The 57,671-nt window shown below is 41.5% G+C and carries 47 protein-coding genes (1 of these 47 running past the window's edge); 15 read left to right on the top strand and 32 right to left on the bottom strand.

Annotated features, from left to right (window positions below; translation table 11 throughout):
* Nucleotides 1–14 carry the beginning of a hypothetical protein gene (locus tag CDG76_RS39145; protein ID WP_262984344.1) on the bottom strand. Its footprint begins 109 nt before the window's first position, so the window shows 14 of its 123 coding nt (coding positions 1–14); it begins with the start codon at nucleotides 12–14; its stop codon lies beyond the left edge, outside the window.
* A 611-nt stretch (nucleotides 15–625) separates the two neighbouring features.
* On the opposite strand from CDG76_RS39145, the gene CDG76_RS19345 reads away from it, so the two are divergent.
* Nucleotides 626–1,534, top strand: a complete 909-nt coding sequence (locus CDG76_RS19345; RefSeq protein WP_094348222.1) for a transposase family protein — start codon at nucleotides 626–628, stop codon at nucleotides 1,532–1,534.
* A 132-nt stretch (nucleotides 1,535–1,666) separates the two neighbouring features.
* Here CDG76_RS19345 and CDG76_RS19340 read toward each other — a convergent pair whose 3' ends face one another.
* Nucleotides 1,667–3,529, bottom strand: coding sequence for a mechanosensitive ion channel family protein (locus tag CDG76_RS19340; protein WP_223265293.1), 1,863 nt, complete (start codon nucleotides 3,527–3,529; stop codon nucleotides 1,667–1,669).
* Nucleotides 3,530–4,115: 586 nt separating this feature from the next.
* Here CDG76_RS19340 and CDG76_RS37455 point away from each other — a divergent pair.
* Nucleotides 4,116–4,340 (top strand): hypothetical protein, encoded by a 225-nt coding sequence (locus CDG76_RS37455; protein WP_190240906.1) that lies wholly within the window; start codon nucleotides 4,116–4,118, stop codon nucleotides 4,338–4,340.
* A gap of 65 nt (nucleotides 4,341–4,405) precedes the next feature.
* On the opposite strand, the gene CDG76_RS19325 is transcribed toward CDG76_RS37455, so the two are convergent.
* The gene (locus CDG76_RS19325; protein ID WP_094350578.1) at nucleotides 4,406–5,023 is read right to left on the bottom strand and encodes a hypothetical protein; all 618 of its coding nucleotides are present in this window, start codon (nucleotides 5,021–5,023) and stop codon (nucleotides 4,406–4,408) included.
* A 156-nt stretch (nucleotides 5,024–5,179) separates the two neighbouring features.
* Here CDG76_RS19325 and CDG76_RS19320 point away from each other — a divergent pair, with 156 nt between their 5' ends.
* Entirely contained in the window at nucleotides 5,180–5,935 is a 756-nt protein-coding gene (locus tag CDG76_RS19320) for a TspO/MBR family protein (RefSeq protein WP_094350577.1), read from the top strand.
* Between the two features lie 504 nt (nucleotides 5,936–6,439).
* On the opposite strand, the gene CDG76_RS19310 is transcribed toward CDG76_RS19320, so the two are convergent.
* Nucleotides 6,440–7,417 (bottom strand): aromatic ring-hydroxylating dioxygenase subunit alpha, encoded by a 978-nt coding sequence (locus CDG76_RS19310; RefSeq protein WP_094350575.1) that lies wholly within the window; start codon nucleotides 7,415–7,417, stop codon nucleotides 6,440–6,442.
* Here CDG76_RS19310 and CDG76_RS38465 point away from each other — a divergent pair.
* Entirely contained in the window at nucleotides 7,382–7,567 is a 186-nt protein-coding gene (locus tag CDG76_RS38465) for a histidine kinase dimerization/phospho-acceptor domain-containing protein (protein ID WP_223265292.1), read from the top strand. The two genes, CDG76_RS19310 and CDG76_RS38465, sit on opposite strands and share 36 nt — an antisense overlap.
* Here the strand turns inward: CDG76_RS38465 and CDG76_RS39665 are convergent.
* The 9 genes from CDG76_RS39665 to CDG76_RS36295 form a co-directional block, all read right to left on the bottom strand.
* Entirely contained in the window at nucleotides 7,515–7,694 is a 180-nt protein-coding gene (locus CDG76_RS39665; protein ID WP_442946381.1) for a histidine kinase dimerization/phospho-acceptor domain-containing protein, read from the bottom strand. The genes CDG76_RS38465 and CDG76_RS39665 overlap by 53 nt on opposite strands.
* 687 nt (nucleotides 7,695–8,381) lie before the next feature.
* Nucleotides 8,382–9,119, bottom strand: coding sequence for a two-component system response regulator RppA (rppA, locus tag CDG76_RS19300; protein ID WP_094350574.1), 738 nt, complete (start codon nucleotides 9,117–9,119; stop codon nucleotides 8,382–8,384).
* A gap of 367 nt (nucleotides 9,120–9,486) precedes the next feature.
* On the bottom strand, nucleotides 9,487–12,951 hold the full coding sequence (locus CDG76_RS19295) for a leucine-rich repeat domain-containing protein (protein ID WP_094350573.1): 3,465 nt from the start codon (nucleotides 12,949–12,951) through the stop codon (nucleotides 9,487–9,489).
* Nucleotides 12,952–13,176: 225 nt separating this feature from the next.
* Nucleotides 13,177–13,284, bottom strand: a complete 108-nt coding sequence (locus CDG76_RS38460; RefSeq protein WP_223265290.1) for a PIN domain-containing protein — start codon at nucleotides 13,282–13,284, stop codon at nucleotides 13,177–13,179.
* Nucleotides 13,277–13,411 carry a hypothetical protein gene (locus tag CDG76_RS39140; RefSeq protein WP_262984343.1) on the bottom strand — a complete coding sequence of 45 codons (135 nt, stop codon included), beginning with the start codon at nucleotides 13,409–13,411 and terminating at the stop codon, nucleotides 13,277–13,279. The genes CDG76_RS38460 and CDG76_RS39140 overlap by 8 nt, the downstream gene beginning before the upstream one ends.
* A gap of 145 nt (nucleotides 13,412–13,556) precedes the next feature.
* Nucleotides 13,557–13,766, bottom strand: a complete 210-nt coding sequence (locus CDG76_RS19285; RefSeq protein ID WP_073641323.1) for a hypothetical protein — start codon at nucleotides 13,764–13,766, stop codon at nucleotides 13,557–13,559.
* Nucleotides 13,767–14,406: 640 nt separating this feature from the next.
* The gene (locus tag CDG76_RS19280; protein WP_094350572.1) at nucleotides 14,407–16,998 is read right to left on the bottom strand and encodes a chloride channel protein; all 2,592 of its coding nucleotides are present in this window, start codon (nucleotides 16,996–16,998) and stop codon (nucleotides 14,407–14,409) included.
* Nucleotides 16,999–17,377: 379 nt separating this feature from the next.
* Nucleotides 17,378–17,518 carry a hypothetical protein gene (locus tag CDG76_RS37450; RefSeq protein ID WP_190240905.1) on the bottom strand — a complete coding sequence of 47 codons (141 nt, stop codon included), beginning with the start codon at nucleotides 17,516–17,518 and terminating at the stop codon, nucleotides 17,378–17,380.
* 125 nt (nucleotides 17,519–17,643) lie between these two features.
* Nucleotides 17,644–18,009, bottom strand: a complete 366-nt coding sequence (locus CDG76_RS36295; protein WP_143854123.1) for a hypothetical protein — start codon at nucleotides 18,007–18,009, stop codon at nucleotides 17,644–17,646.
* Between the two features lie 394 nt (nucleotides 18,010–18,403).
* Here CDG76_RS36295 and CDG76_RS19275 point away from each other — a divergent pair, with 394 nt between their 5' ends.
* Nucleotides 18,404–18,859 (top strand): DUF4288 domain-containing protein, encoded by a 456-nt coding sequence (locus CDG76_RS19275; RefSeq protein WP_094350571.1) that lies wholly within the window; start codon nucleotides 18,404–18,406, stop codon nucleotides 18,857–18,859.
* 230 nt (nucleotides 18,860–19,089) lie between these two features.
* Here the strand turns inward: CDG76_RS19275 and CDG76_RS19265 are convergent, their stop codons facing one another.
* The gene (locus CDG76_RS19265) at nucleotides 19,090–19,587 is read right to left on the bottom strand and encodes a DUF6174 domain-containing protein (RefSeq protein ID WP_094350570.1); all 498 of its coding nucleotides are present in this window, start codon (nucleotides 19,585–19,587) and stop codon (nucleotides 19,090–19,092) included.
* 430 nt (nucleotides 19,588–20,017) lie between these two features.
* Between CDG76_RS19265 and CDG76_RS19260 the strand changes: the two genes are divergently transcribed.
* On the top strand, nucleotides 20,018–21,343 hold the full coding sequence (locus CDG76_RS19260; protein WP_223265289.1) for an MATE family efflux transporter: 1,326 nt from the start codon (nucleotides 20,018–20,020) through the stop codon (nucleotides 21,341–21,343).
* 610 nt (nucleotides 21,344–21,953) lie between these two features.
* Nucleotides 21,954–23,147, top strand: coding sequence for an MFS transporter (locus CDG76_RS19255; RefSeq protein WP_094350568.1), 1,194 nt, complete (start codon nucleotides 21,954–21,956; stop codon nucleotides 23,145–23,147).
* Nucleotides 23,148–23,653: 506 nt separating this feature from the next.
* Here CDG76_RS19255 and CDG76_RS19250 read toward each other — a convergent pair.
* Nucleotides 23,654–24,130: a hypothetical protein gene (locus tag CDG76_RS19250; protein WP_094350567.1), complete on the bottom strand. Its 477-nt coding sequence runs from the start codon at nucleotides 24,128–24,130 to the stop codon at nucleotides 23,654–23,656.
* 254 nt (nucleotides 24,131–24,384) lie between these two features.
* Between CDG76_RS19250 and CDG76_RS19245 the strand changes: the two genes are divergently transcribed.
* Together CDG76_RS19245 and CDG76_RS19240 are read left to right on the top strand one after the other, a co-directional pair.
* A complete protein-coding gene (locus tag CDG76_RS19245) occupies nucleotides 24,385–24,573 on the top strand; it encodes a DUF4089 domain-containing protein (RefSeq protein WP_094350566.1) in 189 nt (62 codons plus the stop codon).
* A gap of 101 nt (nucleotides 24,574–24,674) precedes the next feature.
* A complete protein-coding gene (locus tag CDG76_RS19240) occupies nucleotides 24,675–26,087 on the top strand; it encodes an AtzE family amidohydrolase (protein WP_094350565.1) in 1,413 nt (470 codons plus the stop codon).
* Nucleotides 26,088–26,246: 159 nt separating this feature from the next.
* Here CDG76_RS19240 and CDG76_RS19235 read toward each other — a convergent pair whose 3' ends face one another.
* Both CDG76_RS19235 and CDG76_RS19230 read right to left on the bottom strand, forming a co-directional pair.
* On the bottom strand, nucleotides 26,247–26,753 hold the full coding sequence (locus tag CDG76_RS19235; protein ID WP_094350564.1) for a GNAT family N-acetyltransferase: 507 nt from the start codon (nucleotides 26,751–26,753) through the stop codon (nucleotides 26,247–26,249).
* 151 nt (nucleotides 26,754–26,904) lie between these two features.
* Nucleotides 26,905–28,023 (bottom strand): ABC transporter permease, encoded by a 1,119-nt coding sequence (locus CDG76_RS19230; protein WP_094350563.1) that lies wholly within the window; start codon nucleotides 28,021–28,023, stop codon nucleotides 26,905–26,907.
* Here CDG76_RS19230 and CDG76_RS36290 point away from each other — a divergent pair.
* Complete coding sequence (locus CDG76_RS36290; protein ID WP_143854122.1) at nucleotides 28,011–28,289, top strand: hypothetical protein; 279 nt, start codon at nucleotides 28,011–28,013, stop codon at nucleotides 28,287–28,289. The two genes, CDG76_RS19230 and CDG76_RS36290, sit on opposite strands and share 13 nt — an antisense overlap.
* A 132-nt stretch (nucleotides 28,290–28,421) precedes the next feature.
* Here the strand turns inward: CDG76_RS36290 and CDG76_RS19225 are convergent, their stop codons facing one another.
* The 7 genes from CDG76_RS19225 to CDG76_RS19190 all read right to left on the bottom strand — a co-directional run bounded on the left by CDG76_RS19225 (nucleotide 28,422) and on the right by CDG76_RS19190 (nucleotide 36,249).
* The gene (locus CDG76_RS19225; protein WP_094350562.1) at nucleotides 28,422–29,528 is read right to left on the bottom strand and encodes an ABC transporter permease; all 1,107 of its coding nucleotides are present in this window, start codon (nucleotides 29,526–29,528) and stop codon (nucleotides 28,422–28,424) included.
* A 24-nt stretch (nucleotides 29,529–29,552) separates the two neighbouring features.
* Entirely contained in the window at nucleotides 29,553–31,559 is a 2,007-nt protein-coding gene (locus CDG76_RS19220) for an ATP-binding cassette domain-containing protein (RefSeq protein ID WP_094350561.1), read from the bottom strand.
* 6 nt (nucleotides 31,560–31,565) lie between these two features.
* Nucleotides 31,566–32,930, bottom strand: coding sequence for an HlyD family secretion protein (locus tag CDG76_RS19215; RefSeq protein WP_094350560.1), 1,365 nt, complete (start codon nucleotides 32,928–32,930; stop codon nucleotides 31,566–31,568).
* Nucleotides 32,931–33,035: 105 nt separating this feature from the next.
* Nucleotides 33,036–33,674, bottom strand: a complete 639-nt coding sequence (locus CDG76_RS19210) for a hypothetical protein (RefSeq protein ID WP_094350559.1) — start codon at nucleotides 33,672–33,674, stop codon at nucleotides 33,036–33,038.
* Nucleotides 33,675–34,563: 889 nt separating this feature from the next.
* Nucleotides 34,564–34,812, bottom strand: a complete 249-nt coding sequence (locus CDG76_RS19200) for a hypothetical protein (RefSeq protein ID WP_094350557.1) — start codon at nucleotides 34,810–34,812, stop codon at nucleotides 34,564–34,566.
* A gap of 78 nt (nucleotides 34,813–34,890) precedes the next feature.
* Nucleotides 34,891–35,157, bottom strand: coding sequence for a bacteriocin (locus CDG76_RS19195; protein WP_094350556.1), 267 nt, complete (start codon nucleotides 35,155–35,157; stop codon nucleotides 34,891–34,893).
* Nucleotides 35,158–35,985: 828 nt separating this feature from the next.
* Nucleotides 35,986–36,249 (bottom strand): hypothetical protein, encoded by a 264-nt coding sequence (locus tag CDG76_RS19190; protein ID WP_094350555.1) that lies wholly within the window; start codon nucleotides 36,247–36,249, stop codon nucleotides 35,986–35,988.
* A 1,088-nt stretch (nucleotides 36,250–37,337) separates the two neighbouring features.
* On the opposite strand from CDG76_RS19190, the gene CDG76_RS19185 reads away from it, so the two are divergent.
* Nucleotides 37,338–37,742 (top strand): hypothetical protein, encoded by a 405-nt coding sequence (locus CDG76_RS19185; RefSeq protein WP_094350554.1) that lies wholly within the window; start codon nucleotides 37,338–37,340, stop codon nucleotides 37,740–37,742.
* Between the two features lie 308 nt (nucleotides 37,743–38,050).
* Here the strand turns inward: CDG76_RS19185 and CDG76_RS19175 are convergent, their stop codons facing one another.
* Nucleotides 38,051–39,376 carry a DUF58 domain-containing protein gene (locus CDG76_RS19175; RefSeq protein ID WP_094350552.1) on the bottom strand — a complete coding sequence of 442 codons (1,326 nt, stop codon included), beginning with the start codon at nucleotides 39,374–39,376 and terminating at the stop codon, nucleotides 38,051–38,053.
* 417 nt (nucleotides 39,377–39,793) lie between these two features.
* Between CDG76_RS19175 and CDG76_RS19170 the strand changes: the two genes are divergently transcribed.
* Together CDG76_RS19170 and CDG76_RS19165 are read left to right on the top strand one after the other, a co-directional pair.
* Complete coding sequence (locus tag CDG76_RS19170; protein WP_094350551.1) at nucleotides 39,794–42,118, top strand: response regulator; 2,325 nt, start codon at nucleotides 39,794–39,796, stop codon at nucleotides 42,116–42,118.
* A 725-nt stretch (nucleotides 42,119–42,843) separates the two neighbouring features.
* Nucleotides 42,844–47,226 carry a PAS domain S-box protein gene (locus CDG76_RS19165; RefSeq protein ID WP_094350550.1) on the top strand — a complete coding sequence of 1,461 codons (4,383 nt, stop codon included), beginning with the start codon at nucleotides 42,844–42,846 and terminating at the stop codon, nucleotides 47,224–47,226.
* A gap of 737 nt (nucleotides 47,227–47,963) precedes the next feature.
* Here the strand turns inward: CDG76_RS19165 and CDG76_RS19160 are convergent.
* The 6 genes from CDG76_RS19160 to CDG76_RS19135 form a co-directional block, all read right to left on the bottom strand.
* Nucleotides 47,964–48,731: a phosphatase PAP2 family protein gene (locus CDG76_RS19160; protein ID WP_094350549.1), complete on the bottom strand. Its 768-nt coding sequence runs from the start codon at nucleotides 48,729–48,731 to the stop codon at nucleotides 47,964–47,966.
* Nucleotides 48,732–48,766: 35 nt separating this feature from the next.
* Complete coding sequence (locus CDG76_RS19155; protein ID WP_094350548.1) at nucleotides 48,767–50,008, bottom strand: hypothetical protein; 1,242 nt, start codon at nucleotides 50,006–50,008, stop codon at nucleotides 48,767–48,769.
* A gap of 394 nt (nucleotides 50,009–50,402) precedes the next feature.
* On the bottom strand, nucleotides 50,403–51,137 hold the full coding sequence (locus CDG76_RS19150) for a glutathione peroxidase (RefSeq protein WP_094350547.1): 735 nt from the start codon (nucleotides 51,135–51,137) through the stop codon (nucleotides 50,403–50,405).
* A gap of 77 nt (nucleotides 51,138–51,214) precedes the next feature.
* Nucleotides 51,215–52,144: an alpha/beta fold hydrolase gene (locus CDG76_RS19145; protein WP_094350546.1), complete on the bottom strand. Its 930-nt coding sequence runs from the start codon at nucleotides 52,142–52,144 to the stop codon at nucleotides 51,215–51,217.
* 22 nt (nucleotides 52,145–52,166) lie between these two features.
* A complete protein-coding gene (locus tag CDG76_RS19140; RefSeq protein WP_094350545.1) occupies nucleotides 52,167–52,991 on the bottom strand; it encodes an SDR family oxidoreductase in 825 nt (274 codons plus the stop codon).
* 132 nt (nucleotides 52,992–53,123) lie between these two features.
* Nucleotides 53,124–53,609 carry a glutathione peroxidase gene (locus CDG76_RS19135; RefSeq protein ID WP_094350544.1) on the bottom strand — a complete coding sequence of 162 codons (486 nt, stop codon included), beginning with the start codon at nucleotides 53,607–53,609 and terminating at the stop codon, nucleotides 53,124–53,126.
* Nucleotides 53,610–53,874: 265 nt separating this feature from the next.
* On the opposite strand from CDG76_RS19135, the gene CDG76_RS19130 reads away from it, so the two are divergent.
* Both CDG76_RS19130 and CDG76_RS19125 read left to right on the top strand, forming a co-directional pair.
* Complete coding sequence (locus CDG76_RS19130) at nucleotides 53,875–54,195, top strand: ammonium transporter (protein WP_094350543.1); 321 nt, start codon at nucleotides 53,875–53,877, stop codon at nucleotides 54,193–54,195.
* A gap of 233 nt (nucleotides 54,196–54,428) precedes the next feature.
* Nucleotides 54,429–55,982, top strand: a complete 1,554-nt coding sequence (locus tag CDG76_RS19125; protein WP_094350542.1) for an ammonium transporter — start codon at nucleotides 54,429–54,431, stop codon at nucleotides 55,980–55,982.
* A 754-nt stretch (nucleotides 55,983–56,736) separates the two neighbouring features.
* Here the strand turns inward: CDG76_RS19125 and CDG76_RS19120 are convergent.
* On the bottom strand, nucleotides 56,737–57,192 hold the full coding sequence (locus tag CDG76_RS19120) for a DUF2141 domain-containing protein (protein WP_094350541.1): 456 nt from the start codon (nucleotides 57,190–57,192) through the stop codon (nucleotides 56,737–56,739).
* Between the last annotated feature and the right edge of the window lie 479 nt (nucleotides 57,193–57,671).

Genomic DNA, 57,671 nt, shown 5'->3' with positions numbered 1-57,671 from the left:
GCGTTTTGCAGCAATTATTTAATTTGGTGTAGCATAGGTTTGTTCTCCATTTTTATTGACTTATTTGTACAGCAGAGATTGCGCGCTTGTTTGGGGCGGTGTTCTCTGCTTTTCTGATTTGAATTTAGAAAGAAATACGGGAGAATTAAGTAGGTCGGCGTAAATAATTATTGTTGCAATAAGGCAGGGGGCAGGGAGCAGGGGGCAGGGGGAGAAAGAGTTTGAGCTTTATTTACTTTTGTTTACATAGTTTGGTTTTATTGCACCGACTTACTTAGGGGAAATAGTTACGATTGCGGAAAAATTTTTCAGCACAGATTAATATCATGTCCGCATAATTAGTTATGATTCCCACAGTCATTGCACCCCTGACCGCTCTTCGGGAGGGGAGACAAAGCGCAGCTTTGGCGGGGTGGGGTTCTTGGGGTTTAGTAAGTAATCAAGCGGACATGATATAATTCGGGAATGACATCGATATCCATCGAAATGCGCGATGTATTTCTGCCTCACAATTGATTTTCCAGAGTTTTACTGTAGATCCTCCTGTTTGGAGTCAATAGACCTATCCTTAATATAAGCTTTGTGGGATAATCAACCAAGAATTAAGAAATATGTATATTGAATAATGACAAGTCCTCTGGCAAGAATTGAATCACATCCGCAAGAAGCAAAGCGATTAATCGGTATTGATTATGAGCAATTTTTAGCATTAGTAAGTTTAGCGGAAAAATGCCATTTAGAAAAACGTGCAGAAATCGAAAGGAATAAAACTCGTATTATTGCCCCTGGGGGTGGACGAAAACCGGAGATATCTTCAAAAGAAGGGATCTGCTTATGCCTAATTTATCTTAGACAAAAACCAATTTTTGAAATATTAGGTTTACTCTTTGACATCTCCAAAACAAAAGCTAATGATACATTTAATTATTGGGTAGAAATTTTAAGAGAAGTTTTACCAGCCTCTCAAATAGAAGAAGTAGAAAAAGATAGCAAAAAATATCAAAATTTACGTAAAATACTTGGTGAATACGAATTAATTGTAGATAGCGCAGAGCAAGCCATAGAAAGACCTATGGACTACCAAAACCAGAAACAATATTATTCTGGTAAGAAAAAAATGCACACTCTAAAAAATCAGTTTATTGTGCTGCCAAAGGGAGAAGATATTGTTGATGTATATGTTGGTAAATTAGGTAAAACAAGCGATATAGGTTTATTTCGAGAAACACGGCATAAATTCAATGTTGAACAAAAGTTTATTGGTGACAAAGCTTATATCGGAGATAATGCAATTACTACACCACATAAAAAACCCAAAAAATCAGAGATTTCACAACTGCAAAAAGAACAGAATAAACAATTATCTTCACGGAGAATTGGTGTTGAACACATGATATGTCGAGTGAAAATATTTCGAGTAGCGAGTGAGAAATTTCGTTTATCTCGTCATCGCTATAATCGGGTAATAATGGCAGTATGTGGACTTGTCAGATTGCGACTTAATTGCTCATGGTTTTTATCTGTTAATAATTGAGTTTATCGGGAAAAAATAAATTTTCACTCTTTCTATCTTTTCCTTGCTAACTGATAAATTAGCTCGATTAATTCCCCTAAAGCCTTATTCTTGCGTCCACCAAGCGCAAGCGATCGCAAGCCATTAAAATCGCTAAAAGCATTGTATAGTAAACATTTCAGATTTTTGGATAAGTCTAATGAATGCATCCTTTGCTATAGATACATCCAAATCAGTGTTGTAACTGATCCATTGCGGTCTGCCGATCTGGATATTGTTTGCTTCAAAGGCTAGCCGCACCCGTAGACGGAACTCTCGCCCCACATACCATTGTTCCATTGGTGCCGTTTTAATCCAGACGCGCACTAACATACCTGTGTGTGAGAGGTCATCAATCCCCAGCACTTCGGGCAATTCTAGCAGGCGATCGCGCCATTCTGGTTCGCTATACAATTGCTGGGATACTTGCCTGAGAATCTCTAAAACATACTTCGGGTCGTTTTCATAGGCCACCACAATAGAAAAGTCTACCCGCGACCAAAGGCGGGTTAAGTTGTTGACATCAGTGATATTGCTATTAGGAATGGTAATTAACTTACCTTCGCCATTGCGTAGTTGAGTCACGCGTAGGTTGAGATTTTCCACCAGTCCGCTTTTATTCCCAATCTCAATCACATCTCCCACAGCAAATTGATCCTCCATCAAAATTAAGCACCCATTGACCAAATCTTTCATCAAACTTTGGGAACCAAGGGAAATTGCAATACCGATAACAGCACCCCCTGCCAAAATTGAACTAGTGGGTACATTAAAAATGTCTAGAGTCCGCAAGATACCGAAGGTAATGAAAACAAAGGTGATTAATCCTTTTAGTGCCCCGGAAACTGTTGCAGATCGCAGGGCAATCCGTTGAGTTTCACTCAAAGGGAGAGAGGGATGGGTTGTCCAGACATCGGTGATGTAGTCAATTAAGCTTTTGCCAATACGAATCACAACACTGATGAAAAACCAAATAATCAGCAGCGCGAGGGGACGGGCTAAAGCGTCACTCCACCATCTCATCAGGTAGGGGACGCGAGACATGATTACCACAATCCCGATGTACCATACGAGAATAAACGCCCAAAACAGTAGCAAGGTGAGAAAAGAATAGATCCCCAGTTGGCGCTTGAGAGTAAACTGTCGCTGGATGATTTCTAGAAATTGCGATCGCTGGTGGGCGATGGTGTGTGCCTCTGGTTCGCTGGTGTCGATTGCCTGAATATTGGCCGATATTTCTGCCTGAGAGCGTTTGACCGCAGCCTGTTTTGCCTCAGCTATATGCTCTTGATAACGAGCTTGCAATACCGTCTGTTTGCGAATTAGAGTTCGCCGCAGGAACCATAAGACAACACTGCCCAACACCAAGCCGATGCTGATTTGTAGTGCCTGCCCAACCCGTTGAGACAATACCTTAGGTGAGAAGAGTCGCTCGATGCGTTCCACTTCTGCTTGTAATATTTTTTGCCACTCCTGGGCCAATTCCTCCAGTGTTTTCCCATGATAGTCAGCATCTGGCTCTGTCACTGTCACCAGCCTTAAAGAACGGGTCATTTGATTGTCATTGAGCTGGAGGATTAGGCGGTTATTCAGGGTGGCAACAGAAATTATAGGAGTTTGTTTGGCTTTGTCGGCTCTATCGAGCGCTCGCATCAGCCGTTGCGTAATTTCTTCAGCACGTACTTCCACAGGAAGACTTCCCTCTGGCGGTTCGTCGCGATTAAAAACAGTGGGAGAGACAACCTTAAATAAAAGGTTTTTGTCTAGTGGTGAATTCACGTCGGCAATTTCATATTCACCGAGACGGGTGACGCCTTTAGGCGGTTTGTGCGGATCGTTAGAAGCGGCGGTGGGTGACGAGGGCAGTTGACTGTAGGCGATCGCACCCCAGCCAAACACCATTGCGATCGTCACCACAATGATTAGCACAAACCGAATTGTTAGACGCTGCAAGCGATTAAACGAGAGTATAATCATAGAGAACTCGCAGAGATTGCTGTGAGCATCAAAAATTTCAGGGTTTTCAATTTCATAGACTTGTTATCTTGGAGGGTTTTGTTACTGGAGTTTAGATTAGTTCTCCGTGCAAAACTTTTGAATTGAAAATGGTTTGTTCAATGTTGAGATTTAGAGAAAAATAACAGCTAACAGCTTGACTATGATATTTGATTAGCTTAAAGCTTTTCTGCACACAAATATTACAATACTCAGTGCTGAGTCAGGGCCAGATGATAAAGGTCGTTGGCGATTCTACAAGCCTGAGAATGTCTCAGACGATGCAATGCAAGCCCAAGGTTGCACAAACGTTGGTCTTGGTGGTTCGAGTGGTGCAAATTGGCGCTGTCCTCGTGAGAGGATTAGGGTAGAAGCGGACAACAGACCTTAAGATTAAGGATTTAGAATATCTGACTGTCTGATTGGTATATAAAACAAATTTGAAAGCTTGAATCCTAACAAAATTCTTAGTCGATAAGCTTAAATATACCGATTAGACAGTCAGGAGAAACTCTGGAAACTGGATGGTACTCTACTCACTACTCTGGAAGGACATGAAGAACGAGCGTTGGATGTTGCCTTTTATCCTGCTACTAAAACTAGACGCACACTGCTAGCATCTGCCGGATTAGATGATGTTGTGATTCTCTGGCAACTAGATTGGGTTTTGGATATTAACCAGATATTGCACTATGGTTGTATCTGGGTACAAGATTATTTGCAAACGCATCCATACCAGAGCGATCGCTTCGCTCTTTGTCAGGTGGAAAAAACATTGAACCAAACTAAGTGATAGAGGCACGACCCTAGTGGATGGACAAACTCATGCTGGGTGGATATATTAAGCGAAATAAGCTACTAACTACAATAAGCCAGACTGCTTAATCCAGGAGTATTTACTAAGTCAGTATTGACTATCCAACCATTACCAGATAATTCTCCAGGGAAACTTCTGGAAAGGTTGATTTCTACCCAAATGTAATTTTCAGATTTATATGACTTAACTATATTACCTGTAACCAAGTTCACGAACACAACTGTGTTTGGATAAAGTGTTGTAATAAAAGGTTCTTTTGTACTTGGTTGGCGACGTATAGTTTCCTGTCGTACAATTTGCCGACATACACTGCCAATAGTAGGTTTACTCGATACATTTTGAGCGTTGTTATTCGGCTGACAAAATCTCAGTACAGCAGTTTGAATAAACCCTGAAGTCGGAGCTTTAATTCTGACAAATCTATCTCCACTAACTGGGATGTATGCTAAAGTAATCCTTGTTTTTGCCGACAATATTCTGATAGTATGGGATGATGTTGAAGGTTCTTTGAAAATTGGAGTATTTACTTTAGTTGCACGACAATTTGACTGTGCAGAATTAAAGGGAGTCTGCGCGATTTGAGCAAATACAGGTACACTCAGAGCAAACGTAGCAATATTTACGAGAGTAAAAATATACAATAACTTCTGAAATTTCACGTTTTTTCCTCAATATCAGTTATGAGAGACTGTACATTAGATTCGGAACTTATAAACTCTGATGTTAAAAGAGCCTAACCAAATTATTTTTAACTATTAGAATATCATATAATGACTTATTACTACTAATTACCAACTACGCGCCATCTCTTAATTATGAATAAATCCAACAATAGTGGAATAGTTGAACAGTTTGTTAATACAGTGATGGGGGTAAAATCTGGGAATCAACAACAGTCTCTAAACACATCAATAGCGACTACACAAGAACTAGATATCAAAGCAGTTTTAGTTTATACACTAGGGACTATCTTACAAATATTAGTCATGAGCCTCGTGTTATTGGGAATGGAAAAATTAGTAATGTTGATTGATAACAATTATTCTTTTTCCAGTTGGTTTAGCACCTTATTGACTGGATTATTTTTTGCTGTATTAAGTATCCGTTCTCGAATTTTTTCTCTTTTAGATAATACCCGTTCTCGTCAGACCTATGACCAGGTAATCAGACCAAGATGGTCGCCTCCACCTTTAGTATTTCCCATAGTTTGGATGATAATTGCTGTTTTGCGGGTAATTTCTTCTGTATTGGTTTGGCAGCAAATGAATCACCAGTTTTTAGTATTGCCTTTAATTTTGTTTGTGGTACATTTGGCTTTAGGGGATACTTGGAATACGATTTTTACTGTCGAACGGAGATTAGGTGCTGCTGTACCTGTAGTGATTTTAGGCCCTTGGTTATCTGCTGTTGTGGTGACGGCAATTTATTGGCAAACTAATCCTATAGCAGGAATGACTTTATCATTTTCTTGTGTGTGGTTAACTGTAGCTGCTGTTTTGGTATTTAGAATTTGGCAATTAAATGGATCTGAGCCATTGTATCCTTTAAAACTAACACCTGTGGATCAATAAATACCCAAAATTCACCTTGAGATGAAAGCCAATTCAAGATACATAAAAAACGGTAGAGCAGTTAACAATAGACCTCTTGCAAAAATCGTTGAATCACCCCTCCCCAACCCTCCCCGTATGTATTGGGGAGGGAGCAATATTTCAAGTTTCCCCCCTTTATAAGGGGTGATTGGGAGCAATGCGATTTTGTGAGCAGGGGGAGCAGGGGATGCAGGGGAGGCAGGGGAAGAGAAAGAAATAAGTGTATTTAGAGCTATAACGGTCATAAAAAATACTAAAGTTTTCTCTTCACTCCCCCTGCTCCCCCTGCTCCCCCTGCCTAAGAAAGCTCTTTTCACGAGGATCTCACTTTTTCGCGTTGCTCCCGGGGTGATTAAGGGAGGTCGATTCGACTTATGCAAGAGGTCTAATCTACCGTTTTTTAAAATCTTTAAGGGAGTTAGCTTCTAAACTAATTTTATCTAAATCTTTTTTCTTAATCATAATGACAAGCATCGCTAAGTTCTAAATAGTGCCGAAAGTAACACCCTGTAGTTTGAGCCACTTTCGGTATGCTATAGAATAGCGATCGCTCGGTAAATGTACTTCTGATTGCAAATCTAAAGGTAAGCGTCGGGGTTGCTGGGACTCGACAATGGCAATATCTTGACTAGCAACTTTATTTTGAATATCTAGATACACTTCCACTTTTAGTTCGCGGACACTGTTTACCATTAACCAATATTGCACCACGCACTCATCTTCATCGACTGGTGTAATTGTATAGAAGATATTTAAACGACGATCTCCAGGCCCAAGTTTAAAGTATGCCACTAGCGGACGGAAAATGCGGTAATCGTAAGTGTTGAAAATCATTGGTGCAGAAAGAGGATTACCGGAATTAAAATCTAGTTCCCACAAACCACATTTGAAACTAATCCTATCTGGAAGAGACTCTAATTCATAGTGCGTCAACTCAGGACGACTGGCGTGGGCAAATAATCCCGAATGCATAATTGGGAAGTGTGCCGGATCGATGAAATTTTCCAGCACCCGCAGAGGGCTAGAGTGATAGTAGTAAGGGCCACAGAAAATCTTTTGATAGACCGGATCGTACCACTCAGAAAACGGAGCTATGTCTTGTTTTGGTGTCCCTAAACAAACCCAGAGCAGATCGTAACGCTCTTGAACTTGGTAAGTTTTAACACAAGCTTCGGTGGGGGGCGATTGTTCGGGATTAGCCGGAACTTGTACACATTTTCCCTCGCTATTAAAGGCTAAACCGTGGTAGGGACAAACAAGAGTCTCTTTGTTGACATATCCTAGAGAAAGACGGGCACCACGATGAGGGCAAACGTCTTGCCAAGCTAAAACTTTGTCGCCATTATGCCAAAGCACTATATTTGAGCCTAATAAGCGCTTGTGCAGAACTGTTCCAGGTTGGAGGTCTTGCGATCGCGCTATTACATGCCAATCATTCAGCAAAATCTGGTCTTGCACCATGAGTTTCGCACACCTTTAGCAGCAATGTACTCTACTATTGAAGCTGCTATCAAGTTACAACAAGAACCAAAAGCCAATGGGGGAATTTTAGATATACTCAAACGCCAAAATCGGCGACTATCANTGATAGTCGCCGATTTTGGCGTTTGAGTATATCTAAAATTCCCCCATTGGCTTTTGGTTCTTGTTGTAACTTGATAGCAGCTTCAATAGTAGAGTACATTGCTGCTAAAGGTGTGCGAAACTCATGGGCAGCATCAGCAGTAAATTGTTGCATTTGTTGGTAGGAAAGATATACAGGTTGCATTGCCCTTCCTGCCAACCACCAACTAGACAAACCAACGAAAATCATGGAAATTGGCAATCCCAACACCAAAGCTAATCTTAAATAAGTAAGATGTTGGTCTAAATCAGTGATACTACGCGCTACTTGTAGATAACCCGAAACGTGGTTTTGAGTATACAAAGGTAAAGTGATTTCGCGGTATCGAGTGCCAGAGTAATCTGTTAATATCTGCCAATTATGTAATGTTGAGGCAATCGGTAACTTGTCAAACTCCATGCCTCCACTGGCAAAAAGTTTTCCTGAGCGATCCAATAAACGGATATAGTAATTAACTGGATTCGCCGCTTCTGCGATCGATTTTTTAATGGATGTTGTTTTAGGCAAACAATTAGTCTGAGCCACACATAATTCTAAAGAAAATTCTTCAGCAAGGCGTTGTAATTGTCCGGGTTGTTGCCAAGCCGGTTCAATACTTTTATGGAGTGCGTTGGCGACTGATTGCAATCCCTGGTCTATGGTTTCATAGTAGGTATGGGCAACCACACTATAAACTCCCAAACTAGATAGCCCTAAAATACCGCCCATGACAAGGGTATACCAAGCCGCAAGCCGCAACCGAGTTTGGTGGAAAATGGGATTGCGTTCCATATTTTTAAACCCTTGCTGAAAGTATTGCTGTCAAGTTAGCAAAATATCAGCAGCATGAATATTTAGGCGATAGCCCACACCATAAATAGTTTCAATTAAAGATTCGCTGTCTTCTTCTCCTAATTTGCGTCTCAATAAGCGAATTTGTGCTGCTACTACATTGCTAACTGGTTCTGCACCAATTTCCCAAAGTTGATTGATAATTTGGTCGCGGCTGATAATTTGGTTAGGATGCCTGATGAAATATTCCAATAATTGAAATTCCTTGGTAGTTAGCGAAAACACTTGTTTTTCTCCGTGAACATACTCACGAATAACTTGATGAGTGCTGTAATTGAGCGTCAGACAACCTACTTGTAAGCGTCGGGGTTGGACTTGAGGTGTCAGCGTTGCTCCTACGTAAGAGGCTCGCCGTTGTAATGCTCGCAATCTTGCCAACAGTTCTGCCATATCAAACGGTTTAACTAAATAATCATCCGCACCGCTATCTAGACCAATAATCTTTTCTTCCATCCGGTCTTTAGCCGTTAGCATTAATACAGGTAGAGTTAATTGGCGATCGCGCAACCATTTACACAACTCTATCCCCGATACTCCAGGCAGCATCCAATCAAAAATCGCTAGTGTATACTCAGTCCAGCCAGTTTCTAGATATTGCCATGCCTGATTACCATCTAGAAACCAGTCAACTATATATGCCTCATGGCTCAGGACTTGTTTGATTGCTGCACCTAAATCTACTTCATCCTCAACTAATATAAGCCTCATTGTCAACGCATTGCTAAGAGGTTGTTTGAAAAATAGTTGGCTGTAATTTTAATTACATTATTACCCCCCTTAATCCCCCCGATGTATTGGGGGGAAACAAGAAAAATCTGGTTCCCTCCCCTTGTAAAGGGGAGGGTTAGGGTGGGGTAAAGAATGTACTTCATTTAGATGCAAAATGCTGTATACCATCATTATTAATGAACTTATCCCACTATTCTAAAAATGCCTACTTCTTTTAGGAAAATGTGCTTCAAAAGCTTGATTTTTCGTTTTTTATTCTCAATAAGGTTAAGCTTTTTAGCATAAATTTTATTAGTGGGATAGGTTCATCTAGAATAGGTTGCATCGCTTCTGGAGTTAGAAAAGTCTATTTACCAGAGGGAAGCTTTAGTTCGATATTTAATTTGTTCCCTATTTCCATAACATTGTTTGTAAAATCTGTCATACTTGCGATCGGGGCAGCAACTACAGTAGCAGCAGTTAATAAAGCTACTAAACGCTTTCTAAGTTTGGGTAAATTGCGTTCTTTTTCTGGCTTTTGAATTTCTACTTCTACATCATCAATATCAATTATCATGTCGTCGCGGGTTTCTGGTGGGAATTGGGCGGCAGTTTGGCGCAGGTTGCCGATCAGTTGCAGAATTTCGCTGATGTTTGCGCCGCTTGTTTGGTTGAAGTTAGAGGCTTGCTGACTGGCGTTGTCTTTGACTTCGTTGGCAAAGTTGGCGATGTTTGCGCCTTGAAGGTTGTTTGTGTTTTCTGTCATGGGTTTATATTCTCCTTGGTGGTTGTTATTGTAAATCTTGTTGACAATTGTGAAGCGATCGCTTTCTGGATCTACTTTTTGTATTTTCTGACGCGATTCTCGTGATTCATAGCCATCTAGTAGTTGACGGATATTGATGTTTATTTTGAGTTTACCGATTGGATATTCAAGAACGCCCATCGCTTCGAGCCCCAGAAGTTCTTGGTAATCGAGGGGCGGATGTTTGGGGTGATTGGGGACGGGAACCCATTCGGTGATTTCGAGATTGGGGAGACTTTTGTGGATTTTTTTGAAGACATCGCGGAGGATGCCGAGAAATAAGCGCCGGGTTTCTTTGCGTCCGCTAATGGTGATGAAGATTTTTTTGTCTTCGGGATCGGCTTTGATCCGAGCGATGTTGTAGATTTCGTTGTTTTCTTGATATTGCAGCATTACGCCACTGCGCCAATAGATTTGGTTATGAATTTTTTCGTGGGTGATGACGATGAAGCGGGAGATGATGCTTTCGGGGAGAACTTTATAATGGTATTGAAATTCCAGGGTTTCATCTTGGAGTTCTGTTTCGTCTGGTTGGTCTTTAGGCAGAAGTCCCGCAATCAGAAATTGTGGTGGGTAACATTCTAGTGCAAAGCAAAGCTCAAATTCTTTCATCAGCCCGATTAGATAGCCGTGACGCTTGGTGGGGTATCGCTCTGGATTGAGGATGCGGGTAAAATCGGCAGGGGTGAAAATGCCTTTGGTTTTAGTTTTAAGGTTTTCATCGCTCAGGAGCGCGTAAATGCCTTCTGTAACCCAGTTGGGTTTGAGGACGTTGGTATCTTTGAGGATGGGATGATCGCGGAAGTTGAGAACTAAGCCAAGCCGATGGAGGAGATCGATGAGTTGCTCTTGGTTTTGTTCTTCGGGAATTTTGTTTTCGTAGCAGATGCGGAGGTAGCGGTTGTAGCTGATGAAGTCTTCAGTCATGGATTCGAGTTGTTGTTTAACCTCAAACCATGTCAGGGGTAGAAGATCGTAGACTTCTTTGAGTTTGCCGACTTGCTTCAAAATGGCGGTGCGAAGTTCATCAATGCCAATATTGTCTTGGCAGGAGGTTTCGATAATCGCTTGGATGTTAGGATATTTTTCGCGTAATGCCTTGCGGTTGATGTCGAGCGGTTGTTCGTCTTTTTTGTTGCCAACGATAATCACGGGGGACTGTCCGCCGAAACTTTCGATTAGTTTCAGCCAATATTCGATGCGGTTTTCTTCTTCGCTGGTGCGACAATTACAAACTAGGAGATAGAGGCTGCGCTTAGTCAGAAAAAACTGATGGGTGGCATGATAAATTTCCTGTCCGCCAAAGTCCCAAACATTGAGGCGGATGTCTTTGCTATTGACCGACACGTTCCAAGTTTCCACATTGAGTCCGTCGGTTTGGGATTGATTTTTGTTATATTTATTGCGGATTAATCGCTCGATAAGGGATGTTTTGCCGACGCTGCCTTGTCCGATGAGCAACAGTTTGGCTTCGTTGAGTGGACGCACTTCACCGCTACGGAGTAATCGCAAGTAATTGAAAATATCTTCAACTGAACCAACATCATCAGAAGATCCTAAAATCTCTGGTGAAATAGGAAGCGGATTTCCCCGTAAATCTAGTATTTCCAATTTCGGCAAACTTTCGATCGCCTCTGGAATCTGGGTTATTTGGTTGTTACGGAGGTCAAGCTGCGTCAGATTGGTTAATTTAGCGATCGCCTCTGGAATCTGGGTTATTTGGTTGTTACGGAGGTCAAGCTGCGTCAGATTGGTTAAATTCGCGATTGCCTCTGGAATCTGGGTTATTTGGTTGTTACGGAGGTCAAGCTGCGTCAGATTGGTTAATTTAGCAATCGCCTCTGGAATCTGAGTTATTTGGTTGTTATGGAGGTAAAGCTCCGTCAGATTGGTTAAATTCGCGATCGCCTCTGGAATCTGAGTTATTTGGTTTGAACTCAGGTAAAGCTCCGTTAGATTGGTTAAATTCGCGATCGCCTCTGGAATCTGGGTTATTTGGTTTAAACTGAGGACAAGCTGCGTCAGATTGGTTAAATTCGCGATCGCCTTTGGAATCTGAGTTATTTGGTTGTTATAGAGGTAAAGCTGCGTCAGACTGGTTAATTTCGCGATCGCCTTTGGAATCTGAGTTATTTGGTTAGAACCGAGGTCAAGCTGCGTCAGATTGGTTAAATTCGCGATCGCCTCTGGAATCTGGGTTATTTGGTTGTCACTGAGGACAAGCTGCGTCAGATTGGTTAAATTTGCGAGCGCCTCTATAATCTGGGTTATTTGGTTGTTATGGAGGTGAAGCTGCGTCAGACTGGTTAATTTTGCGATCGCCTCTGGAATCTGGGTTATTTGGTTGCGACTGAGGTGAAGCTGCGTCAGATTGATTAATTTTGCGAGCGCCTCTGGAATCTGGGTTATTTGGTTGCGACTGAGGTGAAGCTGCGTCAGATTGGTTAATTTTGCGAGCGCCTCTGGAATCTGGGTTATTTGGTTGCTACTCAGGTAAAGCTGCGTCAGATTGGTTAATTTTGCGAGCGCCTCTGGAATCTGGGTTATTTGGTTGTCATAGAGGACAAGCGCAGTTAGATTGGTTAATTTTGCGAGCGCCTCTGGAATCTGGGTTATTTGGTTGTCATAGAGGACAAGCGCAGTTAGATTGGTTAAATTAGCGATCGCATCAGGTATTTCAGTTAGCTCTACTCGAATTAAGATAAGTTCCTCTAAATGTAGTATTTGCGTTACCACATCGGGAATGCTCTCTAAAGGATTGCCACTAATATCTAACTTACGCAAATTAGGCAAACTCAATAGTTCGAGTGGAAGCGTTTTTAAATTGTTGCCCGAAACCTTTTGGAGATCGTGGTCTCCCACTTTTTCATAACCTTCAACCTCCTTTCCCAAAATCAAAGACTCAAGCTGCTTCAACTTACCAATTTCCACAGGTAACTCAGTCAACTCCTGCCCCGACAAGTCTAACTCTTGCCAACCCTCAGCCACGGCGCGATCTATCAGTTGCAATAACTCTTCCTGCGTCATAATTCCAAGGAGAAGGGTAAAAGGAAAGAAGGTTGATGAAGATTATCTTAACTGATTAGGGAAAAATGCTAGACCATGATTTTTTGGCGATCTGTCAGTTCGCTGTTTGGGATATTGTGGATTTAGGCGTAGGCGTAGCCCGCACTTCGGCTGCGCTCAGTGGCCGTCGTAGACATCGGGTCTTGAGATGATGGGAAAAGCGATCTCAAAACATAATAGCTATCATTACCAATGCTCTATAACCAATCCATCCACATAATCAAAATCTGAATCATCGGTAACAAGCACCCAACCATGTTCCAGACAGTGCGCTGCAATCCAAACATCATTCAATAGGAATTGGTCGCCCTTTGCGCTTCAAACCCAAACGAGTCTGAGCATAGATAACTGCCGTTCGCTTTTCCACAGGCACAACCGCACAAACTTCTATAAACTCCAAATATCGAGGAAGATTTTTCAACGGTCGAGTCGAGTTCTCAGCCCCAAACAGTAACTATCCTACTACTACGACCGACAAAAATATTTCTGGTAACGCCAACACCCTTGAAACAACATCAGGATCGCCATTCAGAAAACGTACTGCAACAGAAGTATCTAACGCAATTTCACCACTCATTTAAATCAACCTGACGACAATCAGTTTGAATTGCTTTCTGTAAATCAGCCGCCTCATCATCACTCAAAATACCCGCAAATTTTGCTAGAGGATGATGACTACGCGTTGTCTGAACCCGATGCAAAAAATCTAACATTACTTTGACTAACTCATCTGGAAGCTCTGCAATTTCTTGGATAAGCTGCTCGCGGCTAGTCATACATTTGCCCTCTTTAGCAAAGTTTATCGTCAATATTATAACGAACACTAAAGATTTGCGGTGCGTTACGCTGGCGTGACAAAGCTAAATTGTTGCAATCATGGCGATACCTGCGGTGGTCACTGAGCTTTGTCGTTCGCGCAGCGTCTCGTAGAGAAGTGCTGGCTACGCTTACGCATTTGTTGATTTAGCGATCGCATTTGTTATTTCGGAGTACTCATTTGTTGATTTGGCGAACTCATTTGTTATTTCGGAGTACGCATTTGTTGATTTGGCGAACTCATTTGTTATTTCGGAGTACGCATTTGTTGATTTGGCGAACTCATTTGTTATTTCGGAGTACGCATTTGTTGATTTGGCGAACTCATTTGTTATTTCGGAGTACGCATTTGTTGATTTGGCGAACTCATTTGTTATTTTTGAGTAAAGCAAACGCTCCCTTTACCAAGGCTACGGTGTATACACAAGTCTGAAATAGCTGATTAACCAAGCTTTTACCCCACCCTAACCCTCCCCTTGGAAAGGGGAGGGAACTAGATTTCTTTTTCCCTCCTTTCCAAGGGGGGATTAAGGGGGGTAATTCGACTTCTGTGTACACCGTAGCCCAATAAACGGGGGGATTAAGGGGGGTAATTCGACATCAAGTTTTAACCATAATCACTGTACAATTACTCTTGCGAGAAATATTCTCGGCAATATTTCCTTGAATCGCTTGTTGCAGTAGACTTTCACGGCTAGCTCCCAGGACAATCACATCACTGTTGTCAAGTTTTGCACAATTAAGAACAGCATCAGAAACAGAATTGGCGCGAACGGGAGTAGCCATCACTTTACCACTAACTCGGCGTTGCAGAAAGCGAACAGATTTATCTAGTAATGTTGTGTCAGGAATGGAGTTAGTCGGCTGGAAAACCTGACATAGCTTGATTTGGGGCGATGTACTTAGAGAAGCAAGAGCAGGTAATAACTTAATTGCTTGGCTGGAGTTAGGGCCGCCTGCCATTGGCAACAACCAACGGTCAAAGGATCTTTTATCATCTAATTTAGCCAAGATAACATCACAACCTGCCTGTCGAATTATGGTATCCACCACTCGGCTAAAAACTCTACCAGGAGTTGATGTAGTGCCTTTCCATCCCATCAGCACCAAGTCAATGTGTCGTTCTTTGACAGTCTCCAAAATTGCCCCAGCAACATTATGGGCAACTCGGATCTGGGTGTGAACAGGAATCCGCGAATTCTCTCCTAAAAGTATTGCCCGTTGCAAAAGTTGAAGACTTTTGCTGATTTGTACTGGTGTTTCCGATGGAATGCGGCTAGACGAAACGATAATGACTTGTAAGCATTCTATTTCGTAATTGCGATCTTTGGCGATCGCAACTGCCATTTCTAGTAAAGTCTCGGCTGTCTGTGGATGTGAAAGTGGTACTAGCAACCGTCCTTTGCCTGTAGCCGGAGCGCGAGTTTGGTAGACCACATAAGAAGGTGCTGATTTACGTTCTATTTGTTCGCTATTACCACTTAGTTGCTCTGCTTCTACACGGATAATATCACTACGAGTAATAATTCCTATGAGCTTGCGGCCTTCTGTAACAGGCAAGCAGCTAAGATGATAACGATTGAGTATATGCAGTACATGAGCCAGTGTAGCTGTGGGAGTTACTGTCACTGGCTCTGGTGTCATAATCTCGCTAATAGTTGTATCTTTGCCTAATTGTTCTGAAGCAATATTAACTAAATCTTTTTGAGTGACAATACCAACAACTTTACCATTTTCTAAAACAGGAAAGTTGCGATGGTGAGAGTGGGAAAATGCCTGTACTGCTTCATCAGTACTCATTTGACTAGAGAGAGTTTCCACACGTCGTTGCATCACATCTACAGCACTCAGTTGCGCCAGAAGCCCCTCTGTGGTCGGCTCCTTGGTGATGTGAATCCCTTTCCACTCTAGTAGAAGGTCGTAGAGCGATCGATGGTCAATTTTTTCTGCGACTAAATAGGCAACCACAGACGCAATCATTAGCGGTAGCACCAGATTGAAATCAGTTGTCATCTCAAATACAATGACGACTGCTGTAATTGGTACTTTGGAGACAGCGCTAAAAAAGGCAGCCATGCCGACATGAGCATAGACTGTTGCAGCACTCATTCCCAGTAAACTGTGTTCGACAGCACCCACTAAGTAACCAAGGGCAGCTCCCAAGGCTAAGGTGGGAACTAGTAAACCCCCTGGCGCTCCAGAGCCGTAGGTAAAAATAATTAGGGTAAACTGAACTAAAAGAGCGATCGCGGCAAATGACCAATTAGCACTACCCACAAGCAAAATTTCTCTCAGCCCAGCATGATCGCGAAAGGCAGCAGGTAAAAAGGCGATCGCCACACCACTGACTAACCCAGCAATTCCAATTCGCCAGGATAAACTCAACCTTACCAAACGGCGGTTAATTGCTAGACTTCCAAGAATACCTTTATTAAATAGAATGCCTAGAAGTCCCGCCAGCACTCCCAAAATCAAGTAGAAAGGGATTTCCTGAGCGAAGAAAGTTGTATCGGGAAGACCTAAATTTAGATGATTCAGATCCAGGCTGTGACTACCATAGAGCCGGGAAATGACTGAAGCGATGAAAGAAGCCAAAATCGCAGTACCAAGAGTGATACCTGACACATCTTGGAGTAATTCTTCGACTACAAAAAGCACACCTGCGATCGGTGCATTAAAAGCCGCAGCTAAACCAGCCCCGGCTCCAGCGGCGATCAGTTGGCGACGATGCTCTGGTGAAGTCGGTGCCCAATTACTCAGTTGATTTGCCAAGGCTGCCCCAATTTGGACAGTTGGTCCTTCCCGTCCCAAAGGCATTCCCGAACCCAACACTAATGTCGCGCCGATCAACTTCACCAAAGCAATCCGCAGATTTAACGGCATCGGCACGCGAGCCAATACTGCTTTGACTTCAGACATCCCACTACCTGATGCTTCCGGTGCAAAGCGCTCTACTAGCCAACCAGCTAAAAGTCCCCCTACTAGTCCAATACCTGGTAGCACCAAGTAGGCAGGTAAAAGGTAAGAAACACGCACTCGCAATGCACCTGCCCAATCCACTGCCTGTCCTAACAGAACTGCCGCTAATCCAGAAACTAGACCAATCAGGCAAGCTTCCACGAAAGCCAAGCGCCTGGGTTGAACCAACTGACGAGAAAGCCTCAACCAGAGAATTTTACCCCTGGCTAACATATTTTTAGCAATCACTTGTCATCAATGAAGGTATATAAATGTCTGAAATGTCTTACCGTTCACCCTATTCATAGCTTTTCGTAAAAAAATGAAATCAGAATGAAATTTTTCTATGCCTAAAGATAGATATAGGACTCGTATTTGATTTTTGAAAAAAAACTCAGTACACTTTTATTCCTTCTTCCCTGTTCCCCGTTCCCTGTTCCCTCCCTACGCAAATAATTTCGGGAATAAAAGCGGATTCCTATATGTGCAGTAGAGGTACAGTTATTTATAATGTTTTATACTTAGAATTATTGGAGAACTATTCTCGCTTCAAAACTGTTGTGTTCAAGTTGTCCTCTGTGATTTAAGGGTGAAGTTCTAGGTATATAGGCTATCAGCCAACTCTCAATACTGTTCGGTTAAAGTAAGAGACATGATGAATCGCCGTCTCGACAATAATTAGTCTTTTGTAGAGACGGCGATTTATCGCATCTTTGTGATGATTTATCGCATCTAATAGAACAAAATTGACCATGAGTTTATTAATATCACAGATATTCCGCCAACCCGTGAGATGATTCAAAACTGGGTAAAGTCTTTGGGTTTGCGTTAGGATTTACGCATAAAGATTGTCTAGAAAAATTGAGTGTGAATTTACTATTAACGCTGCCAATCATACATTAATCGTCCATGACGATCGCGCACAAGTTCCCATTCTCCATGACGATATCGTTGTCCGTGATAACGTATAGAGCGATAGCGTCGTCTATAATAATGGTGTCGATTCCTCTGGCGTTGATAATAATATCTTCCAGTTCGTTGCCGTCTATGATAACGTCGTCGATTCCGTCTGTGAGCTAACAAAAACTCTTCACTTTGCTCTCCACCTAATTTTGTTTGTGCGTCAATACTCTGTTCATTGAGAACATTGTTGAGAGTGTTCTCTTTGGCTTCAACCAAAGTAGGTGGATACATGAAGGCTAATAACAGGAACGCAATTGAGGATAGCTTTTTGAAACGGTTCACGTCTTTGCTTTTTCTAAACTATTGGTAATCATTTTATTTAATACTTAAGTTTAGTAATTATATAGTTCAAAATTCACAAACTTGAGGAACGCAAATGTAATTGAAAGTACATTTATAAGACTCTGATTTTATCAAGGAAGGCAGGAGGCAGGAGGAAAACTGCCCGGTTGTTGAGCGTAGTCGAAACGCTGTTTCCTGCCGTGACCAAAGGGAACAGGGGTTTAAGACCCCCACCAAATTAAAAATTTGGTGGCTTCTTTTCAGGAGGGGTTTGAATCCCTAACTGAGGTGAACCTTCTGCCCTCTGCCTCCTGCCTTCTGCCTTCTGACTTCTTCAAATCGCTTGTTATAGTTGCTTTAGCATTATTAGTAAAAATTTTGAGTTTTATAAGCAATGGCATACATTCCAAAGAATGCAAAGTGGTATATCGCTGAATTGGTAATCGAGTGTAAAGTTGAGGGAAATCCACATAATGTTGTTCATGTAAATATTGTTCTTGTCCGTGCTTCTTCACCAGAAGAGGCTTTTGAGAAAGCCGAAGAACTTGGTTATCAAGAGAACAGCACATATCTCAATCCCAAAAATCAAACCGTAACTTTTACTTATAGAGGCTTACGGCATCTCGATGTGATTCATGATGAATTAGAACATGGTGCTGAACTGATGTTTGAAGAAAAAATTGGTATACGTGAAAGCGAGTTACAACAAATACTGACTCCAAAATCTCAGCTAGCTATTTTTCGTCCGTTAAAACCAATAGATCCATCTAAGCCAGACTATAGCAGTAAAGAAATTATGGATGAAGTCGCAAAAATGATGAGTGGCGATGGTGTTATTGAAAGACTTTAAATACTTCAACCCAACAATGTATTCGCCATCCTAAACCTTTATAGAGCTAACGTCATAAATACGCTGTTCGGATCATCAATGTAGTCAGCAAAAGAGCCTCGGTACTCGAACTCATACCCTGTATACAAAGCTCGTTCTGGGGCGAACTCTGGAATTGCCCCTGTTTCCAAATACAAGCGATCGTAAGCACGCCGTTCGGCTTCTTTTATAATGTGTTCAAGAAGCCATAGTTAATTAGTTTTTTGCAGATTGCTAATTGTAAAAAATATTTCATCATCAGCGATCTGGCTATTATAATTAATGTTAATTTGAGTTGGATAACCAAGTATTGGATCGTATTGTACAGTCAAGTTTGCTGCTTTACGAATCAGCGCATCCCTAATGATATCAAAGAGTTTAGGAATTGTATTATATTGTTTAAACAATTCTGCATCAGCTGGTTTTTGAGTTGCTTTATAAGTAATAGAACTTGTGACTCGATTACGTACTTTAATAATCACTGGTTCTGTGGCTTTAGGTAAACAATAGCAACTTCTCATGAATTCATAGCGATAGTTAGAGATTCTTTGCCGTTTCCATAATCGGTAATTAATCTTAAATTGTTCTAAGGCTAAACTACTAGGCGCAGGCGTTTTGGCTACCTGTATAGGAGGAGGTTGAGATATTACAGGTGCACTAAAACCTAAAGATGCCACTAAAACAGCACTAATTGCAATTGGTAGGCGCATATAAATCCATTCTTAACTGCAACTGTTTACTTTAACGTAGCTTCAAGATGATTGCCAAAACATTGAAATTATTTGTGACACTCAAAGCTGGCATGGGGATTTTCAGCTTTATTGGCGATCGCAATGTGGATAATCTGCTTGAAGGTTGCTTCGGGGGATAAACGATCGCCCACACCGAATATTCTAAAACTTTATCCCACAAAAGATAGGTGTCGTGTTAGTTTTACCTGGTTGCAATTCATCTGCTGTTAAGTCTTTCCTGCGGAACGCTGCACTAACCACTATGACGAGAGTCCTCTGACTCCATTAAAATAGATTCAAGTTCTCAGGAGCAATATCTCCTGAACATGGGTTTAGATTTTGGAAAAACCCTTTGTTCTTCACATCGGGTTATCAGCTGTATATGTTTTCTGAAGTTAAAAAATGTCTTATGTTAGCCGTACCTTTGGCAGCGGCACAACTGGCTCAATCTGCAACTGGTTTTGTCGATACGGTAATGATGGGCTGGTTGGGAAGTCAAACCATTGCATCTGGAGGTTTGGGAACTGCTATCTTTACTTTTTGTCTGTTGATTTTTGCTGGTATCGTTTCTGCTGTCAGTCCCTTAGCTGCCCAAGCATACGGAGCCGGAAATAGAGAAAAAGTTGGCACAATTGTCCGGCTTGGATTAGGGATATCTCTGCTGCTAGGAATACCAATTACATTGCTGCTTTACAATGGAGGTGCTTTACTACTTTTACTAGGACAGGATGCTAAGACAGTAGCACTAGCAGAGATTTATTTAAGAGCGATCGCACTGGGCTTTATTCCTGGTTTGGGCTTTGCAGTACTTAAAAGCTTTCTTTCTGCTCTGTTGCAACCGCAATTAGTGATAGTGACTGTGGTTTTGGGTACTTTGTTGAACATCACAGCTAACTATGTGCTGATGTTTGGCAAACTGGGATTCCCCGCGATGGGTTTAGCTGGTATCGGTTGGGCAAGCACGCTTTCACTTTGGAGTATGTTTGTGGCTTTGGCAGTTTATATATATAATCAGCCTCGCTTTGCAGTTTACGGTATTTTTCGATCTACCTCTCACGAAGCTTTTCCTCTAGAGCATCGCCGGATCGTTGGCGAGATTTTTCAGGTTGGATTGCCCATCGGGGGTCTGATTACGGTCGAAGCCGGACTGTTCACTGTTGTCACTTTGTTGATTGGACAATTGGGAACAAATGCCCTCGCTGCCCATCAAATTGCTTTACAAACAATTTCGATATCATTCCAGATGGCACTAGGCATTTCTTTAGCGACAACAATTCGTGTTGGACAGTTAGCCGGACAGAATGACCTAGTTGGCACTCGTCTAGCTGGATATGTAGGCATTGCCATTGCAGCTTTAGCTATGGGTGTAGTAGGCATTGCATTTTGGCTAGTACCAAAGTCAATTATTTCTCTTTATATTGACATCAACAATCAGAACAATGCAGATGTGGTTGCCCTCGCGGTAAAATTGCTAGCAGTCGCGGCAATTTTTCAAATAGTTGACGGTGTGCAAGTTACTGCCGCAGGAGCATTACGCGGACTCAAAGACACTCAAATCCCGATGTTGATTGGAATTTTTGCTTATTGGTGTGTTGGTTTATTCACTGGTTATACATTTGGGATCTCGTTGGGGTCTGGAGCTATTGGTCTTTGGTGGGGATTGGCTATTGGTTTAGCGATCGCTGCAATAATTCTAACTTGGCGGTTTAGCACCAGGAAAACTAATAACTATTGAAGAAGAAGTCAGGAGTCAGAATTCAGGAGTCATATCAAGTCCGGGTAATTAGTTGTGATTCCCATAGTCATTGCACCCCACCAAAGACCAATAGCTCCAGACCCCAACGAGATCCCAAATGTATAACCAGTGAATAAACCAACACACCAATAAGCAAAAATTCCAATCAACATCGGGATTTGAGTGTCTTTNACCCCCACCCCCTCCCCGCCGGCGGGGAACTCGGGGCCCCCTCTGGGGATTAGGGGCAGGGAGACAAAGCATAGCTTTGGCGGGGTGGGGTTCTTGGGTGTTTAGTTAAGTAATCAAGCGGACATGATATCAGAATTCAGGAGCGGAGCCGGAGACGCTCCGCCTCCGGTCAGAATCAAGACGCGACGCTCGGTCCTCTCTACAAGACGCTGCGCGAACGCGAACGCTACGCTATCCACTCTTTCGTTCAAAATTCATTCTGAATTCTGGCTCACCTCTCCTGCGGGAGACGCTGCGCCAACGGCTACGCTCAGGACAGGCTCGGCGACCACCTGACTCCTGAATTCTGTTTTGATAAATACAGATGAAGCTAAAGAGAGAAGTCCTCAAGCAACTAAATTATAGTGACTTAGGTTGAATGGAAAAACAAATCTCAGGTAACGGATTAACTAAATTTCAGGTACTGATTATGGCGATCGCATCTGGGGTGTGTGTTGCTAACGTTTATTATAATCAGCCAATTCTCAAAGATATTGCATCTTCTTTTCAAGTTAGTGAAGGTGAAGCGGGTAGCATATCTGTGCTTTCGCAAGTTGGTTACGGTTTTGGGCTTTTCTTTTTAATCCCCTTGGGCGATAAAATCAACAAAAAAACATTAATTCTTTCCTTACTTCTATGTTTGTTTTGTTTGTTGATAGCCATGACCTTTTCACAAAATATCGTCCAGGTTTGGATCTTGAGCGTAGCAATTGGAATTTCAACAGTCTCCGCTCAGGTTATTCTTCCCTTAGCAGCAAGTATAGATAGAGTAACTACAGGGCAAACTGTAGGCAGTATTTTTACTGGTATACTGATTGGCATTTTAGGAGCAAGAGTTTTTAGTGGATATATTGCTGAATCCTTTGGTTGGCGTTATGTATATGGATTTTCAGGAGTAATGATTTTAATTGTTACTGTCTTGCTCAAGATTTACTTGCCTAATGTAAATAATGAATATAGCGGTGATTATTTTGATTTATTAAAATCAACGCTTCAACAATTAAAACGTTTTTCCTTATTGAGAGAAGCATCTTTAATTGGAGGATTAATGTTTGGTGTCTTTTGCTCATTTTGGACAACGTTGACTTTCCATTTAAGCGGAGCGCCTTTTAATTTTCAATCTGACACAATTGGGATGTATGGCTTTGTGGCGATCGCAGGTGCATTAATGGCACCAATTTTTGGTAAATTAGCCGATCGAGGTAATTCCCAGCGTTCCTTAACTATTTCTGTATCTCTGGTGATTGCAAGTTTAGTAATTGCTAAAATTGCTTCTAATTCAGCCCTGGCGATCGCTGTTGCTGTATTGTTACTAGATGTAGGCGTACAGGCAATTCAAGTCACCAATGTCGCCAGGATATACACTCTTGATGCTCAATCGAATAGTCGCATCAACACAGTTTACATGACTACCTATTTTATTGGTGGTGCTGTAGGTACTAGCATTGGTCTATTATGCTGGCATCTTGGTGGCTGGAATTTGGTGACTTGGCAGATGTTAGTTTTTACTTTGATTGGATTTATTGTTATAGTCAGACCCAAAACCATTACGGCAAGCAGAAATAATAAATAATTAATTATGGCGATGCTATAACATCTGCGATTCAAGACTCACATTTAAACTTTAGCGTTGCTCTATGCTAACAACGTAGATTACTGTTATAGCGTTTCCTAATCAACATGAGGTACATCTTAGCCCCCTCTTCGCTTGCGGGGAGGGGGTTGGGGGTGGGGTTCTTGTACCTCACAAGGGCCGAGAACCGCTATACTGAGTCTTGTTGTTTTATCTTCACCACTTTACAGTGTCAAGAAAGGTTGTGATTTTAGGTGATTTACAAGAATAAATATACCGATGCCGTTGGTTTCGACTTCTCTGCGAGACGCTACGCGTAGCTTGCTTCCCCGCAGGGGTACGCTCAACCAACTGATACGAAAGTTGAGCGACTTGCCCTGACTTGTGCCGAGCCGAGTCGATGTAGCAAAGCCGTACCACTTCGTGGAAGCAAGGTACGCGTAGCGTCCCGTAGGGAAGGGAGTCGAAACTCGCCAACACAGGTATTTTCTTTGTCGGAAATCACCTTAGTCTACATAATCTGTTGGTATTTGCGAATCAGCAGTGTTATTTGAAGCTATTGGGCGACTACCATCTATCTCTAGGGTATCCTGAACTTTAAAGTTACTCTTGGCGATCGGACGTTGACCATCTATGTCTAGAATTTCCTCAACCTCTAAATCACTAGGGTCAATTGGACGCTTACCGTCTACAGTTAGCATCTCATGTTCTTCAAAATTACTCTTATCGATCGGGCGTTGACCGTCTATATCAATTGTTTGATCGCTATGATTTTTATCTTTTGTAATTGGGCGATGACCATCTATATCAATTGTTTCCTTAATCTCAATGTTGCTTGGATCAACTGGACGCTGACCATCTATATTAATTGTTTTAGTTGACTTTTGAGGTTCATTAGATAATGAGTTTATATTAGTTTCATCCACTTTTATATCTCGACTTAAATTATTTTTATTACTCTCAGCTTTATTTTTATTGTCCATGTTTTTATCGTTTATCGGTAATTTAAAGGGACTAAGCTGGGGTAAACAGCATGAAAATTTGTTTACCTACTAAGTTACTGAAGTAGAATCAAAAAATCCTCTACCACAGCACAGAATATATCTCTGACTTTAGAGTGATTTTCATCTTTCAAAAAATACTGTCACTACCTGGGTATCGCTGTTGTCGTAAGAAGTTATAAGTTTAAGATAACGTAGAGGCTTTGGCTTCCGCAGGCTACCGCAAAGGAAGAGAGATGAGAAGAGAAGAGTTTGATGTGGGTGAGTATGTCGATCTGATGGGGTTGTTGTTGGATTTAGAGATCGGAGATGAGTATCGTGATGGTGTGGTGGCAAATTTTGAGAGAATTATGGCGATCGCTAATCTGGTAAATTCTTTCCCTTTACCAGAGGAAATTGAAGTTGCACCAGTTTTTGAACCATAATTGCTTCAAGAATAGCTATCTTGATGTTTTAGTGAAGCAAAAACTATTGCTGACTGCTATTACTCAAAAAGCTGAACGCGCTATCTTTATAATATTTCAGCATGAATTTTGATTCAGCCGATGCCATAACAATATCAACTGCTGTACGCGAAGGTAAAGTTAGCGCAGTGGAAGTTACGAAAGCTGCGTTAGCACGAATAGCAACGCGAAATCATCTATTCAACTGTTTTACGACTATAACTGCTGAGACAGCTTTAACAGATGCAGCACTCATTGACAGGGAAATTGCTCAAGGTAATCATCCTGGAGTGCTTGCTGGTGTGCCTTTTGCGGTGAAAAATCTCTTTGATATCGCTGGTTTTACGACTCTGGCGGGATCGAAAATCAATGCAGTAAACCCAGAAGCTACTCAAGATGCAACCGCAGTAGCGAAGCTAAAACAAGCGGGTGCTGTTTTGCTTGGTGCTTTGAATATGGATGAGTATGCTTATGGGTTTGTAACAGAAAATTCCCATTACGGTGCTACTTACAACCCCCATGATTTACAGCGAGTTGCTGGTGGTTCATCGGGTGGTTCGGCGGCGGCGGTTGCGGCTGGGTTAGTACCGCTGACGCTGGGTTCTGATACTAATGGTTCAATTCGCGTTCCGGCGGCGTTGTGTGGCGTTTTTGGTTTCAAGCCGACTTATGGAAGGTTATCTCGTGCTGGGGTAGCTTTATTTTCTAGCAGTTTTGACCACATTGGCCCTTTTGGGCGTTCGGTGCAGGATATCGCGATGGTGTTTGATGTGCTTCAGGGAGAAGACGATCGCGATCCCATTTGTACAAAGCGTCCACCTGAATTATGTTTACCACAACTCAAACAAGATATTTCTGATATTAGAATTGCGATCGCAGCTGATTATTTTACCAAAGGTGCAGAACCGGCAGCTTTAGCAGCAGTGCAAAAAGTAGCTGATGCAATAGAAGTTAATGAATACGTAATCATACCAGAAGCAGACCGCGCCCGTGCAGCAGCCTTTGTGATTACAGCTAGCGAGGGTGCAAATCTGCATTTGGATAAGTTGCGATTGCATCCTGAAGATTTTGATTTTGCTACACGCGATCGCTTTTTAGCTGGGGCACTAATTCCTAGTAGTTGGTATCTCCAAGCACAACGGTTTAGAAGATGGTATCGCGATCGCGTTCGGGAAGTCTTTCAAAATGTCGATGTCATTCTTGCCCCAACTACACCAATTTCTGCACCATTAATTGGTCAACAAACTATGATTTTGGATGACGAGGAAATTCTTGTCCGTCCTCATTTAGGGCTATTTACTCAACCATTATCTTTTATTGGTTTACCCGTTTTATCAGTACCAATTCAGTGCCAAAATGCATTACCTTTAGGTGTGCAATTGATTGCAGCACCATATAAGGAAGCCTTAATTTTACGGGTTGCAGCTGCGTTAGAGGCAAAGGGTGTAATTTCAGCACCAGTAATTTTAAACGCTCTTAACTCAGAGGCTGTTTGAAAAATCTAATTTATTACACAAAGGCGCGATAGATCCATCAGAAAGACGCGATAAATCCATCACAAAGACGCGATAAATCGCCGTCTCTACAATGGTCTTTCGTCTTGACGGCGATTTATCGCGTCTCTTGCTTTAACCAAACTTCACGTGGGGATAATATTATACTTCATCAAAAGCAGCTGGATAAACAACCTTGCCTTTATACTGCTTTTGATAGTTTTGCAGTGGTTTCACCATGAAAAATTCCTCTGGTACTGGAAAAGGAGACTCGATTTCATAAACAACAGAAGGCTGAAAACCAAAGCGAGTATAGAAGTGGGGATGACCTAGTACAATTACTATGGTTTCTTCCTTTGCCTCTGCTATTTCTAACCCTGCTTTTATTAATGCGCTACCAATTCCTTGTCTTTGAAACTGTGGACTAACTGCCAAAGGCGCTAAACCAAGTACTTGGAGTGTTCCTTCACCCACTAGGTCAATGTAGCTGAATAAAATATGACCAACTACAACATTTTCAACCTCTGCAACTAGAGACAAATCTGAAATATAATGGTCAGAATGGCGAATTTTCTCCACAAGTTTAGCCTCGTTTTCTTGCCCAAAGGCTAATGTATTCACCTCAGCTATTGCTGTGTAGTCTGGCAGAGTTTCACAACGAATATTCATATTGATTACGTAGCAATAATTTAAGGGTTGTTTAGTACATTTGCACCGTGGAGTTCAGTTTAAATTTTAGCCATCATTGAAAATAATTGTTTTGTTTTCACGCAGCACTTATCCTGCTTAGACCCCATAAAGACTTAGTATCAGACATCTTCTAACTTAATTGATTGCGAAACTTGCTCAGACTAATAGTTAATAACACAACAGCAATACTAAGCAATGCCAGAATATGCATCCATAACACATCAAAACCAACCCCTTTAAGTAAAATCCCTCGAATAATGGCAATGTAATGACGTAAGGGATTCAGTAGAGATAGGACTTGAAACAAGGGGGGCATGGCTTCGATCGGGGCAAGTACCCCAGAAGTCTGCAATATCGGCATATTGACGAAAAATGACATCAATACCACCTGTTGTTGCGAGCTGGAAAACATCGCCAACATAATACCTATACTGATCCCAACCAGCAGATAGATAATTGACAACCCAAAAAATAGGAGAAAATTTCCCCGCAACGGTAAACCAAAGACCAATTGTCCTAAAGTCAAAGCTAGCAGAATATCTCCCATGAGCAAAAACGCTAAAGGCAAAATTTTGCTTGCCAAAATTTCCCAGTTTGCGGCTGGTGTCATAAGTAATTGCTCCAAAGTTCCGCTATCTTTCTCTCGCACAACAGCGACTGATGAAACTAGTGTTCCAACAAGCGTTAACACTAAACCCATGACTCCCGGCACGAAATACCAGCTACTTATTAGTCCTGGATTATACAAAAATACCACTTGGAGCGATACCGGAAAATTCAACTGGTTTTGCCCAAAGTTACGATTATAATTTTGAATAATCTGAGTCATGTAGCCACTGGCAATACCTGCGGCGTTTGCATCTACTCCATCAATGAATACTTGAATCTCAGCTTCTTTTGTTGCCAGCTTTCTAGGGAATTCTGGTGGAATAATCACCCCTAGATTGAGTTTGCCTTCTTCTACTTGACGGCTCAAATCTTTCTCAGTTGTTGGTACAGATTCGATGGTAAAAATGCTATTAGAGGTCATTGCCTGAACAAGTTCCCGACTAGCACCTACATTTGCATAATCAATAACACCCAATTTCAAATTATGTACATCGGGATTAAGTGCAAATCCATAAAGTAATAATTGCATCGTTGGTGGTATAATCAGCAGAATAATTAACTGCTTATCTCGCAAAATTTGATTGATTTCTTTGCGAAGTAATGCCCAAAACGAACTATTAAATAGTCGTGATAAAAACATATTGGTTAGTAGCTGCAACAGTTAAGAATAATACAATTGAATTCAGGAGGCAGGAGGTCGAAGGCAGGAGGCAGGAGGCAGGAGGCAGGAGGCAGGAGGCAGGAGGCAGGAGGAACCCACCCTTACTCATAGTGGGATTGATCTTGGACGCTTTATACAATGCGTCAGCGCGTCTGGGTATAATTCTTTCTTTAAACTGGGCTTTAAACCCTGCAACTTTAGTTTTAATTGATACTCATAACCTCCTTCCTCCTGCCTTTTTGTAAGAATTCAGAATCCAGAAGTCAGAATTAAGAAGACCTTGATACCAAAACTTAATAATTTTAATAAAATCAAGAAGTTATTACACGCTTGATTTTACAATTATTCTGGCTCCTGACTCCTGAATTCTTACCAATTTAATAAGGTAATTGCATCCTACCTAAAGCACGACGCGTTATATCAAAAAACACCAATCCAAAAACCATTAGTACGACTAGATCAAACCAAACACCTGTCCATCCAGTACCCCTGACAAATGCATCACGAGTGATATCTATAAAATAGCGGGCGGGAACTATATTAGGCATAAGTGACAGGGGAAAGGGAATGTTGCTAATAGGATAAATAAAACCAGACAGTAATAGAGAGGTAACAAAACCAATCACAGAGACACTTTGTACAGCGGCATTTTGGTTACTGCTTCGTACCCCAAATAGCAAACCAAACAAAACACTGTCTGTGAGAAAAAGGAGAGTTCCTATTAACAAGGTGATAGAATTGCCTACTAAGCTAACCTGGAAAATTAGCGAACCTAGACCCATGACTATGAATGCTTGAAGGATAGCTATCAGCAGGTAAGCCAGTCCTTTACCAAGTAACAGTTCAGTTGCACTGATACTAGAAGCGTAAAGTTGTAAGATGGTGCCTTTCTCTTTTTCTCTCACCATTGAGATCGCTGTCAGTAAAGACGGAAAAATCCATAAAACGACGGCGTAGACTCCCGGTACAATATACAGAGACTCTAACCGACCGGGGTTAAACCATAAACGAATTCGAGGTGTGACGCTGTTATTAAATGTTATCAGTCCTTGCTCCTGCATAAAAAAATTCGTCACTCTCTGAATGCTGTTTTTTATGACACGAGCATTATTGACATCTGTAGCATCAATCAGCACTTGCACCGTAGTATTTCTACCAGCTTGCACATCTCGGCTGAATTGAGGAGGGATAATGACTGCTGCCTTGGCAATGCCACGGTCGATCGCATCCCGCACTGGGTCGTTTCCCGACCATTGGGTGGGCATAAACTGATTGGTGGCGTATAGTCGCTCAATATAGCTATTGCTAATGTTTGTGCGGTTAAAATCTTGCACGATTAAGGGAATATTTTTACTTTCTAACCGGATTGCAAACCCAAAAATGAGTAACGTCATAAATGGCAGTATAAATGCCAACCCTAATGTCAGGCGATCGCGCTGAAACTGTACTAGTTCTTTGGTAAACTGAGCAAAAATCCGTTTCATAAATATAAAAAATATCAAAAAATTCTAGTTTTGCGATCGCTGTACTATACCGATGAAAGCGTCTTCTAGAGAAAAAGAAATGGGGCGGACGCGGGAAATGGTGATTTTAGCAGATTCTATAAGTTTTAGTAGTCGAGGAAGTTCTCGATCGGGGTCGTCAAGGACAATGTGTAAACTATCAGCAAAGATGGAGACACGCCAAGGATCGAGGTGTTGTTTGAGTAAATCGGCAGCAGCTTGGTTTTGGTTGACGATAACCTCCATAAGTTTTCCTGGTTGGCTGGCTTTAATCGAACTGGAAGAACCAGAGATGACGGTTTCTCCCGCAACCATAAAACTCATGCGGTTACACTGTTCTGCCTCTTCAAGGTAGTGTGTGGTTACTAAAATAGCTGTGCCGTTGCGGGCAAAGTCATTAATCAACTTCCAAAACTGACGGCGTGCAAGCGGATCGACCCCTGATGTTGGCTCATCAAGGAATAGAATATCTGGTTCGTGCATTACCGAAGCACCAAAAGCAACTCGCTGCTTCCAGCCACCCGGTAGCTGTCCGGTAAGCATATTTTCCTGCCCTTTTAACCCACAGATGGCAATCACCCAATCAATTTTCTCCTGGCGTAGCTTGCGAGGTACACCATAAACACCACAATAAAACTCCAGATTTTCCAAAATCGTTAGGTCATCGTAAAGGGTGAATTTCTGGCTCATGTAGCCAATACGCCGCCGCAATTGAGTACTACGGAGGTTGCTTGTTTCCCCCCCAAGAGAAATGACACCACCACTGGCTTTAAGCAATCCACACAACATTTTAATTGTGGTGGTTTTCCCAGATCCATTGGCACCTAAGAGTCCGAAGATTTCGCCGTAGCGTACCTCAAGGTTGACACTTTTGACTGCTTGAAAATTGCCAAAAAAGCGGTTGAGGTTGTGAGCGTATATGGCAATGGATGAGGAACTAGGGTTAATTTCTCTATCGCCTGCGACGGTTAACCTGTAGTTTTCCAATTTCCATTGCTGGTTTGTTGCCTTAGCTCTCGGAAATGGAAAAAATTGCGTTGCTAACCCCTGTTGCCGTAAATGGGTAACAAAGACGTTTTCTAATGTAGGGCTACTAGACTCAATACTAAAGGATGATAATTCTTGCTGTTGCAGCAGATCGTGTACCTGTGTACGACCTAAAGTTATATCCTTGACAAGAACATCAAGGCGATCGCCAAATGTTTGCACATCTACAATATTTGCTTGTGCTGTCTGTAATAATACTTGCTCGCTTAATTGCAGATTTGAGGTATGAACTTCTAGGCGATGTAAGGCTAAACTGGAGCGTAAAGCAGCAGGAGTACCAATTTTTTGAATTTGACCTTCATACATCAAAGCTACACGATCGCAGCGTTCTGCTTCATCTAAGTAAGGTGTAGCAACGACAATGGTCATACCTCCTGCTGATAGTTGCGCTAGCACATCCCAAAACTCTCGTCGTGAAACCGGGTCAACACCTGTGGTCGGTTCATCCAGTAACAAGACTTGGGGCTGTGAAATTAAAACACAGCAAAGTGCTAATTTTTGTTTCATACCGCCTGAGAGTTGTCCAGCCTGCCTGTCGGCAAACTGCTCTAAGTTCATCAAGCGTAGCAAGCGATCGCGACGCGTCCAAAACAAATTATCTGGTACTTGTCGCAAGCCTGCGGCATAACGTAAATTTTCATTAATGTTGAGATCCAAGTACAGAGAAAACTGCTGCGTTAAATACCCCGTTATTGAGCGAGCATCCCGTGCAAGCTGACCAAATATCTGCACTTCTCCGGCGGTGGGTTCCATCACGCCACCTAAAATATGAAAGGTTGTGGTTTTCCCTGCACCATCAGGGCCAATCAGCCCAAACATCTCACCCTGCTGCACTGTCAAATCGATCCCCCGCACTGCGGCTAAACGACCATAGTGCTTGTGCAAGCCTCGAATGTAGATGCTTTGAGTTGAAAGAATTGGGGCTTGGGGTAAAATTTGAGTACCACTTGTGACTTTGCGATCCATTGCCTATTACTCTGCACCCTTCAATAGAATTTCTGCATCAGCTGGCATCCCAATCTTGGCACAGGGTAAATCTGCACCAGTGTAGGGTTGTTTGGGGTTAAAGCAGCTGGCAGAATTTGCAACACTTATGCGAATACCGACAACTTGCCTGACCCGATCCTTCTGAAAATAGATATTCTCAGGTGTAAACGAGGCTTGGGCATCAATGGCAATTACTTTACCTTTTAGGGGTTTATTAGGCGCAGAATCTAAGAAGATTTTCGCTACCTGTCCTTGGCGCACTTTGCCAATATCCCCTTCCGGGATAAAACCTCTCAAATAAATCGTATAGGGGTCGATCACCGTCAGAATGTTTGTTTGACTATCCACCACTGCACCTGGTTCGACACTGCGGGCAGTTACAACACCGTTTAGAGGACTGACAACATTTAGGTCTTTATTGGAATCTTGAATTTGGGTAATGAGTTGTTGTTTTGATGCCAACGCAACTTTGACTTTTGCCTGAGCGGATTTCACTTGCGCCCAAGCAGATTTCATTTGAGCAGATGTTTGAGCGCGCTTTCTTTTTAAGGCTTCTAACTGGGCGTTCCTAATACCGGGGTTGAAACCGGTTGATTGGGCTTGGGTAAGCGCCGCTTGGGTAGCACTTAATTGCTCAGAAGCTGCATTGACTGCTGCCTGTCGTGCCTGTAAAGTTGCGATCGCAGTGTCGAAGGTAGTTTGTGTTTGGTCAGATTGCTGTTGGGTAACTGCTCCATCATTCAGCAATTTAACATAGCGATCGCGATTTATTTTAGCTAGCTTAACTTCTGCTGCTGCCTGTTTGAGTACTGCCTGGGCTTGCACCACTTGCGCCTTAGCTGCCGCAGTGTTAGCTCGTGCTTGATTAACTTGACCTACCGTATCACCTCGCGACTGCTGTAAATTAAGTTGTCCTTCAAGGATTTGGCTGTTGACTTCTTCTATCTCACCCTGTACCCGCTCTACATCTGAACGAGCCTGTTGTTCGTCGGATAGAGCAGACGCAACCTGTGCGTTTGCAGATTGCAGTTGTCCTTGCAGCAGTTGGTCGTTACTGTTATCTAATTTAATTAACTTCTGACCCTTTTTAACAGCAGCCCCTTCGCGTACTGCAATCGACTCAATTCGTCCCGAATGCTTGACGCCAATTTCAGTTTCATAACCTTCAATGCGTCCACTTACCTTGACTATGTCTGCTCTCGGTTGCGGCTGTAAGCTCCAAAATAAATAACCAATACCTGCGATCGTCACCATTGCCAACATCAAAGGAACCGTTTTGGTGCGGTGCTGCTTTGTTGGTTCTACTGGAGCAGGAAGACTTTCTGTGTATTTAGAGACAGTCTGAGCCATGCTATTACCCTTGATTACTAATTTATGGATTGGATTCCCATCTTGCAGCAAGCCTTAAACGAAAGTTTCTACTCTATATATAGATAGGCGCGAAATTATCTCTAACTAAGACAATACAATATGTGTTGTCAATAGAGCTAAGATAAACACAAAATCAACTGCCGAACCCACTAAAGAGCCAAAAATCTTTGTAGGTAAAGCATTACCAAATAACATTACCACTGTTCCCACAAACATCCAAGGCCATTGGATTTCACGCCAAATGTAGAATCCTGCCACACCAACTAATAAAGCGATGAAAATTGTCGGAATTGGCGGTTTACTGTTTTTCGGTTTATATCGCAGACTGCCAGCAACATTTATTGGTGCTAGTTCCAAGTGTTTAAGATTAGTCACCAATCCCAATCCAATCAAACCAAATGTAATCGTCCAGCAACCAGAGAACAAAATCGGTTTACTTGCCCAGAATACACCAGCAGCACTGGCTAGTTTCACAGCCACTACCACTAACAATGGAATCAATAAATCATGTAATAAGAAGCGCAGACGATTAAGTAATTTTAAGAAACTACCTTCATTAATCAAACGACCCAGCGAAACAATGAGATTGTCATAGGTCATTCCAGCTACCACTAACAGCAGCAACAATATGTTGGCATGGTGTGAGTGTTGCCATAAACTTATGCTCCATGTAGCTAAGACCAAATTAGCTACCGTATAGAGTGGATATAAGATAGCCCCCATAATTTAATTCCTAGTATTTTTAGAGAACGAAAACTTAGAGGATGTTTGAAAAATAGTTGGCTGTAATGTTTAATTACATTATTACCCCCCTTAATCCCCCCTTATAAAGGGGGGAAACAAGAAAAATCTGGTTCCCTCCCCAATACATACGGGGAGGGTTAGGGAGGGGTAAAAAATATTTGATACATCAATCATGACTTTTCAAACATCCTCTTAGATTACACAGTTAACTTCTATATATTCTTATTAGGTTCAGTTAATCAACTGAAGCTTTTAAGAAATTAGGTATGAGCTAATGATTGCTTTTTAAAGAAAGCAATGTTTTATACTTTATCATCACTCTATTTAAAACATTGTAAAGAAATAATTAGTTTTAATTTTAAATTTTAAATTTTTAAATAACTCTGTAGGAAATTTATTTAAATGTTTAAATTAGCATCAAAAAATAGATTAAATACCATTGATTTAACCTTAAATTCTGAGTTTTTCGGTCTAAAAGGGTGTTTGAAAAGTCCTCTTGCCTGTAGCAAAACGTTATAGATTGATCCCCCTAAATCCCCCTTAAAAAGGGGGACTTTGATTCTGGTTCCCCCCTTTTTAAGGGGGGCTAGGGGGGATCTAGAAGTACTTAAAATCACACCCAAACACTTTTCAAACAACCTCTAAAAACTTACTTTTTTAGGTCAGGGTGAAATTGTACAAGATATGAGTCAGGCTAAGGCAAACACATCTAAATAAAATTTCAAAGCCTTGACTGAAATGGACATATATGTGCATTGCGCTATTAACGACATTACAAACACGACGTTAAAAAATGAAGGGCTAGAGTCAAAGTTTAACTCCAGCCCTAAATATGTAGCTTTAGGTAATGCCTAAAGCATTAAGTTGCCTAAGAGGGAAAAGTAAATCCCTGGGTTCTTGATCCAAAGAATACGGAGAAATTACCTAATGTACCATTAAGTTGACTAGTACTCTCTGTAGCGACAGCCGTTGATCCACCATTAGAAAAACCTAAGGCGGTTGATGAAGTTGATCCAGTAGCTTGAATACCAGCACCTCCATGAACAGCCTCTAAATCTGTAGCTGATACTTCTTCAAGCAAGCTAGATTGTAATTCAGCAATTTTGATATTAGCCATAATTTCCTCTTTGAGTTTTCTTGGTAGTACGTTGACGTATCTTATTTCCTATCTCTCTAAAATTTCCCCTGATGATTTTTAAGAAGGGAAAGACTGTGAGAAACCATTAGTCGTCAGAGAAGCATTGACAAATGGTGATCCGGCCCCTGCATTTAAGGTAAAAAATGAGTTAGTACCGTTTTGAATCCTTCCTGTCGGGCTCGCATTAACACCTGTGACAGCACTAGATCCAGTTATAACAAATTGGAAATCATTACCGCCTCCATTGATTGCCTGTAAATCGGCATCAGAAAGTTTCTCGAATTGGCTTTCTGGCTGCAATTCAGATATTTTTATCGTAGCCATAGATTCTATCTATTTAAAAGAGATTAATTGAAATTTGAACTGCTTTAGTTCAACACAATAACTATAAACAATTTAGATATTTTTGCAACACTTTTTTCCTTAACTTTTGTAAATTTAATTTTAATATATTTGCTAAAAAACAACAATTTAGGTGGCGTATAACCCCACCTAAATTGTTGTTTTAGTTCTTAATTATCAGAATAATTAATATGCAAATTAGAACTGGTTTGATAATCCACTTTTAGATGAATTATCTGGAACACCAGCACTTTTCATACCATTCTTTATCTAAAAGTGCTTAAATCAAAAGCACTTGAAGCCAAAGTGGCAAACAAGCGAATTGTTGTTTTATTCGACTAAAAAGTTAGGCCGACTTAATCCACTTTTTTAGGAAAGCGAACGCTACCTCTGAGAGGTTATTTGAAAAGTCATGATTGATGTATCAAGTATTTTTTACCCATCCCTAACCCTCCCCGTATGTATTGGGGAGGGAACCGGATTTTTTTCTTTCCCCCCTTGTAAAGGGGGGACTAAGGGGGGTAACAACGCAATTAAAATCACACCCAATCACTTTTCAAACAACCTCTTAAACCTTTGTGCAACAGTAGTTTTACTTTTTTAACTTCATCAATAATCTGTGAAGTTGAAAAAGTATTTGCCAAAAAGCAAGGGTTTTGCCGGATAAAGCAAACCGAGTTTTTAATTTTGGATAAAGTCTAGTTTAGAGTATGCTTGAATTTGCAAACATACTCTAACGCTCAGACTACTTCCGTTAAATTCTATTACGAAACTTGAAAAAAGGTATTTGAGACTAACGTGATCTTCGTGTTATCTTCGCTTGACTGGTGTTACTGTCGCTTTAATCAAAGTTCCACCCGTTACTATTTTATTCCCGGCAGCGTCTGCAAATATTGAAGCAGAACTAATAGTACTAGCGTCTATCTTAGCTCCTGTGTCGTCGTAAACACCTACTGTTCCACTTGTCAATAGTAAAATCGTAGTACCACCGCCTCTAACTAAGTTTTCGACTTTCTCGTCATTTAGAGATTCTAAGTAACTGTGCTGGCAGTCTAAATCACGAATTTTAAGCATACTTCTCCCTTCTTAACTTCCTGTTTACCTTTGATTAACTTCCTATTTAGGATTATTGTCTGAGTACAATCTACTGATTGCCTTTTAGCGCCACAAAAAAGAATAGCACTATTAGAAATGAATAAATAGTAGTTTTACATAATTTTTTTTGCTTACCATCAGACAAAACCTCGCAGTGTCAAGCTATTTAGCTCATTTTGTATTTACAGGTTGTTTGAAAAGCGTTTTACTGTAACTGATTTTAAGTACTTTCATATCCGTATAACCCTAGCCACACATACATTTCAGCCTATAATGATAAGGATATCAATATGATTCATAGCTGAGAAGTTGCTATGGAACTATTACCATTTTTGCGGAGAATATTTAGCGGCTTTTCACGCGATGTTGAGAATAGAAGTGGTTCGCGAATGATATTCGCGAACCGTAAACAGATAAAATGATTTTTCGATTTCAGGTATTAACAAGCGAGTCTGTTATAACACACCAAAACACTACCTCTATTCTTAGTTAGTATACGTATCGTTAGCAGATAAAAGAGTATTGCAAAGTTCTAAAATCGGGCTGTAAAGCAGAAAGCTATCGCTTGGTGGGTGAGAGATGTCTTTGATAATAGGTTTTTTGACTCTGATTGCCACGCAACTATTAAGAATGACTTATTTATATCGATAAAACTATTAAGAATGACTTATTTGTACTGAACTAAACTATAAATCATTACATCATAGATGTTAACTAAATTACATATGTATCTGCTGCTTGCTAGTACATCTCCAAAGCGAAAAATAATGTGGAATTAACTATTGATTGGACAATACGCGCAATAGTGTGGCTAGGAGGATACTTAGAATATATAAAAAATAGTGTGATTGGGATACAAGTTTGGTGAAGAAGTTAGTTAGAGTTGGAAACCTTGTGCCAAACTTGCTTGTTGTATTCTTTATTACATTTTGTTTTACTGTTTATTACATTTTGTTGTACTGCTTATTACATTTTGAAATTAATGGTTTAATTTTAATTGTTTAAAAGCTTTGTAGAGCCAAGAATGGTTCGTATAAGTTATTCGCGAACCGTATATTTTTTGTTTTATGCACAATAATTCAAAACCGTCACCCCAAGAAGATTTATATGCACGCATACATTGCGTAGTTCAAGCTAAACAGCATCTGGAGAAAGAAATCCAAGCAATAAGTGCTTCGGGGGAGGTAGCTGCATCTTCCTGTTGGATTGTTCGCTATCTCGCTAAAGGGAGGAAATCAGTATATTGGTATTATAAACTACAGGCTAGCGCGGCAATATTTCCAACAAAGATTGATGGTAAGAGTTCTCGTTACAAGCACTTAGGCAAAGCTGGTAGTAAAGCCTACTTAAAAGCTGTAGAACAAATTTTTCTCAGAGCCAAAATTGAAGCATTAGATCGTTCAATTGAAACTCTAAACCAAGGTTTGAAAGATTTAATCCAAGAAACTTCTAAATACAACAAAGATGAGTAGTGGGTTCGCGAACATTATTCGCGAACCATTCGCCTTATCCATATTCTGTGAAAAGTCAGGAGTAATATATACAGCAGAATTTAGAATACTTGGTAATGAAGCCCAAACGCTGGATTTACCCCCCTTAATCCCCCTTGCCAAGAGGGGAAATATCCGGTTCTCCTCCAAGGCATCGGGGGAGTTAGAGGGAGTGAGGACAAACTCATACAGTCAGAATGCTTTGGCTTAAGTTGACACCAATAGCAAGATGCATACCCCACATTATTGGATAATTTCTTTGTTGCAAGTCCTTTATATCTGGATAGTTACTAAAGTTGATTTCGCGCTTTGAGTTGCAGATATCGCTCAACTAACTGATCGGCAATTTGATTGGCTGGCGCATCTAGTACCAATACACCTTTTTGTTTCAGTTGGGCATAAGCTACTTGTCGTTGCATTAATAAATCTAGTGCTACTGCACGGGTATAGGCACTTGCGACATCATCTGTAAAGGTGTGTGCTAGACGATCGACTTGTGGATCTCGCAAAGTAACGCAAAATGGAAGGTAACGGGGTGCTAGTTTGGAGAGCGCTGCTAGGAGTTCTGTAGAGGCAGTGACATCAACTAAATCGGTAATCACCACCACCAGCGCCCTCCGAGTTTGTCGCTGCAAAACATTTGTGACTGCCCCCAAATAATCAGATTCAAATAACACTGGTTGAATTGGAGTTAAGCGATCGATTAGCTGATTCAAATGATGTTGACCGCGTTCTGGGGGAATCCACGTATGCATTTGGCGGTCAAATACACCAACACCCACGCGATCGCCTCGATGTAAACCTGCCAAAGCTAAGGATAAAGTTGCATTCAATCCCCAGTCAAATCGCTGCAAATTCTGCACTTTTGCCGTCATTAGCCGGCCGCGATCGAGTAAAATTAGTAACGTTTGTTCCTGTTCTGGTTCTAGAACCCTCACCAGTGGCATGGCATTACCATAAGCCCCAACCCGACGGGCTGTAGCTTTCCAATCAATAAACCGCAAATCATCACCAGTGCGATAGTTTCGCAGTTCGGCAAACTCTGTACCAATACCAGTTTTGCGAGATTGGCGCATCGATCCCGATGATTGCAGTGTCAGACGAATTGTGAGCGATCGCAATCCTACTAAATCAGGATAAACTTTCACTGGCAGACTTTGAGGAATTTGCCAATCATCCCAAGCTAGTCCCCAAAGCCCCAACTGTCTAACTTGAATATTCCCCCAAGGAAACTCTCCCCGCTGTGTCGGGTGGACGGTATACGTCAATTCCTCAGTGCTGTTACTGGGAACAATGGCGCTGAGTGCAGGTGCAGACACGCCAAATCCTGTTGGGTAATAGTCGCGGATTTCAATTTGAGCGTCGGTATTTTGTGATGTCACCTTCAGCACCACTGGATTATCCCGCCCAATGGATAATCGTGATGGTAATTCGCGGGTAATTTGCACGCGAGAACGCCGTATCCGCAAACCATCTGCAACCATCAGTCCGAGAATGATGGCATCAAATAGTACAGTGATGGCGATGGTTGCTTTAATGCTGATAAATAAGGATAGGATCGGGGCGATTGCTATACCTAAAACCAATAATAAATAAACTCGTTTGGAAGGAACCATTTTTTAGAGCCAGAAGTTAGGAGTTAAGTATAAGGTGAATTTCAATGTAACCGAAATAAGAAGACTTGCTAAATTCTTTTATTTTATGCTTGTAGAAAAATAGCTACCTAATGTACTATTTTTTTTGGGTGAAGTAGTAGCAGGTTATATTTCAATACGGTTCAGTTAAGGTTAAAACTCTTTGTCAAACTCAATTTTTTTAACGAACCGCAGAGGCGCAGAGGAAACAGAGAGAAGAAAAAAATGCTTAACTGAACCGTATTGGGTTATATTTTGGACGGGTGTATAGGACTCATATTTGATTTTTAAACAAAACTCAATACAGCTTTATTCCTTCTTCCCAGTCCCCAGTCCCCAGTCCCCAGTCCCCAGTCCCTTAACTCTACGAATGATTCAGAAATCAAATCGGAGTGCTATATGAGAATCTTGCTAATCGAAGATGAAGAAATTTTAGCAAGTGTCTTGTTGAAGTCTCTGACTAAGCAACACTATGTTGTTGATGTCGTACAAGACGGACAAATGGGTTGGGAATACACGCAAAGTACGAACTATGACCTGTTGTTAATAGATGTCGGATTACCAAAACTGGACGGTATTACATTGTGTCAGCGATTGCGTTCTGGTGGTTGCTTCACTCCGATTCTGCTGATGACGGCGAAAGATGGTAGTAGAGAGCGGATTCAGGGACTTGATGCAGGTGCAGATGATTATCTGATCAAACCTTTAGATTTGGAAGAATTGCAAGCACGGATACGGGCGTTGATTCGTCGAGGCGATCGCCCCTGTAGTCCTATACTGGAAGTAGGCTCACTACGGCTAGATCCCAGTAGTTGCGAAGTCACATATAACAACAAACTCCTGGAATTAACAGCCAAAGAATATAGTTTGCTGGAGCTATTTTTACGGAATCCATCGCGTGTTTTTAGTCGGGGGGATATCATTGAGCATTTGTGGACTTTTGACGATCCACCCCAGGAGGAAACTGTAAAATCGCACATTAAATACTTACGACAAAAGTTGAAAGCAGTCGGGGCAGTAGACTGGATTGAAAATGTTTATGGTTTGGGATATCGGCTGAATACTGGAAGAGAGCTGGGGAGGCAGGGGGAGCAGGGGAGGCAGGGGAAGCAGGGGGGGAAAGAAAAATCGCAAGTTGTAATTCCTCAAGTTAAGGAGCAGTTTCAGCAAGCGATGGGTGGCTTGTGGAAGCAATATCAGGGGTTGATGGTGCAGCGGTTGATGGTACTGCAAGAATTAGCAGCAGCACTATCTAGTAAAACGCTGGCTAAGGAGTTACGTCAATCGGCAGAACGAGAGGCGCACAAACTAGCTGGTGTGTTGGGAATGTTTGAGCAAGATAATGGCACTCAGCTAGCGCGGGAAATTGAACAGATTTTAGGGAAAGATGGCGATTTATCAGCAAGTGAAAAGCGGCAATTGCTGACGCTGATTGAAGATTTGGGTAACATAATTAATCTGATGGGGCAAAATGTAGATTACCAAACTTCTACTGCGATCGCACCCGAAATTAGTACCCGATTGATATTAATTGACCCGAATCTGCAACTAGGTTCTCAGTTGCAACAACTCGTTGAGTGTATGGGAATATGCTGGCAGCAAATCAGCAACTTAGAGGATGCAAAAAACTTTCTCCAAACCACATTACCAGATTTAGTAGTGCTAAATGTCGATGATATCAGCTGGCGTAAAGAAAGTTTGGCACTACTTTCGGACTTAGCAACGCGTACTCCACCCGTACCCGTTCTGGTGCTGGCTGCGACTGATGAGTTAGTAGAACGCGTAACTTTTGCTCAGTATGGGGCACGGGGTTTTTTGGTTAAGCCTGTAACAGCTGCTCAAGTTTGGGATGTTTCGTCCCAAATATTACAACGTACTCGTTCTTTGCGGGTAAATATACTGGCAGTAGATGACGACCCACTGATTCTAGCAGCACTGCGCCCAATGTTAGAGCCGTGGGGTATGCGGATGACAGGATTAGAAAATCCGCTACGTTTCTGGGAAGTATTGCAATCTACTAAACCGGATTTGTTGATTTTGGATGTGGAAATGCCTCATATAAATGGTATCGAACTTTGCCGAGCAGTTCGTACCGATCCCCAATGGCAAGAATTACCGATTGTGTTTCTGACTGCTCACCGAGAGATGGAAACTGTGCAGCAAGTGTTTGCTGTTGGGGGAGATGATTATGTGATTAAACCTGTTGTCGGTGCAGAACTATTGGCACGTATTACCCATCGCTTAGAACGCAGTCGTTTACTCCAGTCGCTTTCTACTAAAGATCCCTTAACCGGGCTAGCAAATCAGTTTCAGTCTAACCGCGACTTGCAGCACCTAATTGCTCAAGCTGAGAAAAATCAGCAATCTGTTTGCTTGGCGATCCTAAGTGTGACTGATTTTCGTCAAATTAATATCAAGTATGGTCATCAGGCTGGAAACGAGGTATTGCAAAGATGGAGTCGTTTATTCCAATCGGTATTTTGCAGTGGTGAAGTGCTAGGTTATTGGGGTAATGGAGAATTTGTCGTGGGAGTTTCTGGGTTAACCAAAACAGAAGTAAACCATCGCCTTAGTGAGATTTTAACTACCCTCCGCCAGCAAATATTCACAGCCTTCGATGGCGATCGCTTTCAGGTAATATGTAATTTTGCTGTAGTTGAATATCCCAATGATGGGCTAACGATACAATCTTTATACCAAGTAGCCGCTGGGCATAATTTGTAATTACTGTACTGCAAGGGTTTGATTTATATCGGTTCTCGAATGGAAGCAATACAGTCTGACCTCTCTCCAAACCTCTCTCCTAAGAGGAGAGAGGCTTTGACTTTACTCCCCTTCCCTTGTAGGGAAGGGGCTGGGGGTTAGGTCTGTATTGCACTCAACTGAGAACCGATGTATTTTAAGATGCCTACGGTGGTCACTGAGCTTTGTCGTACCCCTCCGGGGGAGCAAGCTACGCGCTGCGTCTCGTAGAGAAGTGCTGGATACGCTTACGCATTTGTTAATTTGGCGTTCGCATTTGTTACTTCGGCGATCGCATTTGTTACTTCGGGGTTCGCATTTGTTGATTCGGCGTTCACATTTGTTACTTCGGGGTTCGCATTTGTTGATTCGGCGTTCGCATTTGTTACTTCGGGGTTCGCATTTGTTGATTCGGGGTTCGCATTTGTTATTTCGGGGTTCGCATTTGTTAATTTGGCGATCGCATTTTTGTAAAATGAAGAGAATATGTAGTTTTGCTGTAGTCGAATATTTCAGTCAGGGACTAACGATACAATCACTATACAGATTTATTAGTATCATCTTTAGCACAGGATTATTAATTTGTACAGTATTTAATTCATAATAATTACTAATTACGTTAGCGCAGCGGTAGCGTTAGCGAAGCGGTAGCGAGTACTCGAGCGTCCGCAGGAGCGTCATTACGAATTATTTAACAGGAGTCGTTGATGAGTACACAACAGCTAGAGCAAGTAAAGCAATTGCAAGCCATTGTGAACAAGATGGAAGTAACACTTGGTGCGATCGCTGATGCTGTAGTCTGGGTAGGAGAAGACCGACTCATTCAATGGTGCAATTCTCGCTTTGAGTCTCTGGTAAACCAATCTCACGCTACTGTCTGCGGTGGGAAGTTAACTAACTTGCTACCCCTGACACAATTAGGACAACCAGTTGCTTTATCCTGCTATCCTGATGTGCAGATACTCAATGGAGATTATGAAACAACAAATTATCAGTTGCAGCAAGATGAGCAAATAACGCTACAAATTTCCGGTAGCTGTACTGGATTGATTAGCGATCGCTGTGCAATACTGGTAATTCGGGATATCACGCTGACTCAACGCACTCAAGAATCCTTGCAAGAGATTGAGGAGCGATTGCAGACATTAATTAACGCTACACCCGATATTATCTGTTTAAAAGACGGCGAAGGAAAATGGTTGCTGTCAAACCAGGCTAACCTAGAATTTTTAGAGCTACAAGGCGTTGATTATCAAGGCAAAAGAGACTCAGAACTGGCAGAATTTAGTAATTTTTATTACGATGCTTTGCTCAACTGCGATAAAACAGATGAACAAGCTTGGCAATTGGGATGTGTGCATCGGGTAGAAGAAGCTATTCCTCGCCCTGATGGGACAATGAGCAGTTTAGATATGATTAAAGCTCCCCTATTTCACGAAGATGGTAAACGCAAAGCTTTGGTGGTTTTAGGACGGGATCTGAGCGAACGCAAACAAACTCAAGTAGCTTTAGAAAACTCTCTGTCTCTGTTGAGTGCTATCTTTGAATCGATTCAAGACGGTATATTAGTAGTCGATAGCTCAAGTAAGATTGCTAGTTACAATCAAAAGTTCTTAGAAATGTGGTCAATTCCACCAGGACTTTTGACGGAACCAGATCATCCTCAGCGACTAGCATATCTGGCAAATCAGCTAAAAGATCCCGATGGATTTTTGCAACGAGTCCGAGAATTATATTCACAGCCGGAATTAGTTAGTTACGACTGGTTAGAACTAGAAGATGGCAGAGTATTTGAGCGCTACTCTTGTCCTCAGCGCATCGGCGAACAAATTATTGGTAGAGTGTGGAGCTTCCGCGACATCACCCAACGCCAAAGAGCAGAAGCAGCACTGCGACAAAGTGAATTACAATACCGCAGTATTTTTGAAGCAATCAATGATGGACTATTTATTACTGAAATAGAGACTGAAAAAGTCGTCGAAGTTAATCCGGCGGCTTGTCAAATGCACGGTTACTCTTATGAAGAATTTCTCGCTTTATATCCATCTGTTTATATTCATCCAGACTCACATTCTGTTTTTCTAGAGTTTGTCGAGAAAACACGAGCTGGTGAGCAATTTTATGGACAAGCAGTTGATATCTGCAAAGATGGCAGTTTAATAGATGTGGAAGTCAAAGGAACAACCTGCATTTACAATGGCAAGCGACATATTTTAGCAATAGTGCGGGATATTACGGCTCGCAAACGCACCGAGGAGGCTTTACGCCAAAGCGAAGCACAGTACCGCGATTTGGTGCAAACGGCTAACTGTATAATTCTGCGTTGGGATGGCAATGGTGATATTATATTTTTAAATGACTACGGTCAAAGGCTTTTTGGTTTCGATATAGATGAAATTACAGGAAGCAATGTTATCGGTACAATTGTTCCAGAAACCGAAACTTCTGGACGCGATTTGCAGACATTAATGGTTGATATTTGTCAGCAGCCAGAAAACTATCTATTTAACGAAAACGAGAACTTATGTAAAAATGGCGATCGCGTCTGGATAGTCTGGGCGAATAAACCCATTTTAGATGCCCAAGGAAACTTAATCGAAATTCTTTCAGTCGGCACCGATGCCACAGAACGCAAACGCGCCGAAGCAGCCCTCCAAGAAAGTGAGTTAAAATTCCGTAGCATTGTTGAAAATGCCAACGATCTGATATTTGTCCTCTCACCAGAAGGAATTTTTACTTATCACTCACCGAATGTGACTGCAATCATGGGTTACAGCCTAGAGGAAATCGAAGGTCATTCTGTGGTGGAGTTTACCAAGCCTGAAGATTTCGCAATTAGCGCCAGTGCCTTACAAAGGGCGATAACTGGCGAAAAGTTGACTAATATTGAAGTGCGATTGCGCCATCAAGATGGTGGCTGGCGATGGTTCAACTTTAATACTTCCACAATTAACACTCCCAATGGTGAAATTGCGATCGCCGGTGTGGGACGCGATATTACAGAACGCAAACAAGCTGAAGCAGCCTTGCAACGTCGTACTCAAGCCGAAAGTTTAATCAGCAGCATTTCTCGGCAATTTATTGACCAAGATTTAGCAACAGCAATTAATTTTACACTGCGAGCGATCGCTCAATTTATTGATGCTGAACACAGCTGCATTTTTGAATGCTCCCAATATCAACGTGAATTCAACCTGATTCATGAATGGTGTGGCGAAGATGTTGCACCATTGATTGATATTGCCAGAGGTTCGCCTGTGGAAGTTTTCCCCTATTTCTACGAGCCGATTCTCCGTGGTAAGCATCGACAAATCTCTTGTGTGGAAGATTTACCCCTGCATTTACCTGAGCGAAAACTTTTTGAAAGTATGTCGTTTCAGTCTATACTCGCTGTGCCAATGGTTCATGCTGGCAAAGTAGTTGGGTTTGTTGGCGCAGCGATGATTCACTACTCAAAAACCTGGAACCAAGAAGATATTAATCTATTGAAACTGGTAGGTGAAATAATTGCGATCGGTCGAGCTAGATACCAGGCAGAAGAAGCGTTGAGAATTGCCAAAGAAGCCGCCGAAACTGCCAACCGAGCCAAAAGTGCTTTCCTTGCTAACATGAGTCACGAACTCCGCACTCCTCTAAATGCGATTTTGGGTTTTTCCCAATTAATGGAGCGAGACACTAGCCTCAACTCAAACCAGCGTGAATCATTAGCTACCATTAACCGCAGTGGAGAACACTTGCTTAATCTGATTAACGATGTTTTGGAAATGTCCAAAATTGAGGCTGGACAGATCATTTTCAACCCTGAAGACTTCGACCTTTATCTGCTGTTGCAAACATTACAAGAGATGTTCCAAGTGCGGACGCAAGCGAAGCAATTGTTTCTCAGATTTGAAATGGCTCCCAATCTCCCCCGTTACATCCAAACAGATGAAGGTAAACTCCGTCAAGTTCTCATTAATCTTTTGGGTAACGCCGTCAAGTTTACTCAGAGTGGGGGAGTAACGTTGCGGGTGAGGTTGGGGAGTGGGGAGCAGGGAGCAGGGAGCAGGCTTGCCGTGAGCGTAGCCGAACGGGAGCAGGGGGAAAATTCCTCTCCTCTGCCCCCCGCACCCTGCCCCTCTGCCTCTTCCCCATCCTTATTTTTTGAAATTCAAGACACTGGACGGGGAATAGCAGCAGAAGAAATGACTAATCTGTTTCAGCCTTTTGTCCAGACAACCAGCGGTATTCAAACTAAGGAGGGTACTGGATTAGGATTGACTATCAGTCGTCAATTTGTGCGGTTGCTGGGAGGCGATATTCACTTGACGAGTCGCCTTGGGCAAGGAGCTACTTTTAGTTTTGACATTCAAGTGAATTTAGCCGCAGCTTTGAAAACTACACCAAAATTAAATAAGGGACGCGTACTCAAACTGGCAGCAAACCAACCTACTTACCGTATTCTGGTAGTAGATGACCGTAAAGAAAACCGCGATCTCATAGTGCAACTTCTTGGTAGCATTGGTTTTGAAATTGAGGCTGCGAATAATGGACAAGAAGCGATCGCAATTTGGCAAACCTGGCAACCTCATCTAATTTGGATGGATATGCGGATGCCTGTCATAAACGGCTACGATGCAACTAAAGAGATTAGAGCCAGGGAAAAAAATACAACTACAAATTTCCGCACCGTAATTATTGCCCTAACTGCCAGCGCTTTTGAAGAACAACAGGCAAGTATCTTAGCCGCAGGTTGTGACGACTTGGTTCGTAAGCCATTCCGGGAGCAAGTGATTTTTGAAAAAATCGCTGAATATTTGCAAGTACGTTATATCTGTGCAGAAGAAAGCAATGAAGATGGAACAGACAAAAACCTAGAGAATACTCAATCTTCCATCTTGGATCTTCGCTCCGCAATTACCATTATGCCTGCCCAATGGCTAATAGAACTTAATCAGGCAGCCGTTGAAGTCGATGCTGAAAGGATTTTGCAACTAATTGAGCAAATTCCCCAAACTCATTCTGCTTTGACAGAAAAATTGGCAAATTTAGTCCGTAACTTTTGCTTCGATGAAATTATCGACTTAACTGAGGAAAATATCCAATTATGAATAGCAAAACTAAATTCTTGACTTTCAAAGGTGCAAAAATTGGCGACACCGAAGCGCAAATCAAGTCTCTTTACCCAGGACAAATTCAAGTCACACCTCATAAATACGTCTAAAACGGACATTATCTAACTTTCATCCCGAAAGACCGTAGCGATCGCAACTATAGCTACTGGCTAGAAGGCAAAACCAACTACTGTGTAACAATCCAAACAGACCAAGGACGCTACCAATCGATTGTTTACACGGGGGGTCCACAGGATTGTCAGAAGTAGTTACTATCTGGACAAATAATCCATGTCTTAAAAGGTAGCCGAGAAAGCTGAAACCCGTATTCTTTGGTTAAGGCACAATGTCTCAAACGCTGATTGTTTCGTGAATAAGCATCGTCCAGGGGATTGTGCCCTAATGAGTGGATGTTATGTATCGGCTCAATAAACTGGGGTAGCACAGAACATAAAAAGGTTCGCGAGGTATATGCAGCGTTATCAAATATGACACATGACGCAAAAACTTCTTATCTGTGACTGATACCATTTCACGAAATTTGAGTTAAACCAAAAGTAGCAATCACTTGTTTCGTCATCTCCTGGATAACTTTTTTGCTTTGCTCTGGTTTTAATAATCATCTTGCACAAATACAAAATTTGCCCTCAACTCCTTCTCCCAAAATTGCGAGAAGAAGAGCCAATTTCAAAGTCCCTCTCCCTTGGGAGAGGGATTTAGGGTGAGGGCTGAAATTACTCCTCATTTATCGACTTTATTTCTTCAGGGAGTAAAGTAGTTTCATCTTTAGGACGTTCGCCATCTAAGGATTTGGCTATAGTTATATACGGTTTGATAATCAGACTTACACCAATTGTCCAACCTAATGCAACCATCCAACCTGCAAGAATATCACTAGGAAAATGAACTCCTAGATAGAGACGACACCACGCAATTGCGATGATGTATAAGCTGCCAAATATAAGAACCAACCAGCGCCAAGAGGTAGCCCAAGTTAAGAACAGCAAAATTGCTACCAGTGTTACACTCGTCATCGCATGAGCGCTAGGAAATGCAAAACTAGACTCAGGTGCAATGGACTGCCACAATTGTGGACGCACTCGATGCATTAATTGCTTTGCGGTGCGGTTGATGATGACGCTTCCTGCTGAGGCGGTGAGTAAATAAGCTAGCGATCGCCAGCGTTTTTTAAGTAATAATATTAGTGCGATCGCACCCAAAATCAGTATCGCCGTCCAAGGCAACCCAATTGTAGCTAGGGTGACAGCTAAAACATCTAACTGTGGGTTTGTTGTAGAATGAACTGCCAACAGAATCGGTACATCCCACGGAAAACCCGCTTGATTCTCCCATATCCTCACTGTCAGGATTTCAAAAACCTGCAAAGGTAAATAGACTCCGATCAAAAGGAGTAAGAGCGATCGCCAACGAGCAATCAACAGGTTTTTGAGAAAATCAAGCGGCGATTGACTCTCTTTATTAATTTGTTTCTCTTTTTCCATGTCTAAATTTAAAAGGCAATCGATGACTTCACTGATTACAAATTACTGGAAACTTGAGAAGTTCCACAATGTTTACAGTATGACAAATGCTTATAAGTAAGATTATGACAGTTATGGCATTCAATATACTGATAATAACCGCAGTGGGGACAGTAAGTATCAAGATGTCGAATTTTCTTGGCACAATTGACACATCTTGATTTTTGAACTCTGCTAGCTGCTTGGACTTTAGCGTTAAAGACAAATTTTTGAAAAAACTGGATGATTCCAAAACCAATAACTGGAATCAGCAAGATATAAAGATAATTTATCAGGAAAAGTAAACCGCCAAAAATGGCGCTAATTATATCAAATAAAAATTTAAATATTGCACCTACTTGGAGAAATTCAAATATTTTAACGATTAATGGGATAAAAAAGATAACTAGCAAATGCCAGCTAATTAGCGAAACGAGTCCATATCCTCTTCTTTGGGAAAATTTATGAACTAATAAAGCAATGAGAATCAGTGGTAAAAGAAAGAGAGACTGAAAACCAAGTTGAATACTTGGATACCAAAATGATGCCTGCTGATAGCCTTTATCGACTTCTTGGAATCGATTGTTATCTTTAATAAAGGCTATAAAACTAATGCTTTCTGGTTTGGTAAGTAGTTCATTTTTAAGAGTAGAAGTTTCTTGTTTAAGAGTAGAAATTTGGCGATTATTTTCTTCTAATGCCTGTTTAGCTTTTTCAGCACTGACTTGGTTAATTGATTGTTCGCTACTCTGACCTGCAATTTTTTCTAAGAGCGTTGAGTCATACTGAGATTTAATAGTGCTATTGGCTTGTTCCAGTCTACTAATTTTTGCTTGTTTTTGCTCGATAGTTTTGATAATTTGCTGCTTTTCCGAATTCTTAATCTTATCTTTGTAATCGGCATATTGTAAACACGTTTGAGAAACCTTACCCAGATGTCCGGCTTCGGCTTGTTGATAGTTTCCCCGAAAACTAAATTGATTGTTCGTGTAAGATGACAATGAAAGTCTAACAATTTCATAGTCTTTATCTTTAGTAGTTTTTATCCGGTAATTTTGCCACTCTGAATAACATGGATAAGCTTCAGTCGGACTGATATGCCATCTGCTAATATCATCAAGTCCGGTAAAAACATTAATTAAGATAAAAATATCAACTATAATAATGACAATCAAACTGACTTTATTCAGAGGTTCGTTATTGATTGTTCTTGTTCTGCTGAAAAATTGGCTCAAAAGACCACGAATTCTGCTAAACATATTGTATTTTAAATAAATGTAAATTCAATCCGAATCAATTTTATCCGATCGATAGTGAATAGCTGGACAAAAATACATCTACCCATCTGAAGATTTGTTAACTACTAATGAAAAACAAAATCCCCGACAACTTTTACGAAGTCGGGGATTTTGTTTTTCAATTCTGACAAATCAGGCTACGGTCAAAAATATCATGGCTTTCACCTGAAATTGACACAGTTGATGGCTGTGCAACTTTACTTAATACCGCTCGGTTTAAGAATATTCGTAGGTTGGGTTGAGCAATAGCGGAACCCAACAAACCACACCAAATATTGGGTTTTGTTCCTCAACTTAACCTACAATTTTCTATTTTTTAGGCAAAACCTACGCAGTATTGCAATCCTACTCAACCCTATTTAGCAGCGAAGTAGGCTTCTAATGCCTCAGAACCACCAATTAATTTACCATCGATAAACACTTGGGGAACTGTTGTTGCACCTGCAACTGCTTTTAGCGATCGTGTGGTGATATCCTTACCCAGGGTAATTTCTTCGTAGTTGATGCCATGTTCCTTGAGCATTGCCTTAGCACGGGCACAGAAGGGACAACCCACTTTCGCAAACAGGGAAACTACTTCGGGCTTAACTGCTTGGGGGTTGATATATCTGAGCATTGTCTCAGCATCCGATACCTTAAAGGGATCTCCAGGCTCTTCTGGTTCAATAAACATCTGGTTAATTACACCATCTCTCACCAGCATAGAATAGCGCCACGATCGCTTCCCAAATCCCAGGTCTGATTTATCTACCAATAGACCCATGCCTTCAGTAAATTCACCATTACCATCAGGAATTAATGTGATATTTTCTGCCTCTTGATCCTTTGCCCATTCGTTCATCACAAAGGCATCATTGACAGAAATACAGATAATGTCATCGACACCATTTTGTTTGAAAACCGCAGCTAATTCGTTGTAGCCAGGGAGATGAGTGGATGAACAAGTCGGAGTATAAGCACCCGGTAAAGAGAAGACAACTACTGTCTTATTAGCAAATAGCTGATCGGTTGTCACATCCACCCACTCATTAGTATTGCGAGTATGAAAAGTGACATTGGGTACTCGTTGTCCTCGGCGATTGGATAACATAGTTTTGCTTGCCTTTAGTAATCAATTCCAGTCATAACCTATCATGGGAGAACTGGTAAAATGTAACTATCAATCAGCTAAAAGACTTTATTAATGAATGGAGCGATCGCTGCTACAAATTTAGTGGTTGATTCATAGGGTAAAACATTACGCCCGTTTATTTTTATACCTCGACTTTCAGGCAAACAAGCAAGATAGTGAGCCAAGCGTTCATCTGGCGTTTCTTTTTTATTGTCTTGGCTAATACTCGATGTAGTTTCCCCCATAACCGCTAATGTTGGTTGCCCAATAGAGGCAATAAAACTAGTATAATCATCTCGCCAAAACCCTGCTAAAAAAGAAAACACTGCATGGCGGCTAGCAGGATTTTCTGCACCTGTAAGCAATGTATTTAACCACTCTGCATCCACAGCATTTTCAGAAGCAAAGAGTTGACGAATCGAAAAAGAACGCAAAAATTTTGGAGTGCGTGCATAGCGATAAAAAGCACTGCCAAAAGGCGAATCTAAGACATTCCAAAGGAATTTTTCCTGCCATTCTGGTGGTTTATTTGTCATCAAAGCCCACGCTGGCGGCCCAGAAAGCACCAGTCCGGCAATTAAGTTTGATTCCTTTTGGACTAGTTGGATAGCAACTGGTAATAAAGCACCTTGTACTACTAGAATAACAGGTTTTTGGACTACTGTTTGTAAAAAGGATTGCAACTGTTCTGCCCAATCACTAGGAGTGTAAGCTATACGGGGCATTTCACTTTCACCACATCCTAGTAAATCAGGGTTGTAAATTAAATTACGCTGACCTGTACTATACCACTCGCGACAAAATCGCTGCCAAAATCGCCGCGACAATCCCACGCCGATTGGATGAATTAACAGTAAGGGAATGCCCTCAGATGTTGTATTAATTGGTTGATGAACTTCGTAGGCACAACGATAATTCTGCCAACTGTAAAACTGGCTAGGAGATGCTGTTAAATTGGTTGTGTTAGCTACAGCAGATGGTTGCATAATTCCTAGTTTTTAATACTTGCTAAAAAATTATCTGTGGATGAATCAACTCGTATCCAGCTTCTTTGAGCTTTTCATTCGATACCCAAGCATTATATGGGCGAGTACTCTGGATAGATGTATCCCATTCTACTTTGGGTAAATTATGTTTTTCAAATAAGCTATCTAGCAATTCTCGGCTGGTGAGATGTGCATCATCTACCAGATTGTAAATCCCTTGCAAACGACGGTGACGGGCAAATTCTATCGCACCAACAATATCATCTAGATGAACCCAATTTGTGGTATCCTCACCATTGCCCGGACGGGTTGTAGCAGAATATCTACCAAATATTTTCAACAGTTCTCTACCAGTTCCATAAATCCCTCCTAAGCGGAAGATACAAACACGGAGATTTTCGCTAGATGCTGATAGCAACACCTCTTCTGTCTTTCGGAGAATTTGGGCATTTAAATTAGGAGGTGCAAGGGGTGTTTCTTCATCTACCCAGACACCATTTCTGTCACCATATACTGCATAACTACCTGTGTATATTAATTGTTTTACACTCTTAATCTGTTGTAAGCACGAAACTAAAGTTTGGGCAGTTTGTAGGTAAGCTTCTTCATAAACTTCGCTATTTTTTGCCCCAACACTCAAAAGTACAACATCTTGATTATGTAAAACTGATTTTAGACTATCTATGTCATTACCACAGGTAACTACAACTCTTTGAGATACTGATTGTAGAGCAGGGACACGCTCAGGCGAAGTTGTGGTTACACTGACAACAAAATTCATATCTTGCTGCCAATATTGAGCAACTTTATAACCAACATAACCACAACCAATGATTGCAACGTTCATGACAAATTAGACACAAATAAATTAAACTACTCATTGAGACGATTTTCTCAATTAATTGTCTGGAAGTAAATAATTTTAACAGTCCAGAGCTAACAGTCAATCATTAATAGTACAGAACTTCTTACCTAATGACTATTTTGCTAATTCCTTCTCAATTGTGGCAATTATCTCTGGTGAATTTGGCTGGACACTACTATTAAATCGAGCTACCACTTCACCTTGCTTATTAACTAAAAATTTTTCAAAGTTCCAAGCAACAGTTCCCGTTGGCTCAACGGCTTTAGTAAGTCGCTCATAAAGTGGATGCTGCTGTGAGCCTTTGGCATGAACTTTATCGAATAGTTCAAAGCTAACACCATATTTACTCGTGCAGAATTGCACAATTTCTTCATTGCTTCCTGGTTCCTGCGCTCCAAAATCGTTACAAGGGAACCCCAAAATACGTAAACCTGCTTCTCCATACTTTTGGTTCAACTTTTCTAACCCCTCGTATTGAGAAGTATAACCACAGAAGGAAGCCACATTTACAATTAAGAGTACCTGATCGGTGTAGTCGTTTAATTGCTTATCTTCACCGTTGATGGTCTTGACTGCAATATCCGAAATTGTGTTACTCATCTTAAATCTGATTTATAGGGAATATTGCCAAGTTTCCCATATTAAAGGTACTCTAAACCCGGTTTTTTTAAGGAAATTAGGTTTGTTAGCCTTGTTGTAACAATTCGATGTGAGTCATGTAGTTGCAAAACGCTGTATCTTGTATAAATAGCTCGACCAAGCTGCTATCTCAGGATAAGTGTGGGAAATCTGCGTTGCTTTTAATACAAAATTTTGAGTGTAGTGATGAAATGATATACCTTTAAAGTCACAAAGAATTAACTCTTTGTATAAAAAATTAACAATATTCAGAATTATCCAATTTTATAATATCGGAAAATACTTAGCGAGATCGGCGATAATTTTTCAATATACCCGCACAGGTAAGTGGAATAAGGCAGGGTTATTTTTGGGTGGTGGCTTTGATTTATTAGGTATACAGATTTTAGGCGTAGTAGCGATCGCAGTTTTCAACGTCGGCTTTAGCTTTTTGATGTTTGGTGGTCTCAAAGCGCTGGGACACTTATGTGTCATTATTCAAGACAATTTTGAGCAATTTATCAGCCAATTTTTTTCTAAGATTAAAGATGAAGTGAAGAAGACTTGACTATTTCAGAAAATACATCATAAATTTCTTACTAATAACTATAAAAAATATTTACAGATGTGCCAATAGTTTCTTAAACTCCTACTAAGGTTATTTGAGTTTCTGGTTTTTAAACAAGTGGTCTAAAAGAAAAATATCAAAAACCACTGGATTTAACTTCGGACAACAGTTTTTTCTGATTAACCTGTTTTTTCCTTTTTTTAAGGATGGTTTAGAGGATGATGCTCAAATTCATGTACAAACAAAAATCAAAACCAAAAAAGAGGCATTTGTCTGCAAGAAATTACGATATCAATTCACAATCTAACTCTAAAGTCAAGCTATTTAATCTGATTAAGCGACTTTCTCCCAGTTGGCAAGCTTGTTTACCTATCGCTTGTCTGATTGTCTTGGGTTGGGGTTATGCCGCAGTTGCCCAAACTCCAGCCGCAGCGCCAACGACAGCAGAACTCAAAATTGCTATTGACACCCTGTGGGTAGCGATCGCTGCTTTTTTAGTGTTCTTCATGAACGCTGGTTTTTGTATGTTAGAAACTGGCTTCTGTCGCCAGAAAAACGCTGTCAATGTTCTTTCCAAAAACTTGATTGTATTTGCTCTGTCTACCGTTGCCTTTTGGTCAATCGGTTTTGCCTTAATGTTCGGTGATGGCAATGACTTCATTGGATTGAATGGGTTTTTCTTAAAAGGAGTAGATAATAGTCCCGCCACAGCAGACGCTTATAAAGGTATCTTCAGTGCTCTTAATTGGGCTGGTGTACCTTTAGCAGCTAAGTTTTTATTCCAACTAGTGTTTGCTGGAACAGCAGCAACAATCGTTTCTGGTGCAGTAGCCGAACGGATTAAGTTTATTGACTTCCTAATTTTCAGCCTCTTACTTGTAGGCATTGCCTATCCCATTACCGGACATTGGATTTGGGGTGGTGGTTGGCTAGCAGACAGAGGCTTTTGGGATTTTGCCGGTTGTACAGTGGTTCACTCTGTAGGCGGGTGGGCAGCTTTGATGGGAGCAGCATTTCTTGGCCCCCGTCTTGGTAAATATCAAGACAAGCAAGTTGTAGCAATGCCCGGTCACAACATGAGTATTGCTACGTTAGGCTGTTTGATCCTGTGGTTGGGCTGGTTTGGTTTCAACCCCGGTTCTGTAATGGCTGCCGATCCCGGTGCGATCAGTCATATTGCTCTAACCACTAACATGGCTGCTGCTGGTGGTGGAATTGCCGCCACCATCACAGCTTGGTTGTACTTAGGTAAACCAGACCTGTCAATGATTATCAATGGTATTTTGGCTGGCTTGGTTGGGATTACAGCATCTTGTGCTTACGTAGGTGTCGCTAGTTCTTTAGTAATTGGCTTCATTGCTGGAGTACTAGTAGTTTTCTCTGTAACATTCTTTGACAAACTTGGCATTGATGACCCAGTGGGAGCTACCTCAGTTCACTTAGTTTGTGGTATCTGGGGAACCCTAGCAGTTGGTCTATGGTCTGTTGGCCCTGGTGTTTTTACCTGGTATACACTTGGCCCAGAAAAAGGTTTATTTTCAGGTGGTGGCTTTGGACAGTTTGGTGTTCAGTTGCTGGGCGTTGTCTCAGTAGGTGGCATCACTGTTTTACTCAGTAGTATTTTTTGGTTGGCACTAAAAGCGACTTTAGGTATTAGAGTATCCAAAGAAGAGGAATTAGAAGGTTTGGATATCGGCGAACACGGTATGGAAGCCTACAGTGGATTTCTTAAAGAAGGTGATGCAACGGTATTTTCTGATGAACAAAGCTCAATTGGGAGACTTTAGGGTAAATATTTCTTTGGTTCATTCTTTGGCATATTCTTAATATGAGCTATCAAGACACCATTAGTCGATTGAACTGATTCCGTAAAATTCTCTACCCAAGCGGGGAAAAGTAGGGGGTATAGAACCTCCTACTTTTTGTCTGATTAGTGCTTTATCAAGAAAGGCAGGAGGCAGAAGGCAGGAGGCAGGAGGCAGAGGGCAGGAGGCAGGAGGCAGAGGGCAGGAGGCAGGAGGCAGAGGGCAGGAGGCAGGAGGCAGAAGGAAAATTGCCCGACGCTCTTCGGTAGCGTCTCTACGAGACGCTATGCCGTTGGCGTACCCCTATGGGTCGCAGACAAGCCTCTAGTTCCCGTAGCGTCTCCCCTTAAGAGAAAAGAAGGCTTTACGCTGCACTATCTCCCCCCTGCCCCCCAGGGCTGATTCATTCCCCAAAGAGCTTGAAAAATCAAGGGTTCTAGCGATTAAAAATTAGTTATTTTGTTACTAGCGTGCCGATGAAACCAACTATTTTACTGATATTTCAGTGCTTAAATGTTCATCTCTTCGTCACGCTTACTTACAATTTTCTTGCTAACCATCTTGACAAATCCTGTTTGAAATGGAATGAATCAGCCCTGCCTTTACAAGGGAGGATTAAGGGGGGTAAATCCAGGATCGGGGCTTCATTACCAAGATGTGTGTACACCGTAGCCTTATAAAGGAGAGGGAAGCTAGAGACAGGATAAAGTTTTGCATCTTATTTAATCCATGTTCCTTAAAAATATTTCAACTGGATTTGGATATTAGTATCTGGCCCTGCCACTAAAAATACTGCTTCGCTAAATTTGGGCGCTCTTGTACGAATTTCTGGGTTGCTGGAAAATCCAAAACCTTCGCTTGGGATACCAAAAATATTGCTATTGAGAGTGCGGTCATTATTTTGGTCGTGGAAGACAGCAACGGCGTAACTACCTGCTTTCAAATTATCAAAGGTAATTGGTAAGGGATTTTCAGTAATCTTAGTACACTGCTTTTGTAAGACGCGATCGCCATCGCTAGGAAATCCTTCACTGCTAGCAAATATACTCGCACAGACTTGTCCTTTTTGATTCTTCAAGCCATCAATTTCCACGGTGAGTTTGCCGTTAAAATTTGCTTTGGCACTAAATGACCATGCCAAATTTCCCATCGCTGCCAATAGCAGCATACTAACTCTTAAACCTTTAAGCATAAAATTTTCACAAGGTAAAATGCGATCGCTAAATTATTGAAGGAGGCAGGAGGTAGGAGGTAGGAGGCAGGAGGCAGAGGGCAGGAGGCAGGAGGCAGAGGGCAGGAGGCAGGAGGCAGAAGGAAAATTGCCCGACGCTCTTCGGTAGCGTCTCTACGAGACGCTATGCCGTTGGCGTACCCCTATGGGTCGCAGACAAGCCTCTAGTTCCCGTAGCGTCTCCCCTTAAGAGAAAAGAAGGCTTTACGCTGCACTATCTCCCCCCTGCCCCCCAGGGCTGATTCATTCCCCAAAGAGCTTGAAAAATCAAGGGTTCTAGCGATTAAAAATTAGTTATTTTGTTACTAGCGTGCCGATGAAACCAACTATTTTACTGATATTTCAGTGCTTAAATGTTCATCTCTTCGTCACGCTTACTTACAATTTTCTTGCTAACCATCTTGACAAATCCTGTTTGAAATGGAATGAATCAGCCCTGC

It is taken from the genome of Nostoc sp. 'Peltigera membranacea cyanobiont' 210A (assembly GCF_002246015.1).
GTDB lineage: Bacteria > Cyanobacteriota > Cyanobacteriia > Cyanobacteriales > Nostocaceae > Nostoc.
Note: the sequence above shows the minus strand (reverse complement) of the source record. Positions and strands in the feature narration are given on the sequence as shown.

Coding starts and splice junctions, on each gene's coding strand:
- CDG76_RS19345 (WP_094348222.1), top strand. CDS start 626: ATGACAAGTCCTCTGGCAAGAATTGAATCACATCCGCAAGAAGCAAAG.
- CDG76_RS19340 (WP_223265293.1), bottom strand. CDS start 3,529: ATGATTATACTCTCGTTTAATCGCTTGCAGCGTCTAACAATTCGGTTT.
- CDG76_RS19320 (WP_094350577.1), top strand. CDS start 5,180: ATGAATAAATCCAACAATAGTGGAATAGTTGAACAGTTTGTTAATACA.
- CDG76_RS19310 (WP_094350575.1), bottom strand. CDS start 7,417: ATGGTGCAAGACCAGATTTTGCTGAATGATTGGCATGTAATAGCGCGA.
- rppA (WP_094350574.1), bottom strand. CDS start 9,119: ATGAGGCTTATATTAGTTGAGGATGAAGTAGATTTAGGTGCAGCAATC.
- CDG76_RS19295 (WP_094350573.1), bottom strand. CDS start 12,951: ATGACGCAGGAAGAGTTATTGCAACTGATAGATCGCGCCGTGGCTGAG.
- CDG76_RS19285 (WP_073641323.1), bottom strand. CDS start 13,766: ATGACTAGCCGCGAGCAGCTTATCCAAGAAATTGCAGAGCTTCCAGAT.
- CDG76_RS19280 (WP_094350572.1), bottom strand. CDS start 16,998: ATGTTAGCCAGGGGTAAAATTCTCTGGTTGAGGCTTTCTCGTCAGTTG.
- CDG76_RS37450 (WP_190240905.1), bottom strand. CDS start 17,518: ATGGTCAATTTTGTTCTATTAGATGCGATAAATCATCACAAAGATGCG.
- CDG76_RS19275 (WP_094350571.1), top strand. CDS start 18,404: ATGGCATACATTCCAAAGAATGCAAAGTGGTATATCGCTGAATTGGTA.
- CDG76_RS19265 (WP_094350570.1), bottom strand. CDS start 19,587: ATGCGCCTACCAATTGCAATTAGTGCTGTTTTAGTGGCATCTTTAGGT.
- CDG76_RS19260 (WP_223265289.1), top strand. CDS start 20,018: ATGTTAGCCGTACCTTTGGCAGCGGCACAACTGGCTCAATCTGCAACT.
- CDG76_RS19255 (WP_094350568.1), top strand. CDS start 21,954: ATGGAAAAACAAATCTCAGGTAACGGATTAACTAAATTTCAGGTACTG.
- CDG76_RS19250 (WP_094350567.1), bottom strand. CDS start 24,130: ATGGACAATAAAAATAAAGCTGAGAGTAATAAAAATAATTTAAGTCGA.
- CDG76_RS19245 (WP_094350566.1), top strand. CDS start 24,385: ATGAGAAGAGAAGAGTTTGATGTGGGTGAGTATGTCGATCTGATGGGG.
- CDG76_RS19240 (WP_094350565.1), top strand. CDS start 24,675: ATGAATTTTGATTCAGCCGATGCCATAACAATATCAACTGCTGTACGC.
- CDG76_RS19235 (WP_094350564.1), bottom strand. CDS start 26,753: ATGAATATTCGTTGTGAAACTCTGCCAGACTACACAGCAATAGCTGAG.
- CDG76_RS19230 (WP_094350563.1), bottom strand. CDS start 28,023: ATGTTTTTATCACGACTATTTAATAGTTCGTTTTGGGCATTACTTCGC.
- CDG76_RS19225 (WP_094350562.1), bottom strand. CDS start 29,528: ATGAAACGGATTTTTGCTCAGTTTACCAAAGAACTAGTACAGTTTCAG.
- CDG76_RS19220 (WP_094350561.1), bottom strand. CDS start 31,559: ATGGATCGCAAAGTCACAAGTGGTACTCAAATTTTACCCCAAGCCCCA.
- CDG76_RS19215 (WP_094350560.1), bottom strand. CDS start 32,930: ATGGCTCAGACTGTCTCTAAATACACAGAAAGTCTTCCTGCTCCAGTA.
- CDG76_RS19210 (WP_094350559.1), bottom strand. CDS start 33,674: ATGGGGGCTATCTTATATCCACTCTATACGGTAGCTAATTTGGTCTTA.
- CDG76_RS19200 (WP_094350557.1), bottom strand. CDS start 34,812: ATGGCTAATATCAAAATTGCTGAATTACAATCTAGCTTGCTTGAAGAA.
- CDG76_RS19195 (WP_094350556.1), bottom strand. CDS start 35,157: ATGGCTACGATAAAAATATCTGAATTGCAGCCAGAAAGCCAATTCGAG.
- CDG76_RS19190 (WP_094350555.1), bottom strand. CDS start 36,249: ATGCTTAAAATTCGTGATTTAGACTGCCAGCACAGTTACTTAGAATCT.
- CDG76_RS19185 (WP_094350554.1), top strand. CDS start 37,338: ATGCACAATAATTCAAAACCGTCACCCCAAGAAGATTTATATGCACGC.
- CDG76_RS19175 (WP_094350552.1), bottom strand. CDS start 39,376: ATGGTTCCTTCCAAACGAGTTTATTTATTATTGGTTTTAGGTATAGCA.
- CDG76_RS19170 (WP_094350551.1), top strand. CDS start 39,794: ATGAGAATCTTGCTAATCGAAGATGAAGAAATTTTAGCAAGTGTCTTG.
- CDG76_RS19165 (WP_094350550.1), top strand. CDS start 42,844: ATGAGTACACAACAGCTAGAGCAAGTAAAGCAATTGCAAGCCATTGTG.
- CDG76_RS19160 (WP_094350549.1), bottom strand. CDS start 48,731: ATGGAAAAAGAGAAACAAATTAATAAAGAGAGTCAATCGCCGCTTGAT.
- CDG76_RS19155 (WP_094350548.1), bottom strand. CDS start 50,008: ATGTTTAGCAGAATTCGTGGTCTTTTGAGCCAATTTTTCAGCAGAACA.
- CDG76_RS19150 (WP_094350547.1), bottom strand. CDS start 51,137: ATGTTATCCAATCGCCGAGGACAACGAGTACCCAATGTCACTTTTCAT.
- CDG76_RS19145 (WP_094350546.1), bottom strand. CDS start 52,144: ATGCAACCATCTGCTGTAGCTAACACAACCAATTTAACAGCATCTCCT.
- CDG76_RS19140 (WP_094350545.1), bottom strand. CDS start 52,991: ATGAACGTTGCAATCATTGGTTGTGGTTATGTTGGTTATAAAGTTGCT.
- CDG76_RS19135 (WP_094350544.1), bottom strand. CDS start 53,609: ATGAGTAACACAATTTCGGATATTGCAGTCAAGACCATCAACGGTGAA.
- CDG76_RS19125 (WP_094350542.1), top strand. CDS start 54,429: ATGTACAAACAAAAATCAAAACCAAAAAAGAGGCATTTGTCTGCAAGA.
- CDG76_RS19120 (WP_094350541.1), bottom strand. CDS start 57,192: ATGCTTAAAGGTTTAAGAGTTAGTATGCTGCTATTGGCAGCGATGGGA.